The sequence below is a fragment of the Flavobacterium granuli genome (assembly GCF_900129705.1).
Lineage (GTDB): Bacteria > Bacteroidota > Bacteroidia > Flavobacteriales > Flavobacteriaceae > Flavobacterium > Flavobacterium granuli.
The window spans coordinates 1-57,671 of the sequence record NZ_FQWO01000003.1; the positions used below are offsets into that span (position 1 = coordinate 1).

Sequence of the window (57,671 nt, forward strand, 5' to 3'; positions counted from 1 at the left end):
GGGGCTCACCTCTTCCCATCCCGAACAGAGTAGTTAAGCCCGCCTGCGCAGATGGTACTGCAGTTATGTGGGAGAGTATGTCGTCGCCTTTCTTTAAAAACCCTGTTTCTAACGAAACAGGGTTTTTTATTTAAAGCAAATCCTAAATCCTATTCATTTTTATTGTTATCTATTCGCTACAATTTTTCAGTCCGAACACTGTCCTGGAAGGATTTCTACTGCTATCAAGGCTAGTGCAGGAGTGTTTTCAAAAGTATTGTATCTAAAAAATGTATTTTAATCGAACTTATGTGTTCTTCTATGATCAATTAGTTAAATTAAATCCCTATTTTTATATTTTAAGCATATTATTTATTGTTTGGGCCACATTTAGAAGTTTCGTAGAAAGACATTATCTAAGTTTGAAATCGTTCAAAATTAGCTGTCTTTTGCTATAATTTAAAAGAGAATGAAATAGTATTATACCTCGTCGACATTTGAAAATTGCAGGTACTACCTGCTAAGAGAGTTCTGAATCTCACTTGGAGTTATACGATAACTTCGGGTAAATATTAAGATTTGGAAATAGCAATGGTAGAAAGAATCAATAAAGCTGTCCATAAAACTAGTCATATGTTTTGCAAAATAGAAAACGCATTCAAATATTCTTTTTATTTTTTTTTGACAACTTATGATTAGAAAAATTATGTTAAGTCTTTTTTCTTAAAGCAGTAATTTTAGTCATAATAAGAACCTCGGGCGGAAGTTGTTATTTATCAATAAATTCATCTGAAAAAAGGCTATTAATCAATAGATAATATAAAGTTACATTTCGCTTAATTAAACTCAATAAGTAAATTTTAAAATTAAATAAATATGAAAATTAGATTAGTACTTATAACAATTCTTCTTATAAGTTTTCAAAACTTTTTTGCACAGGAAGTGTCATCAACTCAGGTCTTAGATACTGTTAAGGCGAAAATTCTGGATTTGGAAAAACAAAAACGTGAACAAGGGCAGGAGCAACAATTAAAAGCAGACAAACTGGCTTTGAAAGAAAAAGAAAAGGCTGAAAAAGATTTTAAAAAGCAACAAAATAAACTAGAAAAAGACCAAAAAAAGTTAGAGAAAAAAAAGAGGCAATTTGAAAAACAGCAAGAAAAAATAGAAAAAGCAAAAAGTAATGTTGAGAAATATCAAAAAAGACTAGAAAGAGAACAAAAGAATCTTGAGAAACGACAAACTAAATTGGAAAAAAACATAGGCAAAAGAAAACTTTCTCCAGTAGAAATTGAAAGAGAAAATGTCAATATTACTAAACAACAATTAAAAATTAGAGTACTGGAAGAAGACATTGAAAATGCTCAAAAGAAACTTAAAAAATTGAGATAACGTATTTTTTATGTAATAAAATAGAAAGGGGGCTGAAATACTATTTCAGCCCCCTTTCTATTTTTATTCAATTAATAGTTTATACAGTGGTAATTGCTGTAGGTAATGGAAGTTGATTTTTTAATAAATCCTCAAAAGTTTCACGAGCTCTTATTAAATGTCCTTCTCCATTTAGCCACAATACTTCAGCTGGTTTGTAACGAGAATTATAGTTTGAAGCCATAGAGAAGCAATAGGCTCCTGCATTTCTAAAACATAAAATATCTCCTTCTTTTATTTCAGAAATTCTTCTATTGTTAGCAAAAGTATCTGTTTCGCAAATATACCCTACAACGGAATAAAACCGCTCTTTTCCTTTAGGATGAGATATGTTTTCAATATGGTGTTGTGAACCGTAAAACATTGGACGGATCAAGTGATTGAAACCACTGTCAATTCCTGCAAAAACAGTCGATGTAGTTTGTTTTACCACATTTACTTTGGCCAAAAAGAATCCTGCCTCACTTACCAAGAATTTGCCAGGTTCGAAAATTAAAGTCAATTCTTTACCATATTCAGTACAAAAAGCATTGAATCGTTTACTTAGTTTTTTTCCTAATTCTTCGATGTCGGTTTCGATATCATCTTTTTTGTAAGGAACTTTAAATCCACTTCCGAAATCTAAAAATTCTAAGTTTTTGAATTTTTTTGCCACATCAAATAAGATTTCGGCTGCATATAAAAACACTTCGATGTCTAAGATGTCTGATCCGGTGTGCATGTGGATACCTACGATATTCATTTTCGTATTTTCGACAATGCGGAGCAAATGTGGTAATTGGTGAATAGAAATACCAAATTTACTATCAATATGGCCCACTGAAATATTTGTGTTTCCTCCAGCCATAACATGGGGATTGATACGGATACAAACTGGAACGTTTGGGTGTTTAGTCCCAAATTGTTCCAATATAGACAGGTTGTCAATATTAATTTGAACTCCCATGGCGTTTACCTCTTCTATTTCTTCGAGAGAAACTCCGTTTGGGGTATAGAATATTTTTTCAGGCGCATATCCTGCATGGAGACCTAGTTCTACTTCTTGGATTGATACTGTGTCCAGTCCTGCTCCCATTTCTTTTATTAATTGAAGAATGGCAACATTAGATAGGGCTTTCATCGCGTAATTGACACGTAACTTATCTACCTTTGAAAAAGCCTTTGTTAATCTGTTGTATTGAGATTGTATTTTTTCGGCATCATAAACATATAAGGGATTGCCAAATTGTTCTGCTAATTGTAGTAAGTCTTTTGCTTGCATTGTTATTATTTTTTAGCAAATTTATTATTCTTTATTGATACTACAATGGGATTTATGAATTCTAACAAATTATAACAAAGTGTTATAAATTAAACAAATAGTGGTTTTTATACTTTTGTTGTTGTTTTATGCTCCTGCCATAAGCAAGGGTATTTTTTATCTAAAAATAAAAAGAGGCTGCCTAATATCATTTTAGACAGCCTCTTTTTTGATCCTATTTAAGAACTATAAACTGGGTAAGTCACCGTTGCCTTTTGTGGGTAAGTTTGTAGATCCCATTAAAAATAAATCTACTTCTCTTGCTGCCTCACGACCTTCAGAAATTGCCCAAACAATTAATGATTGTCCGCGACGCATATCACCAGCGGTGAAAATATGGGGCACATTAGTTTGATAATTTGTGGCCTTATAGTTGTTTCTCATATCAATCTCAAGGCCTAATTGCTCACTTAGCGTTTTTTCAGGTCCCGTAAATCCAAGAGCCAGTAATGCTAAATCACAAGGCCATATTTTTTCAGAACCTTCTTTTTCTATTAATTCTGGTCGTTGTCCTGGGGTGATTTTCCAAGCTACTTCAACGGTTTTTAATCCTGTTAATTCCCCTTTTTCATTCGAAATAAATTCTTTGGTGTTGATTAACCAATTTCTATCGCAGCCTTCTTCATGTGATGATGAAGTTTTAAGTTGTAAAGGCCAAAATGGCCAAGGAGTTGTTTCACTTCTTCCTACTGGAGGTTTTGGTAAAATCTCAAAGTTGGTCACTGATTTTGCTCCGTGCCTGTTTGAAGTTCCAATACAATCAGAACCTGTATCTCCACCACCAATAACTATTACATCTTTAGCTGTTGCTTTAACTTGATCCGGAATTGATTCTCCGTACAATACTTTAGTTTGTTGGGTCAAAAAGTCCATAGCTTGGACAACTCCTTTACTTTCGATACCTTTAGTGGGTAAACTTCTTCTTTCGGTAGCTCCACCGCACAATACGATAGAATCAAAAGTATTCAATTGTTCAATACTGTAATTTACACCAACATTTACATTGGTTTTAAAAACAATTCCTTCGGCTTCTAAAATTGCTACACGTCTGTCTATGATCCCTTTTTCCAGTTTGAAATTTGGAATTCCATAACGCAGTAAACCGCCAATGGCATTGTCTCTTTCGAAAACAGTTACGGTATGTCCAGCTCTATTTAATTGCTGTGCTGCTGCTAAACCAGCAGGACCAGAACCGATAACTGCTACGGTTTTTCCTGTTCTTTTTACAGGAGGCTGTGGTTTGATCCAACCTTCGGCAAAACCTCTTTCGATGATGTTTTTTTCAATATTTTCAATGGCTACTGGCTCTTTGATGATGCCTAATACACATGATTTCTCACATGGAGCGGGGCATAAGCGTCCTGTAAATTCAGGGAAATTATTTGTTGATTGTAAAATTTTTAATGCACTTTCCCATTCTTCCTGATGTACCATGTCATTGAAATCTGGAATCAAATTTCCTAATGGACATGAACTATGACAGAAAGGAATGCCACAATCCATACATCTTGAACCTTGTTCTTTAATTTTATCTTTGGTTAACGGAATAGTAAACTCATTGTAGTTTGAAACACGTTCTTTTACTGCTATGTTACTTTCGTCAGTTCTATTATACTCTTTAAATCCTCCTATCTTACCCATGACTATGCTATTAGTTCTTCAATTTTCTTTTCTTCTGCGATTCTCTGCAATGCTTTTTTATAATCAGTTGGCATTACTTTGATAAAATACTGTTGCTCGTTTTCCCAATTTGCCAGAATACGTTTAGCTAATGGGCTGCTGGTATATAAGCTATGGTTTTTAATTAAACGTTTCAACTTAGTAAAATCATCCTGTTCCATTGTGTCGAAAGCAACCATTTCCATATTACAGGAATTAGAATCGAATTTTTTATTCTTATCATAAACATAAGCTACACCACCACTCATTCCGGCGGCAAAGTTTCTTCCCGTTTTTCCTAGAATAACAACAGTTCCACCAGTCATGTATTCGCAACCGTGATCTCCAATTCCTTCAACAACTGCTGTTGCTCCAGAATTTCTCACACAGAAACGTTCTCCGGCCATACCATTAATATAGGCTTCACCAGTAATAGCTCCGTAAAGTGCAACGTTACCAATGATAATATTCTCTTCCGGTTTGAAAGTTGCAGTTGGTGGAACTTTTATAATTAGTTTCCCTCCAGAAAGCCCTTTTCCTAAATAATCATTACAGTTTCCGTGAATTTTGAATGATAAACCATTGGTAGCAAAAGCACCAAAGCTTTGTCCGGCCGAACCTTCAAAATCAACTAATATAGTATCTTCAGGCAGCCCTTGTTCTCCATAAATTTTGGAAATTTCGTTACTCAAAATAGCTCCAACGGAACGGTCTGTATTTTTAATTTTAAAAGTAACTCTCGTTTTTTCTTTTCTGTAAATAGAAGGAATTGCTTCTTTGATAATTTCAAAATCCAATACATTTTCTAATGCGTGATCTTGTGTAGTTGTATTGAAATTTGGAACCGTTTTTGCTTTTTCTGGTTTGTATAAAATAGCAGACAGATCTAAACCGTTTGCTTTATAATGTTTAATGGCTTTGTTTACATTCAATTTTTGTGACTGTCCTACCATTTCTTTTAAGGTTCTAAAACCCAATTGAGCCATTATTTCTCTCAATTCTTCAGCGATAAAGTACATGAAGTTGATAATATGCTCAGGAGTTCCTTTGAAATTCTTTCTTAACTCAGGATCTTGTGTTGCGATACCAACTGGACAGGTGTTTAAATGACAAGCCCTCATCATAATGCATCCCGATGCAACTAAAGGTGCTGTGGCAAAACCAAATTCTTCAGCTCCAAGTAAAGCAGCGATAGCTACGTCGCGTCCTGTTTTTAATTGTCCGTCACATTCTAATACCACACGGCTTCTTAAATCATTTAGAATTAAGGTTTGTTGGGCTTCGGCTAATCCAAGTTCCCATGGAATACCAGTATGTTGCAACGAAGTTAAAGGTGCAGCTCCAGTTCCTCCATCATAACCTGAAATCAAAATTACATCGGCTTTTGCTTTGGCAACACCGGCAGCGATGGTTCCAACGCCAACTTCCGAAACTAATTTTACGTTTACACGCGCTTCACGATTGGCATTTTTTAAATCAAATATCAATTGAGATAAATCCTCAATAGAATAAATATCGTGGTGTGGCGGTGGAGAAATTAAGCCAACATAAGGTGTGGAGTTACGAGTTTTGGCAATCCATGGCACTACTTTTTCACCAGGTAATTGACCGCCTTCTCCGGGTTTTGCACCTTGAGCCATTTTGATCTGAATCTCTTTGGCATTGGTCAAATAATTGATAGATACACCAAATCTTCCAGAAGCCACTTGCTTGATAGCGCTATTTCTAGAATCGCCGTTTAGGTCTTTTTGAAAACGCTGCGGATCTTCTCCTCCTTCTCCGGAATTACTTTTTCCGCCAATTCGGTTCATGGCGATGGCTAAGTTTTCGTGAGCTTCCTGACTGATAGATCCATAAGACATGGCTCCGGTTTTGAATTTTTTTACAATTTCAGTCCAAGGTTCCACTTCGTCAATAGAAATTGGATCTAAATTATTGAATTCAAATAAACCTCTGATGGTCATCAGGTTTCTGCTTTGGTCATTTACCATTGTAGAATATTCCTTGTAACTTTCAGGACTGTTTAGTCTTACAGCTTGTTGCAGTTTAGAAATCGTTGTTGGGTTGAACATGTGTTTTTCCCCATTTCTTCTCCATCTGTAAATACCTCCAATTTCTAATGGCAAAAGATTGGCAACTTCTGAATTTGGAAAAGCATTTTGATATCTTTTTTTGACTTCTTTTTCTATTTCCATCAAACCAATCCCTTCAATTCTGGAAGGAGTATAAGGGAAATATTTAGAAGAAAATGTTTTATTTAATCCTAAAATCTCAAAAATCTGTGCGGCTCTGTACGAATGTAAAGTAGAGATACCAATTTTGTTCATGATTTTAAGAATTCCTTTTGCAATGGCTTTATTGTAATTTTTAACAGCATAATCAGCCTTAACACCTGTAATAAAACCTTGGTTTACTTGGTTATGAATGATTTCATTGACCATATAAGGATTGATCGCGCTTGCGCCATAACCAAATAATAGAGCAAAATGGTGTGGTTCTCGCGGTTCAGCTGATTCGATTATAATTCCAAATTTCGAACGAACCTTTAGGATATTCAAAGAATGGTGAATGTAAGAACAAGCCAATAACATTGGTATCGGAGCCATTTTTTCGCTTACGCCTCTGTCTGAAAGAATTACAATATTACATCCTTCAGAAACGGCTTTGAAGGTAGCCTGGACACATCTTTCAAGAGCGCGTTCTAAACCATTTACCCCTTTTTCGATATCATATAAGATCGAAATAGTTACCGATTTGAAATCAGCATGATCGATGTTTCTGATCTTATCTAAATCCTCATTAGAAATTACCGGATTTTGTATTTTTAATTTTTTGCAATGCTTTGGTTCAATATCAAAAATATTGAAATCGCCACCAATAGCCAAACTGATATCAGTGATAATTTCCTCTCGAATCCCATCCAAAGGCGGATTTGTCACCTGGGCAAATAATTGTTTGAAATAGTTGTATAGCAGTTGAGGCTGGTCTGATAAAATAGCCAAAGGAGTATCATTACCCATCGAACTGATTGCCTCGGCTCCTTGAGCTCCCATTGGGTTTATGATTGTTTTCAAATCCTCTATCGTATATCCGAACAAACGTTGTCTGGCTTCGAAATCGATACTTTCGGTAGGAATTGCATTATCTGTGTAAGGGATTTTGGCTAATTGCAATAAATTTTCATCAAGCCATTTTCTGTAAGGACGTTTCGTTACAATTGCGTTTTTAATTTCCTCATCTTCAATGATTCGGCCTTCATTCATGTCTACAAGAAACATTTTTCCAGGCTCTAAACGGCCGTGTTGAACCACATCTTCCGGCTTGATGTCTAGGACTCCAATTTCTGACGACATGATTACAAAACCACTTTTGGTAAGGGTGTAACGAGAAGGACGTAATCCATTTCGGTCTAATAAGGCACCAATAACATTTCCATCGGTAAATGGAATAGAAGCAGGGCCGTCCCAAGGTTCCATAATACAAGAGTTGTATTCGTAGAATGCTTTTTTGTCATCAGACATGGTTTGATGTTTTTCCCAAGCTTCGGGAACCACCATCATCATTGCTTCGGGTAAAGATCTTCCTGTCATTAACAACAGTTCAATGACCATATCCATCGAAGCCGAATCGGATTTTCCTTCTAATATTATAGGGAATAATTTTTTAATATCCTCACCAAAAATATCACTTTGCATCAATTCTTCACGAGCACGCATTCTGCTGATGTTACCACGAAGCGTGTTGATTTCTCCGTTATGACACATATAGCGGAATGGTTGCGCCAGTTCCCAAGAAGGAAAAGTATTGGTAGAGAAACGCTGGTGTACAAGGGCAAGTCTGGTTACCAAGTCATCATCAGATAAATCAGTATAATACCTGCTGATGTCTTCCGGCATCAATAATCCTTTATATATAATGGTTGTAGTTGATAAACTTGAAAAATAAAATCGATGACTTTCTGAAATTTTTGAATTTAGAATGGCATGTTCGGCTATTTTTCGGGCTGCGAATAATTTGGCGTTGAATTGTTGTTCGGTCAGTTCTAATCCGTTTTTACCAATAAACACTTGCTTTACTGTGGGTTCTTTTTCGGCCGCTATTTGTCCTAAATTAGAAACATCAACAGGAACTTCTCTCCATCCTAAAATTTCAAGGTTTTGTTCTTTTATAGCTGTTTCAAAAGTTGTTTGACAAAAGGCAGTTTGATTGTTCTTTTTTGGTAAAAAAACCATTCCTACGGCATATTGTCTGGTTTCCGGAATTTCGAAATCACAGACTTTTTTAAAAAAGGCATGTGGTATGTCAAATAATATTCCCGCTCCATCACCTGTTCTTCCGTCAGAACTGACAGCTCCTCGATGTTCCAGCTTTATTAATATGTCTAGTGCTTTATGAATAATGTCATTAGACTTGATTCCGTTCAAATTACATATAAATCCTGCGCCACAGTTGTCGTGTTCAAATTCCGGCAAATAAAGGCCTTGCTCTTTAATTTTCATGCTTGATGTTTTTTTACAAAAATAAAGATTTTATTGAATATAATTCATTGATTATATCTAATGTGTATGATTTTTAAGGATATTGTAGAAAAATGTTCAATAAAAATCAATGTTGTTTTTTATAAGGACTCAAATTGACAAATTAATAATTGGGTTTGCGCTTTCAGAATCAAAATTGTGAAAATTTATCAAATCGGACCAGTTGGGTTCTAAAATTTCAAACGTTATAGTGTTTTTGATTGTTTTTTTTTAATGAAATCGATCGAAAATCGAGTTCAAGATGAATTCTTTTTAGATAATAAGTTTAAAGCATTTTAAAATAGTAAAAAGATTTCTCTGTTTAGATGAATTTTGTTATTTTTGCGGCACTTATATTCTGAAATAAATTCAGGATCCAGACAAATTCTATATTATGAACATACACGAATATCAAGGAAAAGAGATTTTAGCTAGCTACGGAGTTCGCATTCAACGCGGAATCGTTGCAAACAATGCGGATGAAGCAGTTGTTGCCGCAAAACAATTAACTGCAGAAACCGGTACAGGTTGGTATGTGATCAAAGCACAGATTCATGCAGGTGGACGTGGAAAAGGTGGTGGAGTAAAATTGGCCAAAAACATTCAACAAGTAGAAGAAATTGCAGGACAAATCATTGGGATGCAATTGGTAACACCACAAACTTCTGCCGAAGGTAAAAAAGTACACAAAGTTTTAGTTGCTGAAGATGTTTATTATCCTGGAGAAAGTGAAACTTCTGAGTTTTATGTTTCTGTGTTATTGAATAGAGCGACAGGTCGCAATATGATTATGTATTCTACTGAAGGTGGAATGGATATTGAAGAAGTGGCTGAACATACACCAGAATTAATCTTTACAGAGGAAATTGATCCAGCTGTAGGATTACAAGGTTTTCAAGCAAGAAGAATTGCTTTTAACTTAGGTCTTTCTGGAAATGCTTTCAAAGAAATGGTGAAATTTATCGATTCTTTATACAATGCTTATATTGGATCTGATGCATCAATGTTTGAAATCAATCCGGTTTTGAAAACATCTGATGATAAAATTTTGGCAGTAGATGCTAAAGTAAATATCGATGATAATGCTTTATACAGACAAAAGAAATATGCTGATATGCGCGACATTCGTGAGGAAAACCCAATCGAAGTAGAAGCGAAAGAAGTTGGTTTGAACTATGTAGATCTTGACGGAACTGTAGGATGCATGGTAAACGGAGCTGGATTAGCAATGGCTACTATGGATTTAATTAAGTATGCTGGTTTTGAGCCTGCAAACTTCCTTGACGTAGGAGGAACAGCTGATGCAAAACGTGTTGAAACTGCTTTCCGTATCATCTTAAAAGATCCAAACGTAAAAGCTATTTTGATTAATATTTTTGGTGGTATCGTTCGTTGTGACCGTGTGGCGCAAGGAGTTGTTGATGCTTACAAAAATATGGGTGATGCAATTAAAGTGCCTATCATTGTTCGTTTACAAGGTACCAATGCAGCTATTGCAAAAGAATTAATCGATAATTCAGGAATGCCAATTTTATCTGCTGTTGAGTTTCAAGAAGCGGCTGATCAAGTTCAAGCGGCACTTTCTTAATTATAAAAGTTATATAAAAAAAATCCTGAGTGAAAGCTCAGGATTTTTTGTTTTTAATTTGCTATATTTTCAATCGAATCTGATTCGTAAACAGTAAAACCTTTTATGTTTTTTTGTGCAATTGTTAAAAGTGCTTTGGCTACGGTTTCACTTTCTATGGGTTTGTATTTTTTTAGTTTTCCAAAAAATAAAAACGATACTGTTCTCATAAAAATACCCGCTACTCTTTCGCCTAATCTAAATTCTTGCCTGTTTCCCAAGAGTAAAGAAGGTCTCAATATGGAAACACTTTCAAAACTGGAGTTTTCAAGAAAATCTTCTATTTCTCCTTTTGTTTTGAGGTAGAAATTATTAGAATATTTATCTGCACCAAGGGATGAAATAAGCAGAAATTTCTTGACTTTGTTTTTTGAAGCAAAAGAGGCAAACTGTTGTGGATATTTAAAATCTACCTTTTTAAAGGCTTCTTTAGTTCCCGCTTTTTTGATAGTTGTGCCAATAGTGCAGAAAAAATCATCACCAACAATCAATTCTTGATAGCTTTCGGGCTGGTCAAAATCGATAATGTGTTGGCTTAATTTTGGGTGTTGTTTTCCAGAGTCTCTTTTTACAAACGAAATTACCTTATCGTAGTCTTTACTTTCTAAAAGGAAATTCAATAATTGAGAGCCAATTAAACCTGTACTGCCAATAATTAGAGCCGTTTTCAAAATTTTATGATTTCTTATTCTTACCGAAATTGAATTTCACTTTTTCGACTACTTGAACTTTTGAATTTCCTTTAGGATATTGCTTTTTCGAAGGTTTTTTGGCTGCAGGCTTCGATTTTGAAGGAGCTTCATCACCTCTTGATTTTTCTTCGTCTCTTGGTTTTGCTTTAAACTCTGGCCTTTCTTTAGCGCTTTGTTTTGCCGGAATTTGGGCTTTGTGCTTGGCTAAAACGTCATTCGGATTTTTTGGATTTTCTTTTGTCCCACGCAAATGAATTACTAATCCGTTTAGGAAATTACGCAATACCTGGTCTCCACATTCCATATAGTTTTCGTGTTTTTCATCACGGAAAAAAGCACCTAACTCGGATTTGGTAATTCTAAAGTCTACCAATTCCAGTATTTCAACGATTTGGTCATCACGTAACATTAAAGCTACACGTAATTTTTTGAAGATATCGTTATTTGTCATCATATTCTAATTTTTTACAAATGTACGGTTAAAAAGTAAGTGGTTGTAATTTTAGCTTCAGAATTGGTATTGGTTTAGAATGCTAATTAATTTATTTAAATCTTCTTTCTTGTGATTGGCAGTAAATATAATTCTATTTAAATCCTTATCTCCTGAGGTGTATTTAAAGTTAGTCAAGATTATTTTATTGGAAAGAAGTTTTTCGTTAATTCCGTCTATTTCAGGATAGATTACTGGATAATCAGGATTAAAGGGGAATGATTCATTTTTAGATAATAAAGTGGCAATATAATTCAGGTTGTTTTTTAGTTTATGATGTTGTTTTTTGTAAATTTCTTCGGCTTCGCCCATTGCTTCTACAAGCGCAGGATTCATACAAGCACTTGAAATAAAAGAATCGTTCACCATCATTTGATTAACAAACGAATGATCGGATGCTATGACACCGCCGCTCACGCCCATGGCTTTCCCTAAAGAAGCCACCATGATCTTACGTTTAATGTTTTTATGCTGAATTGTAGAGAATATTCCACATCCATTATTGCCTAGAATCCCTAAAGAATGAGATTCGTCAAGAACCAAAGTAATTTCTTTATTGGACGTTATTAAGTTTATTACTGATAAATCGATCGCTTGGATGTGAAAGCTCGGTACAGCATCAGTCAGCAAGGTGATTCTTTCATAAGTATTGTCTAGCAAGCGAGGATTTATTTCATTTCCAATAAAAACGGGCAGGCTATTAGCAGTTTTTAAGGCTGCGTGGATATTGGGAAAATGAAAGAACACATCAGTTTGTGGAATTAGTTCTTCGATTACTAGCTTTGCGGCGAGCATTCCGGATGAAACTGTAACTGTAGCTTCTGACTGGATGTATTTAGCCAAAAAAGATTCACCTCTTTCATAGGCTGTGAGTTGGATATTGGCGCTTCTAGAGCTGCCATAGGCTGATCCCCAGCGCAAAATGTTTTTGATGACTAGTTGTTGAAATTCAGGATTTGTTGGCATTCCTAAATAGGCCGTTCCTCCAAAATAGAGATATTCTTTGTTGTTTAGTTCAATTAATCTATCGGGGAATTGGTTGACTTTCATCTAAAATTAAATTAAGGTTACACCAGTTCCATTCAAGTCAGAATAGCTTACTTTTCCATTTTCTATTGTCACTCCGGTCGCAATGTCTTCAGCTAGGAGTAGAGCGCCATCCATATCCACATAATCTAATTGTGGCAATAAATGGGCAATTGCCGAAATTCCCACAGTCGATTCGGTCATGCAACCTACCATTGTTTTCATTCCAAGTTTTTTTGATTCTTGGATCATTCTTCTTGCTGGAGTCAATCCGCCACATTTTACTAATTTTATATTTACACCATGAAAATGATTGTGACATTTAGCAACATCTTCTTCAAGAATACAGCTTTCGTCAGCAATAATTGGCAAGACAGAATGCTTGAAAACTTCTTTGTGTGCTTTCCAATCATCGGCTTTTATGGGTTGTTCAAGGAATTCTACTCCTAGTTTTTTCAATTCTACGGCATTATTAATGGTCTCTTCAACTCCCCAACCGCAGTTGGCATCAATTCTAAAAATAGCATCGGTGTGTTTTCTTAATTCTTTTACAATCGCAATGTCTTCGGCTGTTCCTAGTTTTATTTTGTAAATAGGCCAAGGCAATTCTTGCATTTTTGAGAGCATTTTCTCAATCGAGGCAATCCCAATGGTGTAATCGGTCAATACATTTTTTTCAGTGCTGTAGTCCCAAAGTTGGTATAATTTCTTTCCTTTTTTTCGAGCATATAAATCAGTAAAGGCGATGTCAAGGGCGCAAAGAGCAAACATATCGTGCTTTAAATACGAGTAAGCTAATGCCCAGAAATCCTCGGGAGATTCATTATCTGAAGACTCAATCAAAACTCTGATTTTTTCTAAATCCTGTATCATCATCGGGACGGTGATGTTGTAATAGGGGTTTGAGGTTGCTTCTCCATATCCAGAGAAATCCTCACTTTGTAATTCTACAATTAAGGAAGGCTGTGTTTGTATTGATTCTCTCGAAATCGTAAAAGTATGCTTTAGTTTAAGATTGTATTGTCTTAGGATTAGTTTCATAGGTAGATAATGTTTTTTTCATGAGAATGAGTTGTTGTGTTCTTTGATTGTTGTTCGCCATTTTTAATTATGTGGATTTCATAATAAGTTATAGTGAATCAATAAAATTAAGAGCTATAAATGTATCCAATTTAAAAAGAATATAAAATTCCTTTTTTAGATTTTTTAATTCTTGGAACAGCTAATGATTATTTAGGTTGTATTTAGTTAAATAATATAAGAACAGTCGTTTTTTACTAAAAAAAGCCTTCTAGGCTTATAAAACAATGAAAATGGAGCAATATTGTTTAATAATTGCTGGTTTTTGCGTTTTTGATTTTAAAATGATATTTTAGCTAAAACTAATTATTTTATGAACACATTTGAAGAAAAGAAGAATTTGCTATTGGACATGATTGCATTTTCAACAGTAGACGGACAATTGCATAAAAAAGAATATGATTTTTTATTTGTAATAGCTAATGAGTTGAATATTGAAAAAGGAGGTTTTAACGATTTGTTTCATCAAGAATTACCTAAGACTGTTGTGAGGTCTGAATTTCAAAGGATTCAACAATTTTACAGATTTGCACTTTTGATGCATATTGACGGTGTTTTACACAAGAAAGAGGTTCATGAAATACACCAAATAGCCATTAGTATGGGGCTAAATCCAGATGCTGCAAAACGAGTATTGAAGAAAATGAATAAGGCGCCAAACGCTATAATTGATCCAAAAGTTTTATTGGAAATTTTTAAAGAACAGCACAATTAAGTCAATTGTTCCTGTAGTTTTTTGATCTCATCGCGCAATTTTGCAGCCTGCATAAAGTCTAAGTCTTTTGCCGCTTTTTCCATTGATTTGCGTTTTTCCCGAATTCGTTTTTCGATCTCTTCTTTCGATAAATATTCTGTTACCGATTCCGCTGCGCTATCTAAATTGTAGCCCAATTCATAATCTACCAACGGATTTTTGGTGAAAGCGCTTTCTATCTTTTTATTCAGCGCCTGAGGAGTTACGTTGTTTTGCGTATTGTAATTGATTTGTTTGGTTCTGCGATAGTTGGTTTCATCAATTGTTTTTTGCATGCTGGCTGTAATTTTATCAGCATACATTATGGCTTTTCCGTTTAGGTTTCTAGCGGCTCTACCTATGGTTTGTGTAAGCGAGCGATGGCTGCGTAGGAAACCTTCTTTATCAGCATCTAAAATGGCTACCAGAGATACTTCTGGTAAGTCGAGACCTTCACGAAGCAAGTTGACTCCAATCAGAACATCAAACAATCCTTTTCTAAGATCTTGCATGATTTCGATACGTTCCAAGGTATCCACATCCGAATGGATATAGCGACAACGGATACTAACTTTTGTTAGGTATTTGGCTAATTCCTCTGCCATTCTTTTGGTCAAGGTTGTAATTAGGACGCGTTCATCCAATTCGCATCGTTGTTGGATTTCTTCAATTAAATCGTCTATTTGATTTAAGCTGGGGCGTATTTCAATTATAGGATCTAATAATCCTGTAGGACGAATCACTTGTTCTACAACAACGCCATCCGTTTTTTGTAATTCATAATCAGCAGGAGTTGCGGATACATAAATCACCTGATTTTGCATCGCTTCAAATTCTTCAAATTTTAAAGGACGGTTGTCCATGGCCGCAGGAAGTCGGAAACCATATTCTACCAGATTTTCTTTCCTGCTTCGGTCACCGCCATACATGGCATGAACTTGAGAAAGAGTTACGTGGCTTTCGTCGACTACCATTAGAAAATCTTTTGGAAAATAATCTAATAAGCAAAAAGGTCTTGTGCCTGCTTGTCTGCCATCAAGATAGCGGGAATAATTCTCTATTCCGGAACAATAGCCTAATTCTCGGATCATTTCTAAATCGAAATTAGTTCTTTCTTCTAGACGTTTTGCCTCGAGATGCTTGCCAATTTCTTTGAAATAATCAACTTGCTTAACTAAATCCTGTTGAATTTCCCAAATGGCGCCTTGCAGCACATCCGGAGAAGTCACGAACATATTGGCAGGATAAATCGTCAGTTTTTCGAATTTTTCGATGACTTGGGAGTTTTTTACATCGAAAGATTCAATTTCTTCGATTTCATCACCAAAGAAGTGAATTCGAAAAGCATCATCGGCATAGCTTGGATAAACTTCGACCGTATCTCCTTTTATTCTAAAGTTTCCAGGTGTAAAATCAGCTTCCGTTCTGGAATATAAGCTCTGTACTAATTGATGTAATAATTTGGTACGAGAAATAACTTGATCTCGCTCAATTTCAATCACGTTTTTCTGAAATTCTACAGGGTTTCCAATACCGTACAAGCAAGAAACAGAGGCGACTACCAGAATATCTCTTCGTCCCGAAAGTAGGGAAGAAGTAGTACTCAAACGCATTTTTTCTAATTCTTCATTTATAGATAAATCTTTCTCAATAAAAACCCCTGTAACTGGCATAAAAGCTTCGGGCTGGTAATAGTCGTAGTAGGAAACGAAATATTCTACTGCATTATTCGGAAAAAATTGCTTGAATTCTGAATATAGCTGAGCAGCCAAAGTCTTGTTGTGCGCCAAAACTAATGTAGGTCTCTGTACTTCCTGGATTACATTGGCCACTGTAAATGTTTTACCAGAACCGGTAACTCCCAATAAAGTTTGGAATTTTTCGCCGTCAATGATACCTTGAGCTAGTTTTTCAATGGCTTGTGGCTGGTCGCCTTTCGGCTGGTAATCGGATACTACTTGGAAATTCATTTGTGTTAAGGAGCAATGTTTTAGAATTGCAAAGTTACAAAGGAAATAAAGATAAAGTGCAATCTAATCAAACTTCCATTTTTGATGTTGTTCTTTACTCATAAATGTCCAAGCGACAATGCGGCTGTTTTTTCGGCCTTGAGCCATGTCAATGGTTTTTACTTCAACAATATTGACTTTATTCAAGGTTTTATAGATGCTAGAAAGATGCGATTGTTTCGATACTAAAGTGGTAAACCATAAACATTGCATCGGGTATTTGGCGCTTTCATAAATCATTTGGGTAATAAAACCTAGTTCACCGCCTTCGCACCATAATTCGGCATCGTGTCCTCCAAAATTGAGTACCGGTATTGTAGATTTTTTGTTTTCTAAATTATTGACTTTTCGCAAAGATCCTTTGGTAGCTTCTTCCAGTGACTTGTGGAAAGGGGGATTACAAATAGTGAAAGCAAATTTATCTTCGGGAGTAATAATATTTTTAAAAATAAAACGAGATTCGGTTTGCTGTTGCAAGCTAATATTTTCGATCAATTTTGGATTTGCTTTTAGAATCGCACTGCAATTTTCAATTGCTTTTTCATCAATATCCGTTCCTACGAAACTCCAGCCATAAGCAGCATTTCCTATTATTGGATAAATTCCGTTTGCTCCAATACCAATGTCCAAACCTTGAACAGTGTGACCTTCTGGTATGATTCCATTGTTGCTCAAAGCAAGTAAATCAGCAATATAATGGATATAATCGGCTCTTCCGGGAATGGGAGGGCAAAGGTAATTTTTAGGGATATCCCAATTTTGAATGTTGTAATGCGAACGTAATAATGCCTTGTTCAAAGACTTTACAGCTTCAGGATTACTGAAATCAATGGTTTGCTTCGCCTGTTCGCTATCGCTCGAGTCAATGTGGTGTTTGTTGAATGAAACAAAAGCCTCTAATTCTGGAGAATCTTCGATTAATTGTTTAAAATCATACCCAAATCGATCAAGATTTCTAGGGTGTAAATTCGTCTTTTCGGTAATGGTTTTTGTTTTCATTTTTTGAATTTCGATGCAAAGATAGTTAATCTCTTGCTGTGAACACTCAAAATTAGCTGTTAAGGTATAAATTACGTAGGTTTATCTTACATATTTAATCCATGCACTCCATCATTAGCAAATCTCCTTGGTCGTGCTCAATCGTTGTGATTCCGTCTTTGACAACATAGTTGCTGCTTCCAGTTCGATAACCAATCGTGAGACTGTCGTCTTTTAAGGGATAAAATAAATTTTCGGAATGTATTCCGGTCACATGTCCGATTGGAATTAAAGAAATGGGTGTTCCTGCAGTATACCATTTTTCGAATTTTTTTGGTAATAAAAAAACTTTGGAATGGTCGTCCAATATCACGATTTTTAATTTCTCTCTGTAGCGTACAATATTGGTAAGATTTGTAATCGTGTGATCTGCTCTTCTGCCGGTTGCCCAAACGACATTGACGGCCGGGATTTTTCGTTCTATTAAATAATCGAAAGCTTTTTCTAAATCCGTTTTATTCTGATCCGGAGTATGAACAATTTCTAAGGGATATTGAGAAGTCTGATATATTTCCGGATTGAAACCTCGGTCAAAATCACCCAAAAGAACATCAATTTTTATGTCTAAGTGCATCACTCTTTCGATGGCGGAATCCAGTACAATAACTAAAGGAGACCACTCTAGTAGTTGTCCTAATAATTCAGGATGACAGGAGGCACCGTTTGCAATAATTAAGGCCGGTTCCTGGTCGTCGCGAACGATATGATGTGATGACATTGTGATTTTAGATTGCAGATTGGATTGCAAAGGTAGAAAAAAAGGACTCAGTATTTATGGGTTATCTAGAACGAAGTTATTCGATGATATATTTTTTACTGTCTACTTCACTCAGCGCAAAATAACCTAAAGGATAATTAGAAAAATCAGTAGTGTTGATGATATTTCCTCTAACGGTTGCCGGAGGAGATTGAAAAGGACCGCCACCACCATTTCCGGCAATACTGACTAATACGCTCAAGTAATTGTAATATGTTTTTGAAATTCCAAAATGGGTTATTTCTACTTGGTCACCACTTTTTAACTCATCATTTTGCGAAAGACTAAAGAATTCGTTTCCCTGAAAAAAGGTGTCCACATCAGTATAATAATTTGATTTTAACTGGTTAGAATAAGCGTATTTGTAAAAGTAATAATTAGATTCTTCGGCGGGATCGTTGAAATAGGTTTTGATTTCGATGTCTTTTCCTGTAAAACCACCAGTATTATTTTGTATGATTTTTGTAATTGGAGCAACTGATTTTAGTGTTTCGGTGGCCTTGTAGGTATTGTTATTGTGAATTACGGTTAATGTATAGGTTTCGTTTAGTGCCGGAGAAAAATCAGAACAGAGATATTCACCTGTTTTTGGAGTCTCAATAAAATTAAAAATTCTATCTGAGCTATTTTTGATAAAAACTGTTGCTCCGGAAACTTTAGGAATAACAGGATTATAGAAATCAGTAGTAGTGGTTAGCTTTATTTTTTGAATATTTCCATTTGTCCCTTTTTGCCAGTTGATAGAGGCTTCTATCACTAGTTTTGGTGGAGCAGTATTCAAGTCTACTTGAACTACTTCTTCGCAGCCGTTAATGAAAAAGGTGATTAGTATAAGGAAAGAAAAAGTTATTTTTTTCATGACAATTAAAATTTAAAATTATAACTAACGGCAGGGACAATTCCGAAAATGGACGTTTTTATGGCTTCATTGTTTCCTGTTTCTGAATTTTGTTTGAAATTAATCGAAGCGGCATTTTTTCGGTTATACAAATTGTAAATGCTAAAAACCCATTCACTTTTCCAGCTTCGATCTTTATTAGAACGAGGGCTTAAAGTTGCCGAAATATCCAGATGATGATATGCTGGAAGGCGGTTTTGATTTCTCAAGCCGTAACTCGGGATAGTCACACCAAGATATTCGTATTGGCCAACGGGATAGCTTACCGGTTGTCCGCTTTGTAAAGCAAAATTACCTCCAAAGGACCATTTGTCATTTAAATAATAAGAACCAGTTACAGCAATGTTGTGCAATTTGTCATATACTGACTTATACCATTGTCCATTGTTGATTCCGGTTTCTGCGGCTGTTCTTCCGGGTGTTTGTTGTTCTGATTTAGACAAAGTATATGAAATCCAACCATTAAGCGGACCTTCATTTTTCTTGAACATTATTTCCAGACCATAAGATCGCATACGGCCATTTAAGATTACTTGTTCGATGGCTTTGTTAGCAATCAAATCGGCACCATCAATATAATCCAATCGATTTTGAATTTTCTTATAATAGGTTTCCACTTCCAGGGAATAAGCTCCCTCGTTGAAGTTTTTAAAATAACCTAGAGCTAGCTGATCGGCAATTTGAGGTTTTATATAATTGTCGCTAGGTGTCCAAACATCGAGCGGAGTAGGGGATGAAGTATTAGAAATCAATTGTAAATACTGAACCATTCGGTTGTAGCTGGCTTTTACAGATTGATTTTCGTTGAGTTGGTAAGCAATTGAAAATCGAGGTTCCCAATTGTTAAAGCTTTCAATGACCTTGTTTTTGGAATAAAATTGGGTTCCTATAGGAGTGGCTTTTTCATAAATCTGCATATCCGTATTGAATAATACGGGATTGTTGTTTTCATAAATATTGACCGTGGATGTTCCTAAGCGGTAAAACAAACTGTAACGAAGCCCGTAGGATAGGGATATTCTATTGGATAATTCCTGCTCGGCATTGATGTAAACGGCAGGTTCTAAAGCTGTTTTTTTGTCCAATTGATCTGCATTGATTCCTGATTCAGGGTTGGAGGGTTTTATACTACCGGGATTAAAGTCGTAATAAATGGCATTTGTCCCGTAATTCAATTTGAACTTATCTGAAATATAATTTTTAAAGTCGTATTTGATATTGTAATTTTTAATGCCAGAATCCCATTTGAAACCGACGAAATCCAAATTGAGACCATAATAATAGTCACTGTAAATAAGCGATAAATTAGAAAAAAGCTTGTCTGAAAACAGATGATTCCAGCGTAAATTCAGGGTAGAGTTTCCGTAGATATTGGTAAAACTTTTGTTTAAACTGAATACATCGCGTCCAAAATAACCGGATAAATACAAGCTGTTATTAGGATTGAGTTTGTAGCTTAGTTTGGTGTTTAGGTCATAAAAATAGGCTGCATTGTTTTTTTGTTCCTCGGATAGCTTTAGGAATAAATGCGCATAAGAACTCCTCCCTCCAATCAGGAACGAGCCTTTGTCTTTTACTAATGGGCCTTCGGCTAAAATCCTGCTGGAAATTAAACCAATTCCTCCATTGATATGAAAACTTTTACTATTTCCGTCTTTTTGATAAATGTCTAAAACAGAAGAAGCTCTTCCTCCAAAACGGGCAGGAATTCCTCCTTTGTATAATTTTAAATCTTTGATAGCATCAGGATTGAAAACAGAGAAAAAACCAAATACATGTGAGGAATTAAAAATAGTAGCCTCGTCTAATAAGATCAAATTTTGGTCAGCTCCGCCGCCGCGAACGTTAAATCCTGAAGCACCTTCTCCTGCATTAGTAACTCCGGGTAACAATAAAATAGATTTCAGGATATCGACTTCTCCCAAAACAACGGGCATTTTTTTTATGTTAGAAACAGAAAGTTTGTTGACGCTCATTTCCGGAGCGCTAATGTCTAATGTGTTTTTAGTATTATTTATTACAACTTCTTTTAAAGCGGTTTCATTTCCTGAAAGTGCAAAGTTGTATTTTGTGTTTTGATTGAGATCAATTGTTTTTTCAATGGTCGCATATCCTAAATATTGTATATTAATTTTGTAATTCCCTTTAGGTAGCGTGATGGAATAAAATCCGTACTCGTTAGTTGTTACTCCTGTTTTTAATTCGGGGACAGTCACATTTACTCCAATTAAGGTTTCGTTACTGCTTGTATCTGTGATGGTACCACTTAGAGTAAACTTTTGCTTTGCCAGTTCGCTTTCGCTTGGATTCTGGGAAAAAGTATTCAAACCGGATAATAATAGGGTAAATAGGAGGACGATTTTATAGTTAATCATTGTTAGGATTTAAATTACAAATTTGACCAAAATAGAACTAAGTCGCTATAAAACAAGTGTTAAAGTAACGTTAATGTAAAAAGGCTGCCTTTTTAGAGACAGCCTTTTTGATGCTTATTGAAATTGTATTATACTATTTTAGCCAAAATAGTATTGAATGTTTCGCTAGGACGCATTGCTTTATTGGTTAACTCAGGATTAGGTTGGTAATAACCTCCTATTTCCTGTGCTTTGCCTTGGGCACCTATTAATTCGGCATTAATTTTTGTTTCATTTGCTTCAAATTCTTTTGCAATAGAACTGAATTTAGCTTGTAATTCAGCATCATTGGTTTGTGCTGCAAGTGCTTCAGCCCAGTACATTGCTAAATAGAAATGAGATCCTCGGATGTCAATCTGGCCAATTTTACGAGCAGGCGACTTGTCATTTTTTAAGAATTTATCATTTGCCTGATCCAAAGTTTCAGATAAAACAATCGCTTTTGAATTGTTTAAGGATTGTCCTAAATGTTCTAAAGAAGCGCCTAATGCTAAGAACTCACCTAGAGAATCCCAACGCAAGTAGCCTTCTTTGGTAAATTGTTCAACGTGCTTTGGAGCAGATCCTCCGGCACCGGTTTCAAACAAGCCACCACCATTCATTAATGGAACAATAGAAAGCATTTTAGCTGAGGTTCCTAGTTCAAGAATAGGGAATAAGTCAGTTAAATAATCACGTAGTACGTTTCCTGTCACAGAGATCGTATCTAATCCAGCTTTGGTTCTTTCCAAAGTAAAGTTAGTCGCTTCAATAGGATTCAAAATACGGATGTCTAATCCTGTTGTATCGTAGTATTTTAAGTATTTTGTTACTTTTTCGATAAGTTGTCTGTCGTGCGCTCTGTTTTCGTCTAACCAGAAAACAGCTGGAGTATTTGATAAACGTGCTCTATTTACGGCAAGTTTTACCCAATCCTGAATTGGAGCATCTTTGGCCTGACACATTCTAAAAATATCTTTTGCTTCTACGTTTTGTTCCATTAAAATGTTTCCATTGGTGTCAACCACGCGAACAACACCGTCAGCGGTCATTTGGAATGTTTTGTCATGAGAACCGTATTCTTCTGCTTTTTGTGCCATCAAACCTACGTTTGGAACACTTCCCATAGTTGTTGGGTCAAAAGCACCGTTCTTTTTACAGAAATCTATTGTTGCAGTGTAAATACCAGCATAGCAACGATCCGGAATAATAGCAATTGTATCTTGTAAGTTTCCGTCTTTGTTCCACATTTTTCCAGAAGTACGAATCATAGCAGGCATAGAGGCATCTACGATCACATCTGAAGGAACATTAAGGTTTGTGATTCCTTTTTCAGAGTTTACCATTGCCAAAGCCGGGCCATTTTCAATTGCCTGATTGATGGCGGCTTCTATTTCAGCTTGTTGTGGATGTCCTGCAATTTTTGCGTAAACATCACCTAAACCATTTCGGGTGTCAATGTTTAATTCGCTAAATAAAGTGGCATATTTTTCGAAAACATCTTTGAAATATACTTCTACAATAGCCCCAAAAATGATTGGGTCAGAGACTTTCATCATGGTGGCTTTCAGGTGAACTGAAAGTAATACATTGTTCTTTTTAGCTTCTTCGATAGTTTTGGCTACAAAACTTTTCAAAGCATTCAAGTGCATTACTGAACTGTCAATGATTTCACCTGCTTTTAATGGTGTGCTTGCTTTTAATACAGTAGTTGAACCGTCTTTGGCAACGAATTCAATTTTAACATCTGTTGCTTCTGCAATTGTCAATGATTGTTCACTTCCGTAAAAATCACCGTTTTCCATCGAGGCAACTTGTGTTTTTGAATCTGATGACCAAGCACCCATGGAATGAGGATTGACTTTTGCGTAGTTTTTTACCGCTCTAGGAGCTCTACGGTCTGAGTTTCCTTCGCGTAAAACTGGGTTTACGGCAGAGCCTAATATTTTGGAATATTTTAATTTAATTTCCTTTTCAGCATCGTTTTTAGGCTCTTCCGGGAAATCAGGTATTTTGTAACCATGAGATTGTAATTCTGCGATTGCTTCTTTTAATTGAGGGACAGAGGCAGAGATGTTTGGTAATTTGATGATGTTTGCTTCAGGTGAAGTGGCTAGTTTTCCAAGTTCAGCTAAGGCATCGTTCACTTTTTGGTCTTCGGTCAGGAATTCCGGGAAAGTAGCTAGAATTCTGGCGGCAAGTGAAATGTCGGCAGTTTCTATTTCAATTCCTGCAGTTGCGGTAAATGCTTGTACAATTGGTAAAAAAGAATAAGTCGCTAACAAAGGCGCCTCATCAGTCAAGGTGTAAACAATCTTTGATTTTTGTGTCATTTTTTTTATTTTATAATCGTATCCTGATTAAATTAGGATGTAAAGGTGTATTTTGCTTAAAATTAAGCAAGGCAAATATATGAAAATCAGACTGAAATCAGAGGACGTTTTGAATAGAAATAATGGAATAATTGGTTAACTAACGAGTTGGCTTTAAATTGTTAGATTTATAAGGGCTTTGTGTGGGGTTTTAAACAAAAAAATCCCGACAATGTCGGGATTTTATGATAAAGAGATCGTTGACTATCTTCTTTTGTCTTTAATTTTTGCTTTTTTACCAGTAAGTTCTCTGAAGTAGAAAATTCTAGCTCTACGAACTGCACCTTTTTTGTTGATTTCAACTTTTTGTAAAGCTGGTAAGTTTACAGGGAAGATACGCTCAACACCTACTGCACCTGACATTTTACGAATAGTAAAAGTTTCAGTACTTCCAGTACCTCTTCTTTGGATAACTACTCCTTTGAAAAACTGTGTTCTAGTTTTTTCACCCTCTTTAATTTCGTAGTAAACTGTGATGGTATCACCAGCTCCGAATTCAGGGAAATCTTTTCTTGTAACAAATTCGCTATTAACGAAATCTACTAAATTTGCCATTTTAATTGCTAATTATGGTTTTAAATCTAATCAACATTCACGGGTATCGCCAGAGGTTAATCAAATATGGGTGCAAAAGTAAATAATTATTTTGAATTATAAATTATAAATTATGAATTATTTGATTGCTTATAATGAGTCATTTAAAATTCAACATTTATAATAATTTTATTCTTCCAGTAAATCCGGTCTTCTGTTTTTGGTGTGTTCATAAGCCATGTCTTCTCGCCATTTATCTATTTTTGCAAAATTCCCGCTGGTCAACACCTCCGGAACTTTCCATCCTTTATAGTCGGCAGGTCTGGTATATATAGGTGGTGATAATAAATTATCCTGAAAACTGTCTGTTAATGCGGAAGTTTCATCACTTAAAACACCCGGAATCAATCGAATCAAAGCATCCGATAAAACTAAGGCGCCTAATTCTCCGCCACTTAAGACATAATCACCAATAGAAATTTCTTTGGTAATAAAATGGTCACGAGCGCGCTGATCTACTCCTTTATAATGTCCACAAAGAATAATGATATTCTCATACATGGACATCGTGTTGGCCATTTTTTGGTTTAAGGTTTCTCCGTCAGGAGACATATAGATGATTTCGTCGTAGTTTCTTTGACTTTTCAAATGTGTAATGCAAGCATCGATAGGTTGTACAGTCATGACCATACCTGCGCCACCACCATAAGGGTAATCGTCTACACTTTTTTGTCTGTTAGTGGTGTAATCCCTTAAATTGTGAAAATGAACTTCTACTAATCCTTTGTCTATAGCGCGTTTCATAATTGAAGCCTCAAACGGGCTTCTTAATAATTCAGGCAAAACGGTAACAATATCAATGCGCATAATTTTATTTCTAAGTTTTGAAAGCGCAAAGGTACAAAGATTTTTTTCAGAACTGAATCTTGTATTTTGCTTCTGTTTTTGCCGAGTTTTCGTAAATAGCAAGTCCTGCAAGGTTTTTTGCCAGGCAGGACTGTTTTTCCGGTTTAAGGAATTTGGTTGAGATCTTTATTTTTAAAGGCGATTTAGAATCTACATCAATTTGCCGAAGAAAATTGCATCCCAAAGTAATTTTTCTGTCCCCAGCCAGAATGCTCTGAAATTAGTATTGTCTGTAAAGATTATGATTTTTCCATCTTCTCTTTTTATCGATTGAAAAGGAACTGATTCTTTTAGTAGTTCTAAATTTTGTTTTGAGACGTATCCAATGTTTTTGTAATTTCTACAGTTCTGGTTTAGCCCTGATGGAAGTGAAAATCCTTTTTCTTTTATTAAAAGGAAAAGATTGAAACGGACAGCAGGAGGGATAGTTTTTATGGAATTCGAAACGGAGTGCTCCTAAAAAACAGTCTCAAATTTATTATTTATTTCGTAAATTTGCACCACAATTTAAATATATCAAAATGGAAAACGGAATATATGCTAAATTCAACACCTCAAAAGGGTCGATTTTAGTGAAATTAGAGCACGAATTAACGCCAGGAACTGTTGGTAATTTCATAGGATTAGCAGAAGGTAATTTAGAAAATAAAGTAAAACCACAGGGGAATAAATATTATGACGGATTGAAATTCCATAGAGTAATTCCTGATTTTATGATTCAAGGTGGTTGTCCACAAGGAACCGGAACGGGAGATCCAGGCTATAAATTTGATGATGAGTTTCACCCAAGTTTAAAACATGATAAGCCGGGAGTTTTAGCTATGGCTAACGCAGGACCTGGAACTAACGGTTCTCAGTTTTATATTACACACGTTCCTACTTCTTGGTTAGATGGGAAACACACTGTTTTTGGACATGTTGTAGAAGGGCAAGATGTAGTTGATGCTGTGGCTCAAGGAGATGTTTTAGAGACTTTGGAAATCCTAAGAGTAGGTGAAGAAGCTGAGAAGTGGAATGCTATTGAAGCTTTTATCAATTTTAAGGGAGCGCGTAACAAGCGTGATATTGCTTTGAAAGCAGAAGCAGAAGCGGCAATGGAAAAATTGGCTGCTGGTTTTGAAAAAACGGAAAGCGGTTTGCGTTACCAATTCATCCAAAGAGGTGAAGGGAAAAAAGCAGAAAACGGTAAAACAGTTTCAGTTCACTATACGGGACAACTTCCTGACGGAAAAGTTTTTGATAGCTCTTATCCAAGAAAGAAACCAATTGAATTCCCATTAGGAGAAGGAAATGTAATTGAAGGTTGGGACGAAGGTATTGCTTTATTGCACGTGGGTGATAAAGCACGTTTTGTGATTCCAGCTCATTTAGGGTATGGATCTCGTGGCGCTGGAGGAGTAATTCCACCAAATGCTACTTTGATTTTTGACGTAGAATTGATGGATGTTAAATAGTAATTAGGGGTCAGTGTTATGACTGCTTAATGATATATAAAAAAATCCCAAAACGAGAGTTTTGGGATTTTTTTATGTAAACTTCTCACTTCTCACTTCTCACTTCTCACTTCTCACTTCTCACTTCTCACTTCTCACTTCTCACTTCTCCATTTGATATTACAACCTAAACTCGGTTTTTGATCAGGGTTAATGATTCTATTATAGATTAGCCCATCAATTGCGCCACGCAAATCACTGCCGCTTAATGGGATTCCATTTCCCGGACGGCTGTCGTCTAATTGTCCGCGATAAACTAATTTGTCTTGATTGTCAAATAAGAAAAAATCTGGTGTACAGGCTGCATCATAGGCTTTCGCAATTTGCTGTGTTTCGTCATAGAGATAAGGAAATTCAAAATTATTTTCGAAAGCAAACTCGGTCATCAATTCAGGGGAATCCTGTGGGTAGTTAGCTACATCATTACTGGAAATAGTGATAATACCAAGACCTTGTATGCGATAATCATTGGCTATCATTACAAGCTCGTCAATGACATGATGTACAAATGGGCAATGATTACAAATAAACACTACCAGAGTTCCTTTTTCGCCTTTTAAATCAGCAAAAGAAAACCATTCTGAGGAATTGGTGTCTTTCAAATAAAATTCGGGAGCAGTTGTTCCCAGCGGTACCATTTTTGAAGCAGTTTTTGACATTGAGGTTTTTTCTTATTTAAAGATTTAGGTTTAAAGTTAAGAAAAAAGGATTGGTTTTTAGGTTTTAGCCGCTAATTTGTAAGTAAAACTTCTGTTTTTATATGCGCTGACATTAGCCAAAATATAAAAGAGGGAGGTGGTTTTTAAAAAGCAGATAATCTTTTTTAGCAATTGTATTTTGCTGAAAAAGGACAAAAAAAAACACCTTCATAAGAATGAGGTGTTTAAAAAAAAGAGGTTTATGAGTTGCTGGAAGGATTTGTAACAGCAATTATTTTTAAAGTTTTAATTCCAGAAGGCAATTGCCATTCTACTTCATCATTTTCTTTAAAACCTATGATGGCTACGCACAATGGAGCCAAAATAGATACTTTCCCTTCTTTAAGATTAGATTGTGACGGCATCACAATTTGAACTTTCATTTGTTGTTTGCTGTTTACGTCCTCTATTGTTACTTGCGAATTCATTCGGACGATACTTTCATCAACGACGCCTTCTTTGTTTATGATTGCGCGATCTAGCTCTTGTGTAAGTAGTGCAATTTCTCTAATATTTGTGCTGTCTTTGGCGTTTTTTGTCAATTCCCGAAGGATATTATAATCTGTAATTGTTAAAACAGGTGTTGGTTTCATGTTGATTTAGTTTAAGTTTATTTTTTCAGTTTTAGCAATATTTTCTGAATCGTTAAAGAATAATGAAGCAAAACTTTCATTGGTTTTATGGTCAATCCTTCTGTAGAATACATTTGGCGTAATCGCTTTTGGACTATCAAAACCGCAAGCTCCTATGAATTCGGCAAAAGCTTTTAGTGTATTGTTATGGAAATGGGCAACGCGCACACTTTTGTCAGTGATGTCTAATCCTTTGTATAAGGTCTTGTCTTGAGTAGCGATACCTACGGGACATTTGCCGCTATCACATTGTAATGCTTGGATACAACCTAGGGCAAACATCATTCCTCTTGCGCTATAACAAGCATCGGCACCAAGAGAAATTGCTTTGGCAATATCAAAACCGGTGATGATTTTTCCAGAAGCCATAATTTTAATTTGGTCTCTTAGGCCAAACTCTTTTATTACTTTACTGGCAAATATTAAAGCGTCAGAAAGTGACATTCCCATGTAATCTATGAATTCTAAAGGTGCTGCTCCAGTTCCTCCTTCTGCTCCGTCTATAGTAATGAAGTCAGGAACAATTCCTGTTTCTTTCATCGCTTGGATAATTGCGATAAATTCATCCTGACGGCCAATACAAATTTTAAATCCAACCGGTTTTCCGTTAGACAGTTTTCTTAATTTGTTTAAGAATTGTAGCAGCTCAACACTGTTTGAAAAAGCAGTGTGTCCAGCTGGGGAATGCACGGCAATATGAGGCTTGATGTTTCTTATTTTTGCAATTTCAGGTGTGTTTTTTTCTCCGGGTAACAATCCTCCGTGACCTGGTTTAGCTCCTTGAGAGAGTTTTAATTCGATCATTTTTACTTGTGGGAAGTTTGATTTTTCAGAAAATAATTCATCTGAAAAAGAACCGTCATCATTGCGACATCCAAAATAACCTGTCCCGATTTGCCAAATTAAATCACCGCCTTCTAAATGAAAATCACTAATTCCTCCTTCGCCTGTATTATGTGCAAAACCTCCTTTTTGTGCTCCCTTATTCAAAGAAGAAATAGCCGTTTTACTCAATGCACCATAACTCATCGCACTAATATTATAAATACTGGCGCTGTAGGGTTGTAGACAGGCACTGTTTCCAATTGTAGTTCTGAAAAATTGTTTGTCGGCCCTTTTTGGGTATATAGAGTGAGCTGCCCACTCATAACCAATGCGGTTAGGGTCGTCTTGCATTCCAAATGAAATGGTTTGTTTTACATTTTTGGCTCTTTGGTACACGATGGAACGTTGTCTGCGATTAAAAGGTTTTCCGTCTAATTCGCCTTCAAAAAAATATTGACGCATTTCCGGACGGAAAGATTCTAGGAAATACCTGAATCGACCCACAATTGGGTAGTTTCTTTTAACGGTATGTCTGGATTGAAAAGTATCCAGAATCAACAGATAAAACAAAGAAAATGGAATAATCAAAAAGAAGTAATTGAGATAGTCAAAGTAAGTCAACGCACAGCTGATTACTAGAAACAAAATTGTGGCGACCCAAATAATTTGTTGTACAGATAATTTTTTTAAAAACATGTTCTTAAATTTGATTGGATTTTAAAAAGAAAGCTTTTTAAAATCTCAGGTTAAATAAATAATGATGTAAAGAAAGAACCTTCGTCTCGAAGTAGTTTGTTTTTAGTTAGACGAAGGTCTAATCAACAAAGGCTTTTGAATGCGAAAATTTAGCACCAAACGCAAATTCCTCTTTGGAAAAAGAGGTAAATATTGGAGTTCTAGTTGAAAAGGTTTTCATAAAAGTTAAATTTCACAGTACAAAAATACACTCATTTTTTTATTTTAATATCTTTTTTCATCATTTATGTTAGATTTATCATCATTTGCAGTAAAATCTTACTTTTTATAAGAGGTAATGTTTTAGAAAATTTAGTTTTTTGTTTTATAAAATGTAATTTTAGGTTTCGAAATAAAATTAAAATGGAATTGACTTGGCAAGATTTTGAAAAAGTGGCAATGCATGTAGGAACCATAATACAGGTAAATGATTTTCCGGAAGCCAGAAAACCAGCCTATCAGCTCACGATCGATTTTGGTGAAATTATTGGAATCAGAAAAACCTCTGCGCAAATAACCAAGCGCTATAGTAAAGAGGATTTGCTCAACAGACAAATTGTTGCAGTAGTCAATTTTCCAAAAAAACAAATCGGAAAATTCATGAGCGAATGTTTAGTTTTAGGCGCCGTAGGAGAGGAAGGAGATGTGATTCTTTTGGCTCCCGATTTTAAAATTGAAAACGGATTAAGGATTGGTTAATTGCAAGAATAAAAAATATTTGTTTTTAACGGTTTTTAATTGTCTTTTATATTAAACTGTCAATATTTTCGCCAGTTAAATTTTGTATGTTTTGGGTTATTTTTTCAATTTATCTGGAATTTTCATTTCTGTGATGAATGGGTTTTTTATTCGAAAATAAATGTTTTATTCCAATTAGATAGCCATTTGTGCGAGATATTCGTTAAGAATCTAATAAGCGGCGATGGTAATTTATTTGTCCCAGATGGTATGCCAAATGAGTTGTCAAATGAACCAAAAAAAATGCCGTTGAATTTCTGCTTTCAAAAACAACAATGGGATAATCCTGATTTAATTGTTCTTCGGTCAATTTGTCAAGAATAGATTCTATCATGATCATAGTCTCTTGAATTTTTTGGATTAATTCATTTCTAGAAATATCTTTTAAGGAAAATTCCAGTTCGCGATTTCTGATGTAGTTTGTTTTCCCAAGTTTGGTTCCAATGTAAGTATTTAGGTTTCCAATTAAATGCAAACAAAGATTGCCCGCGGAGTTACTGATGCCTGCATCTATCTTCCAAATTGTTTTTTCGTTTTGATAGGATTCAATTTCTTGTTTTAATTTATTAAGATCTCTATTAAAAATCGTTTTCAATGTTTCTGTTAGCATATTTTTTTTATTTCTCTATTGGTAAATTTTCATCTTGACCCCATTCGGTCCAAGAACCATCATAGACAGCTTTAGGTTTGTCTGAAATCAGTTCGTAGGCAATCAAATCAATACAAGCCGTTATACCGGATCCGCAGCTGAAGATCAGGTTTTTGTCTTGTTGCGGTAATATTTTCTTTAATTCCTCTTTGGGTAAAAATTTACCGTTTCTTAGAACTTGGGTGTAAGGAATGTTTATTGATCCGGGAATGTGACCGCTTCTTAAACCCACTCTTGGTTCTTCGGTTTCACCGTAAAAACGGTCTGTTGAACGCGCATCTACGACTAAGCTTTTTTTGAATTGTATGTTTTCTAAAAGTTGCTCTTTGGATTTTACCAATTGCGGTTGGAATTTTGACTCAAAATTCCCTCTGGGATAGGATGGTTCTTGCCTGTTTTCGGTAGGATAATTTTCGTTTAGCCAAGCAGCTAATCCACCATCGAGAATCGATACATTTTGATGTCCCATAATTTTAAACAACCACCATGCCCTTGGACTGGAATAAATTCCTTTGGTATCATAAACCACAATTTTACTGTTGTTGTTAATGCCTGTTTTTTGACAGGCGATGGCAAAAGCCTCCGGACTCGGGAGCGTATTGGGTAAAAGATTGCTTGTGTCGCTGAATTTATTTTTGATATCAAAAAGTCGAGCTCCTTTGATTTGAATATCTTGGTGAGGAGTTTCTAAAATGGCTTCGAGTATGATCAATTCAGGGTCTTCAAGATGCTCATGAAGCCAGGCTACGGATACGATTGGGCTTTTCATAATTTTTTATTTTGCTAAAGTTTTATTTTGGCGCTTGTTCCATTTCCAAATTTCAATCCAAAAGACTGAAACTGCACTCACTGCCATGCAAATGCCAATTTGGTTGAGGTCTAACGGAAGAACTGCAAAAAAATGTGCAATAGGATTGATATATAATATTAGCGTTAAGAAAATTAATGTTAATGAATTAGCGTAGACCATCATGTTGTTTTTATTTTTTAACGAAGAAAAAACCGAATAATAAAAGGAACGGTTTACCAGTGAAAGAATAACATTAGAAAAAACCAAAGTGGTGAAAACCATGGTTCGGGTTAGTTGTTCACTGCCGCTGTTTTGCACGGTCCATTGGTAAACAAACAAAACGCCAATCGTTATTGCAATTCCTTGTAGGATACTGATTCCCATTTCTTTTAAGGATAAAAAAGTGCTGCTTAGCGGTCGGGGAGGTTGTTTCATGCTGTTTTTCTCCGCAGGTTCATTTTCATAAACAATCGAGCACATGGGACCCATTATTAATTCTAAGAAAATGACGTGAACCGGAGTGAAAATGTCGGGATAAATCCAGCCTAAAAATAAGGGAAGTGAAACTGTCAGGATGATAGGGATGTGGATGGAAGCGATGTATTGTACCGCTTTCTTTAGGTTAGCATAAATGCGTCTTCCGGCAGCCACAGCCACTATCATTTTGGATAAATCATCGTCAATCAGAATCAGATCGGCGGCAGTTTTAGCGATTTCGGTTCCTTTTTTCCCCATGGCAACACCTATGTTGGATGCTTTTAATGCCGGACCGTCATTTACGCCATCGCCAACCATGGCTACTACTTGATGGTCTTTGATAAGGGCATTGACTACCTTAAGTTTGGCTTCGGGGAACATGCGGGTCAAAAGAGTGGTGTCATGTATGGCTTTTAGCATTTCGAATTCATTCAGTTTCATGATTTCGGCGCCTTCTATTATGGAATCCACGTTTTTGATTCCTGCTTTTTCGGCAATGGCTTTAGTGGTAAGTGTGTTGTCTCCTGTTACTACTTTTACCTGGATTCCGGCTTCATAAAATTGTTGAATTACATCTTTGATATTTGGTTTTGGAGGATCGTAAAATACGACCAATCCCATAAAATGAAAAAGAATTTCTTGTTGGGATTTTGGAAAATCAGTGCCTTCAAAATCAGAATAACAAACTCCGAGTATTCGATAACCTTGAGAAGATAAGGCGGCAATCGTTTTATAGATTTTATTTTCTTCTTCTGGAGTGAGTTTGGAGACTTTTATTATGGTTTCAGGACCTCCTTTGGCGGCAATAATTCGTTTGCCATCCTGATTTTGAAAAACGTGTGTCATCATGGGCGGTTTTCCGTCCAACGGATATTCATGAACCATAGAAAATTCTCTTCTTGAATCTTTGTCGGTTGTTTTTTGGTATTCCTGATGCAGATTTTTTTCCATCGGGTCAAAAGGAACAGGCTCGCTTGCCCACATGGCGGTTTCAATTACTTTTTTGGCTTCGGGATTATTCCAATTTTCTTTTTCATACAATTGGTCGGTGCTGAAAGCATAAACTGATTGCAGACTCATTTTATTTTCGGTGATTGTTCCGGTTTTGTCGGTACAAATTATAGTAGCTCCTCCTAAAGTTTCTACCGTCCTGATTTTTTTAACAATGACGCCTTCTTTCATCAAGCGCCAAGAACCCAAGGCCATAAAAGTGGTGAGTGCTACTGGAATTTCTTCGGGAAGAATGGACATAGCAAGTGTTAATCCTTTCAATAAGCTATGAAGAATGTCTTGTGTTTTCCAAAAATAAGCGCCCCAAACCAACAAGAAAATCGCAATCCCTACAATCGCCATTCCTTTTACGAATTTTTGAATTTGTAATTGTAAAGGAGTTGGCGTCTCTTGAATGTCTAATAAGCTGCTTCCTAATTTTCCAATTGCTGTATTAGAACCAATTTGGTTGACCCTATAAATGGCTAGACCAGAAGCGACCAGTGTGCCGCTATAGACTGATTTATTAGCTGTTTTTTCCGATTTAAAAACGGCGTAGGCTTCCCCTGTAAGAGTAGATTCGTTTACAGAGAAATCGTTGCTGTGAACAATTTCTCCATCAGCATTGATGGTATTGCCTTCTTCAGCGATGACAAGGTCTTGTATTACAATATCTTTGGTAGGGATGCTTTTTGCTAATCCATTTCGCAACACTGTGCTCAGTGGTTCGTTTAGCTTCTCTAAAGCTTCGAGAGCAATTCGACTGCGATTGTCTTGGTAAAATGAAATTCCGGAAACGGCAACTAAAGCGACCAGCATAAAATAGGCTTCATCATTTTGACCCATGATAAAATAAAGAATGGCTACTGCAATCAATAGTAACAGCATTGGGTCTTTGAATAGTTCAAAAATAGCCAGCCACCATTTGTGTTTTTGTTTTTGTATTTGCTCGTTAGTGCCAAATTTGCTCCTAGAATTTAGGACTTCGGTGTCATTTAGACCGACTATATTTTCAGGAATGTTTATTCTTTTGGACATTTTAAAGAGATTGAAGGATACTACTCAAATATATTATTTTAGATTCATTAATCTGAAGTTATTTACTTTGTAAAAGTTGATTTACTTCTTTTCTTGGGTCATAAAAACAAAATAGAACAAAATTAAAATACTCGCAAAACCAGTTAGCAAGAAAGTGACATTGGCTCCAAATTGATACCAGATCAAGCCTGCTATTGAGCTGGCTAGCATAGTACAAATACTTTGAAAAGCGGAATAGGTTCCTATAGCAGTAGCAATATCCTTCTTGTCAGAAATATTGCTGATCCAGGCTTTTGAGATTCCTTCAGTTGCCGCTGCATAAATCCCATACAGTGTAAATAATCCAATAAAAACAACAAGGTTTTGATTGAATCCCATCCCGAAATACACAAGAGAAAAAATCCCAACTCCTATGACGAACATTTTTTTTAGACCAATTTTATCTGCGAATATTCCCAATGGATAGGCAAACAAAGCATAAACGAGATTGTAGAAAATATAAATGCCTATAACCACAGTGTCACTTAATCCGGACTCTTTTGTTTTAAGTAACAGAAAAACATCGGAACTGTTAAAGAGTGTAAATGCCAAAAGTCCAATAACCACTTTGCGATACATTACGGGACTTGTTTTCCAATAGTGTAAGAAGGAAAAGAAAGAGTTTGCTTTTTTTTCTATTGCAATCGTTTCTTTTTTTTCTTTTAGAAAAAAGGAAGCAGCTATGGCTAAAAGCCCTGGAAGGAAAGCAATAAAGAATAAAGTTTTGTAATGATGTGGATAGAAGTGAAGGTAAGCTAATGCTAAAGACGGGCCTAATACGGCTCCTATGGTATCCATCGAACGGTGGAAACCGAATATTTTTCCTTTAGTTTGAGGTGTCGCTTCTTCAGAAAGTAAGGCGTCTCTTGCTCCGGTTCGGATTCCTTTTCCCATGCGGTCAATTGTTCGAGCAAAGAAAATCCAAAGTGGATACACAAAAAGAGCCATCATGGGCTTAGAAATGGCACTCAATGTATAGCCAATTTGTATAAAAGGAAGTCTTTTTCCAGTTAAATCAGAACGTTTGCCAAAATAGCCTTTACTTAGTCCTGCCGTAGCTTCGGCAACGCCTTCCAAAATACCGATGAGTACAATAGAAAAACCAATAGATTTCAAGTAGATGGGCATTATAGGGTATAGCATTTCGCTTGCCGTATCTGTAAACAAGCTGATCAATGATAAAATCCAGACGGTACGGCTTATGTTTTTCAAAATAAAGGATATTGAAAGTTAGGCCTTATAAATGTAAATAAAAAGTCTGAAAACCGAATGATTTTCAGACTTATATATAGTGTTGCCATTGGTTAAGAGTAGAATTTTAGGGCAACTGCTGTTTTAGGATCTCAATAAATGACTTCTTGTATTTTACAGTTATAAAAAAAGTCCAAAAATCAGAAGGTTTTTGGACTTTTGTTGAAATAAGTAAGATGTTTAACTTAGATTTAAAAATTAAATGTCGTCAAAATCAATGTCAGTAAAACTTGATGTTTGAGGGAGTATTTCGTCTGCCATTATTTTTTCAGTGGCATATTCTTTTTTGAAATCTTTTTGGTGTCTTTCTGAAATCACTTCTTCTCCTTTATGGTTTAAAACATAAGAAGTCATATCGTTAAGAATTTCTGCGAAAGCGGCAAAATCTTCTTTGTATAAATAAATTTTGTGTTTTTTGAAGTGAAAAGATCCGTCTTCTTCAGTGAATTTTTTACTTTCAGTAATCGTAATATAATAATCATCTGCTTTTGTCGATCTTACATCAAAAAAATAAGTTCTTCTTCCAGCACGCAAAACTTTAGAAAAAATTTCTTCTTTTTCTAACATGTCATTTTCTCTCATAATCCGTTCTCTCAATTAATGGTTGTTAAGTAGTAACCAAAAATCTTAAAAATATATGTATTACGCAACAATTATAGCATTTCTTTTTCTGAAAGTTGTTTCAAATAGAGGGACGAATAATAGCCTTCTTGATTTATTAACTGATTATGAGAACCTTGTTGTATTATTTTTCCGTCGTCTAAGATGATTATTTTATCTGCATTTTTTGCCGAAGAGACTCTGTGACTCACAATAATTGTGGTTTTGTCTTTGCAAATTACGTTGAGGTTGTTTAGAATTGCTTCTTCGGTTTCTGTATCAACAGCAGATAGGCAGTCGTCAAAAAGTAAGATAGGCGGATTCTTAATAATAGCTCTGGCAATAGAAACTCTTTGTTTTTGTCCTCCGGATAATGTAATTCCTCTTTCGCCTAGGACAGTGTCATATTGTTTATTGAAACCCATGATGTTGTCGTGAATAACTGCGCTTTTGGATGCTGATTTTACTTGCTCATCTGTCGCATCTTCTTTGCCAAACTTGATGTTGTTTTTGATTGAGTCTGAGAATAAAAAGGCATCCTGGGGAACGATTCCGATACTGTTTCTTAAATCATAAAGATTTAAAGTACTGATTTCATTTTTGTCAATTGTTATTTTTCCTTCGGTGACATCATAAAGTCTGGAAATTAACGATAAAACCGTTGATTTTCCTGAGCCTGTTTTCCCAAGAATAGCGAGTGTTTCTCCTTTTTTTACCGTGAAAGAAATGTCTTGAATTGCTTTGATATTGGTGTCTTCGTAAGTGTAACTCACGTTTTCGAATACAATTGAGCCTTCAATGATGGATTGATTTGTGTTTTTGTTTTTTATTTCCGGATCTATTTTAAGGAATTCATTTAGTCTTTTTTGAGAAGCTTCTGCTTCTTGTACCATCGAAGAGACCCAGCCTAAGGAAGCAACAGGCCAGGTTAGCATGTTAACATACAAAATGAACTCGGCTATTGTCCCAATGCTTTTGATGGTTCCGTCTATATATAATAAGCCGCCAAAATAGATAACCACTAAATTGCTTATTCCGATAAGAGCCAGCATCAATGGGCCGAAGAGAGATTGTACTTTTGCCAGTTCCAAACTTTTGCTTTTGCTTTCGTTGGCAAGATTTACCATGTTTTTTTGGTGTTGCTCTTCTAGCGAATACGCTTTTATGACACGAATTCCAGAGAATATTTCCTGTGAAAAACTGGACACTTTGGATAAATATTGTTGAAAAACGGTACTCTTTTTATTGATTTCGGTGCTCAATTTGAAGATGGCATAGGATAGTAGCGGTAAAGGTAGAATAGTATATAAGGTTAGTCGCGGGGAAACATTATACATATATACTATTACAATTACAAATCGAATGATGGTATTTATGGAGTACATCACGGCGGGACCTACATACATTCTCACTTTTGATACATCTTCACTGATGCGATTCATCAAATCACCGGTGCGGTTTTTTTTATAGAAATTTTGTGATAAATTTTCATATTGTTTAAAAACTTCATTCTTTAAATCGAATTCAATGTGACGAGACATCACAATCAGGGTTTGTCTCATCAAAAAGGTCAAAAATCCTGCGATGATAGTGGTGGCAATAATTAGCAAGATGTTCGAAATCAGTTCTTCCTGGATTACAGCTATCGAGATACTTTTGTCTTTTGAAAAGGTTTCAATTGCCTTAAAGGATTGACTAATTAATTTAGGAGTGAACAAGGAAAAAATTTGTGCGATTATAGTGAATAAAATACCTAATAGGAAACGGTATTTGTATTTGACAAAGTATTTGTTTAGATATAGTAATTCTTTCATATTTTTAATATATTCTGTATTGAAATAACATCATTTAAGAGATATAGTTGTTGTTTGTGTTGTTTTTGAAAACAATTTTTAGTATATAAATTTATTGAATAAGTATTTTTTTTAATCAAAAATAAAATATATGTTTTTTTTGATTAAATTTGATTTGTCTTTTTGACAAATTCATAAAAAATACTATTTAAAAAAATAACACTATGGATGCAACTTTTACAACAGGAAAGGAACTTCAAAAAATGGATCCCGTTTTTGGACAATTATCATTTGACGATCATGAGCAAGTTGTATTTTGCAACGACAAAGATACAGGTTTAAAAGCAATTATTGGTATTCATAATTCAGTAATGGGACCTGCTTTAGGAGGAACTCGTATGTTTAATTATGCGACTGAATGGGATGCATTAAATGATGTTTTGCGTCTTTCTCGTGGAATGACTTATAAAGCAGCCATTACAGGATTAGATATTGGTGGAGGAAAAGCCGTGATTTTAGGAGATGCCAAAACGCAAAAAACGCCTGAATTGATGCGCAAATTTGGTGAATTTGTACATTCTTTGAGCGGAAGATATATTACAGCTGAAGATGTAGGGATGGAAACCAGCGATATGGATACCGTGAGAGATGTGACACCTTATGTAACAGGAATTTCAGAATCAAGAGGCGGATCAGGAAATCCATCTCCTGTAACTGCTTTTGGGGTTTACATGGGGATGAAAGCTGCGGCCAAGCAACAGTTTGGTTCAGATGTTCTAGCAGGAAAAAAAGTTTTGGTGCAAGGAATTGGACACGTAGGAGAAAACTTAGTTGATTATTTGACAAAAGAAGGAGCTGTTGTCACTATTGCTGATATAAACCAAGAAAAACTATACGAAGTAAGTTCTAAGTACAATGCTAAAATATTTACCGGCGCTGATTTGTATACTGCTGATGTTGATATTTATGCCCCATGTGCTATGGGTGCAACAATAAATGATGATACCGTTTACAAAATAAATGCAAAAGTGATTGCTGGTGCGGCCAATAACCAATTAGCAAATGAGAATGTTCACGGTGCAATTTTGCAAGAACGCGGGATTTTATATGCCCCGGATTTCTTAATTAATGCTGGTGGGATTATCAATGTTTATGCAGAAATTGCCCATTATGACAAGGCCGAAATTATGCGTAGAACAGAAAATATCTACAATACAACTTTGGAGATTTTTGATTATGCTATAAAAAATGGAATGACCACCTATAAGGCGGCACTGACCATAGCTCAGAATCGTATCAATCAGAGAAAAATAGAGAATAGTAAAAAATAGTTGATTTTTTTAATTCACACTCAAAGTCACAGTTTTCATGTACAATTGAAAGCTGTGACTTTTTTAGTATAAAACAAAGTAAATTTGCCGGAAAGCCTTTATTTGAGATTTTAATTTTATTTTAAAAAAGGAAATGCTTATTTTTGCGGACTAATTTTATAAAAGTTCTTACAAGGTGGTAAATAGAAGACACATACGCGTTAAAGTTATGCAATCCATTTATGCGATGCATCAAAACGGTTCTGATAATCTGGAAAAAGAAGAGAAATTCCTTTTTTATAGTATCGACAACATTCAAGATTTATACCTTACAATGATCTCTTCGCTGATGGAAATTTGTAAAAAAGAAACTATCTTTTTACATAAATCAAGTCTAAAGCATCTTGCAACTCCTGAGGAACGCAAACCCAACGAAAAATTTATAAAAAACAGCATTTTTGAAATTCTTGCTGAAAATAATTCTCTGAGCATCGCCTTAGAGACCCGTAAAATAAATACTTGGACTTTAAATGATGATTATATTATACTGTTGCTTAACGCAGTTAAGGAAAGTAAAATATATAAGGATTACATGAGTAATCCCACGCAATCTTTTGAAGAAGACAGACAGCTTATTGTGGATTTATTCACCGAAGTGATTGTGCCAAATGAGAAATTGTATGAATACCTGGAAGATGATAAATTAACTTGGATTGATGATATTCCACTGGTTAATACTCATATTATTAAACAATTGAAAGCCATGAAGCCTATCATGGACGACAACTTCAGAGTTCCGAAAATTTACAAGGATACTGAGGATAAGGAATTCGTTAAGAATTTGTTTAGAAAAACAGTTTTGAACGAAGCCGAATTAGCAAAAGAATTTGTAGACAAAACACCAAATTGGGATAGTGAAAGAATTGCCGAAGTGGATACGATCATTCTTAAAATGGCAATTTGCGAATTTTTGAAATTCCCTTCGATTCCTGTAAAAGTGACTTTAAATGAATATTTAGAGCTTGCCAAAGAGTATTCTACGCCAAAAAGTAGTATTTTTATCAACGGAATTTTAGATAATTTGGTTAAAGAGCTGGAAGCCAGTAATAAATTAAATAAAACCGGTCGCGGTTTAATGTAGTAGTAATAAATAAAAAAAGATTTTAAAATTATGGAACAATTAACTCAGTTTGCCCCTTTTTTATTAATGTTTGTAGTAATCTATTTCTTTATGATTAGACCACAACAAAAAAGAGCTAAAAACGAAAAAGAATTTGAAAGCAGCTTAAAAGTAGGCGATAAAATCGTTACTAAAAGCGGACTTCATGGTAAAGTTGCTGAGCTTGCAGATACTACTGTTGTGATAGAAACAATGGCAGGAAAATTAAAAATGGAGCGTTCTGCAATTTCTATGGAAATGAGTGCTGCAGTTGCAAAAAAATAATCCTGAAAGGATCAAGATATAAGCTTAAGCTTAAAAAAGCCCTGATTTTTCAGGGCTTTTTTTTTATTTGTATTTGTCATTCAAGCCGATATTTTTTAAAATCATCGGCTTTATTTTTTCTATTCTGGATCGTTTGGTTTCTTCTCTTTTTGCGGTTTCAATGTATTCGAGAAATTCGTGTTGCTTATACGGAGAGAATTTTTGAAAAGCTTCCGCCAAAGCAATATCTTGTTTCAATTCTTTATTAAAAAAATCAGAAACAATCTTTTCTTTTTTTTCAGGTTTGGATCTTTTTCCTTGCTTTTCATTTTCAATTGCCTCGAAAATATAATTCAAAACCTCTTTTTCATTGACTTCTTCCTTAGATGAAAAACGCCATTGTCTTAAAGATTTAGTGATTCCTTCTTGTGCATTGACTAATACTTTTCTTTTGTCTTTGAGAAAAACACCGTTAAAAAACCAAATCGTAAAATAATTTTTAAATCCTCCTATTCCCACTACATTTTTTCCGTTGAGCACATAAACGGTTCCGCCCCATTTTGTAGTTTCAACAAGTTCTGTTTTATCAAGAATTGATTTCAAAAGAATTAATTCTTCTGACCATTGATTGATCTTGTTCCAGGAAGATGTGTTGGCTTTTGGAGTATCCAATTATTTTTTCTTTTTGGATTTTGAGACTTCTAGTCCAAAGTTGGGCATTGTCGTTAATTCAGCGATTTTCATAATTACGTTTACCGCTTTTTGCATGCTTTCTACAGGAATATATTCGTATTTTCCGTGGAAATTGTGCCCACCAGCAAAAATATTAGGACAAGGCAATCCCATGTAGGACAATTGAGAGCCATCAGTTCCACCACGAATTGGTTTTATTAATGGTTTGATATCAAGTTCTTTCATGGCTTTTTCAGCAATGTCTACAATATGTTTTACAGGAGTTACCTTTTCTTTCATATTGTAATATTGATCTTTGATTTCGGCTGTAACGATATCTTCACCAAATTGTTTTGCAAATTTCTTGTTGATTTTTCGGGTGATTTTTTCGATCAATTCTTTGCGTTTTTCGAACTTTTTCTTGCTGTGGTCTCTAATGATTAATTCCAAAACGGTTTCTTCGATGCTTCCCGTTAGGTGGTGAACATGGAAAAAACCTTCATAACCTTTGGTTTCTTGTGGGGTTTCTCCTTGAGGTAAAGCATTGATAAAATCATTGGCAATCAACATAGAGTTGATCATTTTTCCTTTGGCATAACCGGGATGAACACTTTTTCCTTTGAAGGTGATTTTGGCTCCAGCCGCATTAAAGTTTTCATATTCTAATTCGCCTACTTGGCTTCCGTCCATGGTATATGCCCAGTCCGCGCCAAATTTTTCTACATCAAAATGATGCGCTCCGCGACCAATTTCTTCATCTGGCGTGAAACCAACTCTAATTTTTCCGTGTTTGATTTCTGGATTTTGGATTAGGAATTCCATTGCGGTTACAATTTCGGTAATTCCAGCTTTGTCATCTGCTCCCAGTAAGGTAGTTCCGTCAGTAGTAATCAAAGTTTGTCCTTTGTAAAGCAATAAATCTTTGAAATAACTCGGCGATAAAATGATGTTTTGTTCAGCGTTTAATACGATGTCTTTTCCATCATAATTCGGGATAATTTGTGGTTTTACATTAGCACCGGTAAAATCTGGAGTAGTATCAAAGTGAGAAATAAAACCAATAGTAGGTACCTCATGGTCTACATTGCTTGGCAATGTGGCCATAATGTATGCTTTGTTGTCTATGGTAACGTCTTGCATACCAATAGCTTTTAGTTCTTCTACTAATTTATTGGCTAGATCCCATTGTTTTGCTGTGCTTGGTGTTGTATTTGAATTTGGATCTGATTCCGTGTCAATGGTTACATAACTGATGAAACGGTCTGTAATATGTTGCATAAATTGTTTTTTTTAATGAAGTACAAATATAAGGTTTATTTGTAAAATGAGCTTTTTGAAGGGAATTGTTGTTTTTTATGATGACATTCTTTTTTTTGGAGTTGAAAAGCTTAGATAATTGTCAAAAGAATAAATTAGTTTCTAAATATTTAATTATCGACTAGATAGTTTTACTTTTGCAGCACCAACACAATAAACATGTATAAATTAATAATTCGCCCGATACTTTTTTGTTTTGATCCAGAAAAAGTACATTATTTTACTTTCTCATTAATTCGATTTACGTCTAAAATCCCTGGATTTACGTCTATTTTTAAATCCCTTTATTTGGTAGAGGACAAACGATTGGAAACCGAAGTCTTTGGATTAAAATTTAAAAATCCTGTGGGCTTAGCTGCCGGTTTTGACAAAGATGCCAAGTTGTATAAGGAGTTGTCTAATTTTGGTTTTGGATTTATCGAAATAGGAACCTTAACACCAAAAGGTCAGGAGGGAAATCCAAAGAAACGTTTGTTCCGTCTCAAAGAAGATTCGGCCATCATCAATAGAATGGGATTTAATAACGGTGGAGTTCTTGAAGCGGTAGAGCGATTAAAAACAAACAATGGTGTTTTGATAGGTGGAAATATTGGAAAAAATAAATTGACTCCAAACGAAGAGGCAACATCGGATTATGAAATCTGTTTTGACGCTTTGTACGATTATGTTGATTATTTTGTGGTGAATGTAAGCTCACCTAATACGCCAAATCTTCGCGCTTTGCAGGATAAAGAACCTTTGACCCAATTATTACAAACACTTCAAAATAAGAATTTGGCCAAGCCAAAGCAAAAACCAATTCTGTTGAAAATTGCTCCGGATTTGACTGATGAACAATTATTGGATATTATCGATATTGTAAAAGAAACTCAGATTTCGGGAGTGATTGCGACTAATACAACTATTTCAAGAGAAGGTTTGCAGTCTGAAAATAAGACTGAAGCAGGAGGTTTGTCTGGAAAACCTTTGACAAAAAGATCCACGGAAGTTATTCGTTTTTTATCACAAAAAAGCAATAAAGCTTTTCCTATCATTGGTGTGGGGGGAATCCATTCTGCCGATGATGCAATCGAAAAACTGGAGGCTGGCGCTAGTTTAGTGCAATTGTATACTGGTTTTATTTATGAAGGACCTGCTTTGGTAAAAGCAATTAATAAAAAGATTTTAGAAAGATTGAGGTAATTCTTCCTTTCTGGTACCATAAAATAGTTCAAAAAGGGACGATGGAAATGAATTTTCATCGTCCCTTTTTTGTTTAGGATCGTATTGAAGATTTATTCTAAAGTGAGATTTATCAAATTTTGAGTCAATTTGCTGAAATTTAAAATGGATAATTTAGAATTGATAATTGTTTTGCTATCTTTGAAAACCTATGGAACCAATAAAAATTATAGAATGTCCGCGTGATGCCATGCAAGGTATTAAGCCTTTTATTCCTACAGAAAGAAAGGTCGCTTACATACAATCTTTACTGCGTGTGGGCTTTGATTCTATTGATTTTGGGAGTTTTGTTTCGCCAAAAGCAATTCCGCAAATGCAGGATACAGCCGAAGTTTTGGCACAACTGGATTTGTCTCAAACCACAAGTAAATTGCTGGCGATAATTGCCAATACTAAAGGAGCCGAAATTGCTTCTGCGCATGCAGAGATCCAGTATTTAGGTTTTCCATTTTCTATTTCTGAGAATTTTCAAATGCGAAATACGCATAAAACAATAGCCGAATCTTTAATCAGCCTGCAAGAAATTCTGGAAATTGCTACTAAAAGCAATAAGGAAGTGGTTGCTTATTTGTCTATGGGTTTTGGTAATCCGTATGGTGATCCTTGGAATGTGGAGATTGTGGGGGATTGGACTGAGAAATTATCTAATATGGGAGTGAAGATTCTATCGCTTTCAGATACTGTGGGAAGTTCGACTCCAGATGTGATCCAGTATTTGTTTTCGAATTTAATTCCAAAATATCCTCAAATTGAATTTGGTGCCCATTTGCATAGCACAGCTGATAAATGGTTTGAAAAAATCGATGCTGCCTATAAAGCGGGTTGTCGCCGTTACGATGGTGCGATTCAGGGATTTGGCGGTTGTCCCATGGCTAAGGACGATTTGACAGGAAATATGCCTACGGAAAAATTATTGTCTTATTTTACGGCAAATAAAGAAAATACTAAACTGAATCCTTTGAGTTTTGAAAGTGCTTATAATGAAGCTTCTAAATTATTTGGAGAGTTTCATTAGGGACAATTTTTTACAATTATAAATAGAAAATGAAATTATACCGCTTACATAAAATTTTACTGACGCTGTTGCTGGCCATCTTTTTTTCTTCTTGTAGCAGTGATTTAGATTTTAATCAAGTCAATAACTTGAAAATAGAACCTGTTGTTGTGGCTAATCTAAGCTATTTTGATCTTCCTGCCAATGCTTTTGTCGAGAATGGAATAGAATCTGATGTGGCTTTCCAAGCACTGGATTTTGATCTTTTTCGAGATAAATATTTTAGAAGTTATTTGCAAAGAGCCGATTTTTCCTTTGAAATGACTAATACTATAAATAGGGCTTTTCGACTTAATATTATTTTATTTAATCAAAATGATCAGCCTCTTTATACTATTCCTTTTAGTGTTCCTGCTTATGCGGGAAATGCTGTTGTTGTAAGTAAAACGGATATTTTTGAAGGTGTTAAATTAGATTTATTGAAAAGTTCCAAAAAAATGGGTTTTCTAATTGTAATGGCTTCAGGGCCTGTTTTGAATGAGAATAGTGTGGGAAGTTTAAAAATGCGTTCTAGCGCAACCGTTTATTTGACAATAGAATGAGAAAAACCTATTTATTTTTGCTTCTATTGGTATCGATTAGTTGCTTAGCCCAAAACAAACAAGTTTTGTATAATTTCACCTCGGTTCCTCAGTCCTTATTGGTTAATCCGGGAGCTGATTTTAAGTATCAATATTATTTTGGAGTTCCAATGCTCTCCGGGGTTTCTGCCAATATGGGATCTACCGGATTTTCAGCTTATGATTTATTCGCTAATAACGGAGTCGATTTCAATACTAAATTGCGGGATGTTGTTTTTTCGACCACAAGAAAAGATCATTTGGCATTAAATGAGCAACTCGAAATTTTTAATGGTGGTTTTAAACTAGGGGATTGGTTCGAAAACAAAGGTTATATCTCGTTTGGAATGTATCAGGAATTTGATTTTTGGAGCTATATGCCTAAGGACTTAGCTATTCTTGCTTTGGATGGAAACAAAGATTATATAGGAAAGGTATTCAATTTAGGGGATTTAAGTGTAAAATCAGAGGTGGTTTCAGTTTTGCACGTGGGTTACCATAAAAATGTTTCTGAAAAATTGATCCTTGGAGCGAGAGCAAAAATTTATTCCAGCGCTTTTAATGCCACTTCCACTAAGAACTCAGGATATATTTATACGATTCCCGGTACGACAACGGCTTATGAGCAACTTATTTATTCGCGTTTGAGACTCAATACCTCTGGAATCGCTCAATTTACTGCTGAAGATTATGACGGAGATATAGCTCGTGATATTAGGAAAAAAGCACTTTTTGGTGGAGACTTGGGACTTGGTTTCGATGTAGGATTTACGTATTACCCGCAAAAAAACATGCAGTTGACAGCCAGTATAATTGATGTAGGTTTTATAAAACACAGTAAGAATGTTGAGAATTATACTTATGAAGGGTTTTATAAATATGAGGGAATGAACCCTAATTTTAGTACGGGAGGTTCAGTAGAGAATGTCTATGACGAGTTCAAGAATGCCATTCCTTTGGATACATTATATACCAAATATACGACTTGGAGACCTACAAAGTTGAACGCTTCTTATCAATATTCTTTTGGAACTAGAAGAGACGAAGACTGTGTGTGTACCGGTCAGGATAAAGAGTATAAAAATGCAGTGGGCGCTCAGTTGTTTATGATGAGTACGCCAAGAACTCCAATAACAGCTTTAACGGCCTATTATAGAAGAAGTGTTTTTAATAAGATGCAAATGAAAGCGACTTATACCTTAGATTCGTATTCCTCCAAAAATATAGGTTTAGGATTATCGGCTGATTTAGGGAAATTTAATATGTATTTCATGGCAGATAATCTTTTGGAATACAAAGATCTTTCGAAAGCCAATAGTCTGTCCTTTCAATTTGGATTTAATTTTATTTTTAAAGACAGCAATGAACCGTATTAATTAGTTTGTTTTTCGGAATTGATGTTTGCTTTATTTTGTTATGAAGTGTTCGTGAGAAATGGTTTTCAAAAATGATAAAAGACTGTTTTCAAATGCTTAATTTCAAAGGATTGTTTTTCTTCTCTTTTTTAAATTAAAATAATTTGCTATATTTGCACGCAATTCAACTAGAAATTGCAACATGATAGCACACAGCTCAAAGATTATCGGTGAAGGTTTAACTTACGATGATGTATTATTAGTTCCTAACTACTCCAATGTGCTTCCTCGCGAAGTGAGCATTCAATCCAAATTTTCAAAAAACATATCGCTTAACGTTCCTATCGTATCCGCAGCTATGGATACTGTTACCGAAAGTGCTATGGCAATTGCTATGGCTCAAGAAGGTGGAATAGGTGTTTTACATAAAAACATGACTATCGAGCAACAAGCTGCCAAAGTACGTAAAGTAAAACGTGCCGAATCAGGGATGATCATCGATCCGGTTACTTTACCACTTACTTCTACTGTAGCTGATGCAAAAAATGCGATGAAAGAATTTGGAATTGGTGGAATTCCTATCGTGGATGAAAACAAAATTCTAAGAGGGATTGTTACCAATCGTGATTTGCGTTTTGAAAAAAACAGTTCCAGACCTATTGTTGAGGTAATGACCAAAGAAAATTTGGTTACCGTTGCCGAAGGTACTTCTTTAGAGCAAGCCGAAGTGGTTTTGCAAGGACACAAAATTGAAAAACTACCTGTGATTAATGCAGCTAATGAATTAGTAGGATTAATCACTTTTAGAGATATTACTAAATTAACTCAAAAACCAATTGCCAACAAAGACGTTTACGGACGTTTGCGTGTTGCGGCAGCCATTGGTGTTACTGGTGATGCAGTAGATAGAGCAGAAGCTTTGGTAAACGCCGGAGTAGATGCTATTATTATTGATACCGCTCACGGACATACGCAAGGTGTGGTAAATGTATTGAAAGAAGTAAAAGCCAAGTTTCCTCAAATAGATGTTATTGTAGGTAATATTGCTACTCCAGAAGCCGCTAGATTCTTAGTGGAAAATGGTGCCGATGGGGTAAAAGTAGGAATTGGACCAGGTTCTATTTGTACTACTCGTATCGTTGCAGGTGTTGGTTTTCCTCAGTTTTCAGCTGTTTTAGAAGTGGCAGCAGCCTTAAAAGGTACAGGGATTCCTGTAATTGCTGATGGTGGAATTCGTTACACAGGAGATATCCCGAAAGCAATAGCCGCAGGAGCTGATTGTGTGATGCTAGGATCTCTTCTTGCAGGAACTAAAGAATCTCCGGGAGAAACTATTATTTTCGAAGGAAGAAAATTCAAATCATATAGAGGAATGGGTTCTGTTGAAGCCATGCAAGGTGGGTCAAAAGACCGTTATTTCCAGGATGTTGAAGATGATGTAAAAAAACTGGTTCCGGAAGGAATTGTGGGACGTGTTCCTTACAAAGGAGAATTGAACGAAAGTATGTTGCAGTTCATTGGAGGACTTCGCGCCGGAATGGGATACTGTGGTGCTAAAGATATTCCTACATTACAGGAAACCGGACGTTTTGTTCGTATTACCGCAAGTGGGATTAATGAGAGTCATCCGCACAATGTTACCATTACAAAAGAAGCGCCTAATTATTCCAGATAATTTTTTAGCTTATAAAATATAAATAAGGCTGTCTAAAAGTATTGAAAACTTTAAGACAGCCTTATTTTTTGAGCTTTTATAGGATTTATTCTTTGAACAAAGCTGACATTAATTTCTTGTCACCTACCACCCAAAGGATATCATTTTTTTCCAAAACTAAATTCGATTCGGGATTTAATAAACGTTTTCCATTGCGTTCAATACCCACGACCATTCCATTAGTTTTTTCTCTTAGTTGGGATTGACCAATACTTTTACCAATAAACTCATTTTCTTTTTTTAGTTCCAGTTGTTGGAGACTGATTTGATCTTCTTTTACGGCATCCGGAACTTCAATTTCGTTCTGGTGCAGATATTTTTTAAAATCTTCCACCTGAGCATCGGTACCGATGATGCAAATTTCATCACCGGGAAACAAACGCTCCTTTCTATTCGGAATTTTTACCATAATTTCCCCCCTTTTGATGAAAGCAACATTGATTCCCATTTGTTCCCGAATACGCAATTCCTCTAAGGTTTTACCGGCAATATTTGATTCTTTGGCAATTTCAAAAGTAGTCATGTGACCATCCCAAGGAGTTAAATTAGCATAACGACGGTCCACTTTGGCAACTTCTCTATCGTTCAGATTTTTTAGAAAATGATTTTCTATTTTTAGGTATTGCTCATGAAGTTTTTTTGGAAAAAAGTAATAAATGGCAATGGCACAAATCAGGGCTATAAAGGCGATTCCCGGAGAGAAAAAGATATTTAATAAGAATCCGATGTAGAAAATGGCCAATCCAATTCTAAATAAAATCATCATAATGATGGGAGCTCTGTATTTTCGGTCATCCAATAAAGACTGTACTTCTTTGACAGCAACACGTCTTAAAGACAGTGCCCATAAAAAAGGGGAAATAGCAATGATTGTAATCAAGGCGGCAATAGCATTACCGAATTTAGAGTGTTCTACCAGAGGCAAAATCATTTTGGAAGATAGCAAAATGATGGCTGTGATAATAATGGTGTGGAGTACAATTTGAACCATATAAGCTCTGATGACTACCTGCCAAGTAGTGACTAATTTTATGGATTGAGCATTGGCGCTGTAACGTGCAATTCTTTTTATCCATCTTCGAGGTAGTTTCCTTTCGAGAAATTCCGAAAAAGGCGTGGCAAATTTCACCATGAAAGGCGTGGTAAAAGTTGTTACCGCCGAAACAGCAACAACGATAGGGTATAGAAAATCACTGGTAACATTAAGTGTCATTCCTAATGTTGCGATAATAAAGGAGAATTCTCCTATTTGAGATAAACTCATTCCCGTTTGAACAGATTGTTTTAGTGGTTGTCCGGAAATCAAAGCACCTATTGTAGAACTTATTGATTGTCCCAAAATAACGACAAAAGTCAAAATTGCAACGGGTAAAGCATATTCATAAAGTGTTTCCGGATTGATTAGCATACCAACCGATACGAAGAACACCGCTCCAAATAAGTCTTTGACAGGTTTTACTAAATGTTCGATGTGTTCCGCTTGGGTAGTTTCGGCAATGATCGAACCCATAATAAAAGCGCCCAGTGCGGGAGAAAAACCAACATTATCAGCCAGAATTACCATCATCAAGCATAAGGCTAGTGAGATGATTAACAGCATTTCATCTGTCAATATATTTTTTGCTTTCTTAAGTAAAGTGGGGATAAAAAATATTCCGGCAACAAACCAAATGGTAAGGAAAAAAACTAGTTTTAAAACAGATTGCAGCAATTCTCCACCCGAAAATTGTTGGCTTACCGCAATAGTAGAAAGCAATACCATCATTAAAATGGCAACGATGTCTTGGACAATTAGGGAGCCAACAACTATTCCCGCAAATTTTTGTGCTTTTACGCCCAGCTCATCAAATGTTTTTAGAATAATTGTTGTGGATGAAATAGAGAGGATTACGCCCAGAAAAATACTATCCATCTGTTTCCAGCCTATCCATTGCCCTACCAGATAACCTATGGCGATCATGGTGACTATTTGAGTGACAGCGGTGATGGAGGCAGTTCCGCCTACTTTCATCAACTTTTTAAAGCTAAATTCGAGTCCTAAGCTGAATAATAGAAAAATCACTCCAATTTCGGCCCAAACTTCAACGCTGCTAACTTCTTTTACTGTAGGGAAAAATAGAAAATGTGGTCCTGCTAAAAAACCGGCTACTAAATAACCTAAAACCAAAGGTTGTTTTATTTTTTTAAAAAGTAATAAAGCCAATGCTGCAGTTATCAAAATCAATCCAAAGTCGCTAATTAAAGGCTGTAAATTATGCGTTGCACTCGCTACTGTTTCTACTGTATTCATAGGTGTTTGCCTTTGTTTAATGTTTTTTTGTGTAATTGGTAAGGTATAAAATTAAACTTTATTTTTGAGATTTAATTTTAGTTAAAAGGTCTTTTTTGAAATTAAAATTCCCGTTGAAAAGAGTTTTTCTGTTCTTCTTCAACGGGAATTTATGAGATTTTAATTTTTTATGAACTTAGATTCCCAAGAAATTGCTAGGTGTAATTTGCATTAATTCGGCTTTAATTTCTTCTGACACATCCAGTGTAGCAATAAAGTTATGGATGGCATTTTTGTCAATTGCTTCATTAGTTCTGGTCAATCCCTTCAATGCTTCGTAAGGATTTGGGTAAGCTTCACGACGCAAAATCGTTTGAATGGCTTCGGCAACAACTGCCCAGTTTTTCTCTAGATCTTCGTGGAATTTCGATTCGTTCAATAACAATTTGTTCAATCCTTTCAAAGTAGCTTCAAAAGCAATGATGGTATGTCCCATTGGAACACCAATGTTTCTCAAAACGGTGCTGTCAGTCAAATCGCGTTGTAATCTTGAAATAGGTAATTTAGCTGATAAATGTTCAAAAATTGCATTCGCTATTCCTAAATTTCCTTCAGAGTTTTCAAAATCAATCGGGTTCACTTTATGTGGCATCGCCGAAGATCCAATTTCTCCTGCTTTGATTTTTTGTTTGAAATATTCCATCGAAACATACGTCCAGATGTCTCGGTCTAAATCTATGATGATCGTGTTAATTCTTTTTAATGCATCAAAAAAAGCTGCAAAATGATCGTAATGCTCAATTTGAGTTGTTGGGAAAGAGTGGTGTAAGCCAAGGTTTTCTTCGACAAATTTACCTCCAAATTTTCTCCAGTCAATTTGTGGATAGGCCACATGATGTGCATTGTAATTTCCGGTAGCTCCGCCAAATTTAGCGGCAAAAGGAACATTAAATAACAAACGCATTTGCTCTTCCAGACGCTCTACAAAAACCGCAATTTCTTTCCCTAAACGAGTAGGAGAAGCCGGTTGTCCGTGCGTGCGTGCCAGCATTGGAATGTCCTTCCATTCAGTGCTTAACTCTTTCAGTTTTGAGGTCAAAGTAATCAAAGAAGGCATGTACACTTTCTCGAAAGCTTCTTTGGTAGAAAGTGGAATAGCGGTATTATTGATGTCCTGAGAAGTCAATCCAAAATGGATGAATTCTTTGTATTGGGATAAACCTAATTTTTCAAAAGCATCTTTGATGAAGTATTCTACCGCTTTTACATCGTGGTTCGTCACTTTTTCTGTTTTTTTGATCCAAAGAGCATCTTCGGTAGAGAAGTTTTTATAAATATCACGTAAACTGTCAAATAGATTTGGGTTTACTTCTTTTAATTGTGGCAAAGGAACTTCGCACAAAGCAATGAAATATTCAATTTCAACTAATACGCGGTATTTTATTAAGGCTTCTTCAGAGAAAAAAGGAGCCAGTGAAATAGTCTTGTTTCTATATCTTCCGTCAATTGGCGATATAGCGTTCAATTCGTTTAAAGTAGTCATTGTTTTGTTGTTTGTTCGAAAAGCACAAATATAAACCTTTAGAAACAAATTTGAAAAGGAATGGTTTTTAAATAAACGCGATTAGCTTCTTTTTTAATGTTTCCATTCCTTGGGAAGCCACTTCTGGAATAATATCCAATGGATTTCTAATAGTAGGAATTTTATTTGGTTTGGGGTCAATGTAGAAAACCGGAACATCAGCAGCGGTAAAATCGATCAATCCGGCAGCCGGATACACCTGTAATGAAGTGCCGATAACGGCAAAATAATCGGCGGTTTTGGTTATGGCAATCGCTTCGTCCAGAGCGGGAACTTCTTCGCCAAACCAAACAATATGCGGTCTTAATTGGTTTTGATTGCTGTCGAAATCACCAAAATTTAAATCTTCAGTCCAATCGAGAATGTAATTTGGGTTTGCTGTACTTCGCACTTTTAATAATTCGCCATGCAAATGCAGTACTTCTTTGCTGCCGGCTCGTTCGTGTAAATCATCTACATTTTGGGTAATGATATGCACCTCAAAATGATTTTCTAATTCGGCTAGAATTTGATGACCTAAATTGGGTTGTACTTCCTTGAGCTGCTGCCTTCTTTTGTTGTAAAAATCCAAAACTAAGGCAGGATTTCTATTCCAGCCTTCGGGTGTGGCCACATCCATGACATCATGGCCTTCCCAGAGTCCATCGCTGTCGCGAAAGGTTTTGATGCCACTTTCGGCACTGATTCCGGCTCCGGTCAAGACTACTAATTTCTTTTTCATGATTTTTTATTATTATCTGTTCATTCCCACAAAGGAGGAATTTTCTAATTTGCTGTCAAAATGTGATTTCCCGTTTGTCGACAGGACAAAATTACTATATTTATTTAAAAGTCTTTTTTAGTATTTTTGCCAACAAAACAATATAAAATGGTCGATATCGCTTACCTTGATTTCCTTGAAAATATACTGACAGATAATCGTAAAGAACGCTTTTTGAATGTTTTGGGAAACAGAACCAATCATTTTACGGTTGTTGTAGAAGACATTTTTCAAATGCACAATACCAGTGCGGTAATGCGCAGTTGTGAAGTTTTTGGCATCCAAGAACTGAATGTGATCGAACAGCGTTATGGTAAAAGGATTGATAAAGAAATCGCTATGGGAGCTCAAAAATGGGTCGATATCAATAAATTTGACAACGTAAGTAATTGTGTAGATACGTTGAAAAATAAAGGATACCAAATCATTGCTACAACACCACATGAAAATGATTGCTTGTTAGAAGATTTTGATATTTCAAAACCCAGTGCTTTGTTTTTTGGCACCGAAAGAGACGGTTTGTCTGACGAAATATTAGAGCGGGCAGATGGTTTCCTGAAAATACCGATGGTGGGTTTTACCGAGAGTTTGAATATCTCCGTTTCGGCGGCGATTATCATTCAAAATCTAACCAATCGTTTGCGAAACTCCAATATCGATTGGCATTTATCCGAAGAGGAAATTTTGGTAAAACGCCTGGCTTGGGCCAAAAATTCCATAAAAGACATCAAAAGAATAGAAGCGCGTTATTACGAAGAGAATCCAAAATAATTTGTTTTTAGCGGTATAATAAATGATCCGCTTCGCAAAGTCAGGGAATTTTGACAGCAGCTACACTTTGCGGGGCTGAGCCGTCTACTCGATTAGGCGATGTATCAATTATTGATAATGTTTTTTCGTTTTGTTAGTTTCTTTTTAAGTTTAATCAACTGTTCCACACTTAAAGGTATCCCTTTCGATATTTAACATCTTAAACATCATTAAAAAGTCATCTTTTTTAGTATTATAATCTGTTTTTCCGTAGCTAAGATAAATGGTTGTTTTTAAGTCACTTTTAATTATAAACTTCTTTTTAAATGGTTTACATTTTCGGGCATAAAATTTCATATAGATAGTATTATCAACAATGTCTTTAGGATTCAAATAAAAAATGTCAATTCCATTAAAATCAGAACAACATTTCGCTTGAATTCTTTTATTGCCAGAGTATACTTCAGTAAATGTTCCGATTAAAGTGTCTTTAGTGTTTTTTTCGATAGTTAATAAGTCTATTCTAAAGTCTTTTTTAAACTTTTCTGTTTGCCCAAATATTGATAAACTAAAAAGTACAAATAATGTGTAAATAGTATTTTTCATTTTAAGTATTTTTCAATATTTATTATTTTATCTTATTGAACAGTAAGTAACATCATTTCTTTACAATTCTCTCAATTTTTGGAATTATATCGCCTAACACCCCGCTGCTAGCCGTCTCTGGCGGGCAAAGCGAGAGCTGTTATTTTCTTACTAAGATAAATGTTTTTTGTGAATTTATATTTCCCTTTAAAATAATCCAGTTTCGTTTGCAATAAAATTTAAAATTGTGCAAAGTCAGAGACGTTTGCGCAGCAGCTACACTTTGCGGATCGGGTTGTTAATTTTACCTTAGCTCCTTTTCTAATTGGTCTGGATTTTGTCTTGAGTCAAAAATGCTGATGATTTCAATTTCTTTTTTGTCAACATTAACTCTGTAGTATAAAATAGTTTGTTTTGTTACTACACATTTAAAAAGACCTTTAAATTTGTTTGATTGTGGGCAACTTTCAGGTTGATTTGAAATTTGTTGAATTTTAGAAGATAGCTTTTTAATAAAATCATTTCGAACTTTTAAGCTCCAATTTTCTAAAAGAAAATCATTTAATTTTAAAAGTTTGTTTTGAGCTATTTCTGATAAAAAGACTTTCACTAAGAAATTTTTTTCAAGAAGTCGTTGAACTCAATTCTTTTTCCTTTATTTAATTCTTTTATTCCTTTTTCAATTTCTTCTTGCTCAGAAACACTCAATTCATCCCAAAAATCTACTTTTTCATTTTGAATGAATTCTGTGATTTTTTCAATGAATTTATCATTCTCAATGTTGAGAATTATTTTTACCAATTCTATTTTAGAAGATTGAATGTCCATTTGATTTATTTCTAAGAATCAAAGTTACGAAAAAAATCAACATGACAGTTTTCATTATCTTGGCTTTCTGACAAAGATATGCAGCAGCTATACTTTGAAGTGTGTTGCTTTTAATAAAACGTTTTTTGAAAAAGTCAGGAGACTTTTAGGATGATTTCGCTTGTAATAAAATAGTAAAATTGCGCAAAGTCAGAGACGTTTGCGCAGCAGCTACGCTTTGCGGAGCCTTTATTTATTTAATGCAAATTTGTCTTTTCCGCGTAATATTATTTCTTTTGACTTTTTGATGTTTTCTGTTGTTTTTGTTGTCAAGTTGATAATATTTACATTCAGTTTTTCGTTCTCGTTTTCAAACTTCTCAACAATGATTCTTAATATATAATTTTCATCAACTAAATAGTTTTTATAATTAGCGTTTATTATTTCATTGTCGATTTTGAAAATTGTTGAATTGTCTTTTATATTTGTGTATTTCAATTTCAGATTGTTCAAAGAAATGAATTTAGGCTTATATGTTGATTTAGTTATAATATAAAGTTTTCCGTAATATTTTACATTTTCGACTTCAATATTTTCTTTTTTAATATTTACTGTTTCAATTTCATTAGGATTTATAGTTTTTAAGACGCTTTCGTTTGTAAGCTTTCCATTTATGAAATATGCAGGTTTTTTTTTATTTATAATTTCATTTTCATAGATGACTTTAATAATCGTATCGTTTTCAGATACAATTTCGTGATTTGTTATTGTTAAACCAGTAATTAATTCTTTCTGCTTTTGTCCGAAAGAATTAATTGTTAAAAGTAATATTGTAATAAAAAGTAACTTTTTCATAATTTTCCTTTTTACGTTTCTTTGGTTTTGACTAGACGCTACTTTATGGCGAGTATACATCCACGCCCGGGTAGATTATCGCAATTGATTAGTATCTGTCTCACAAATATATAACTTAATCTCCGAAAATACTTATAAGATTTGATTGTCTATGGCGTAAAGATGGACTTTTTTGGTGTTGTTTCGTTACGGGAAACCACAATTAGGTTCTTAAAAAAGCAAAGTGCCTAGCCCCGATAGTAGTGGAAATCCTTGTGGGGCTTTGGTTTTGCCCCACAAGATTGCAACGATAGCGGGAGTAGCTCCTAAAAAAAAATCCCCAACTACTTTCGTAATTGAGGATTTATTATTTAAAGAGTTGTGATTTTTATTCGTTCACAATAACCCATTCGCCAGTTGTCAAAAGACTTTCGGCTTTTTTATATTTCATCGTTTCCGTTTTTCCTGTAGCCACTTGTTTGATGGTTACATTGTCATTACGGTTGATTTTTGGCATGTCTCTCACGATTGTTTCCGTTACTTGACGTTGCTGTGTTTCACCCGCTTCACGATTAGCCGCTTCGCTATTTGGAATTTCATCTTTGCTTAATTTGAAATCTTCCTTTTGACGCACTTCTCTGGCTTCTTCGATAGCAGGAGCGCTTTGTTGCGGTAAATCTCCTTTGAATAAGAATGAAATCACTTCTTTGTTCACGCCGTTCAACATCGCGTTGAATAAGTTGAATGCTTCAAATTTATAGATAAGCAATGGATCTTTTTGTTCGTGAACAGCTAGTTGAACCGATTGTTTCAACTCATCCATTTTGCGCAAGTGTTTTTTCCAAGCTTCGTCAACAATGGCCAAAGTGATGTTTTTCTCGAAATCAGCGACTAATTGTTTTCCTTCGGACTCATAGGCTTTTTTCAAATCAGTTACCACGTTCAATGATTTCACTCCATCAGTAAATGGAACTACAATGCGTTCGAACTGGTTGTTTTTGTCTTCATAAACATTCTTGATAATTGGGAATGCTTCTCTGGCACTACGTTCGGTTTTTTCGTTGTAGTATTTTAAAGCTTCTTTGTATACTTTTCCAGTTAATTCAATTTCAGTCAATCTGTTGAAATCACTTTCGGTAACCGGAGAAGTGATAGAGAAATAACGGATTAAATCAAATTCGAAGTTTTTAAAATCATTTGTTCTTTTGGTGTCTTGAACGATCAGTTCGCAAGTGTCATACAACATGTTTGCAATATCCAGTTTTAGAC

Annotated in this window: 48 protein-coding genes and 1 rRNA gene (1 of these 49 running past the window's edge); 15 read left to right on the forward strand and 34 right to left on the reverse strand. The window is 35.3% G+C overall.

Going from position 1 to position 57,671, the window contains the following annotated elements; genetic code table 11:
• Positions 1-92 (forward strand): 5S ribosomal RNA (gene rrf / locus BUB25_RS05035); the annotation flags it as partial.
• 763 nt (positions 93-855) lie between these two features.
• A complete protein-coding gene (locus BUB25_RS05040; protein WP_072941082.1) occupies positions 856-1,371 on the forward strand; it encodes a hypothetical protein in 516 nt (171 codons plus the stop codon).
• Positions 1,372-1,450: 79 nt separating this feature from the next.
• Here BUB25_RS05040 and lysA read toward each other — a convergent pair whose 3' ends face one another.
• From lysA to gltB, 3 genes are all read right to left on the reverse strand, one after another.
• A complete protein-coding gene (gene lysA, locus BUB25_RS05045; RefSeq protein WP_072941085.1) occupies positions 1,451-2,671 on the reverse strand; it encodes a diaminopimelate decarboxylase in 1,221 nt (406 codons plus the stop codon).
• A 225-nt stretch (positions 2,672-2,896) separates the two neighbouring features.
• Complete coding sequence (locus BUB25_RS05050) at positions 2,897-4,351, reverse strand: glutamate synthase subunit beta (RefSeq protein WP_072941088.1); 1,455 nt, start codon at positions 4,349-4,351, stop codon at positions 2,897-2,899.
• Between the two features lie 2 nt (positions 4,352-4,353).
• Positions 4,354-8,868, reverse strand: a complete 4,515-nt coding sequence (gene gltB / locus BUB25_RS05055; protein ID WP_072941106.1) for a glutamate synthase large subunit — start codon at positions 8,866-8,868, stop codon at positions 4,354-4,356.
• A 412-nt stretch (positions 8,869-9,280) separates the two neighbouring features.
• On the opposite strand from gltB, the gene sucC reads away from it, so the two are divergent.
• Complete coding sequence (sucC, locus tag BUB25_RS05060) at positions 9,281-10,474, forward strand: ADP-forming succinate--CoA ligase subunit beta (protein WP_072941108.1); 1,194 nt, start codon at positions 9,281-9,283, stop codon at positions 10,472-10,474.
• 53 nt (positions 10,475-10,527) lie between these two features.
• Here sucC and BUB25_RS05065 read toward each other — a convergent pair whose 3' ends face one another.
• From BUB25_RS05065 to BUB25_RS05080, 4 genes are read right to left on the reverse strand one after another with little or no spacing between them, the layout of a single operon-like run.
• Positions 10,528-11,184 (reverse strand): NAD(P)H-binding protein, encoded by a 657-nt coding sequence (locus tag BUB25_RS05065; protein WP_170860230.1) that lies wholly within the window; start codon positions 11,182-11,184, stop codon positions 10,528-10,530.
• A gap of 4 nt (positions 11,185-11,188) precedes the next feature.
• Positions 11,189-11,656 carry a DUF1456 family protein gene (locus BUB25_RS05070; protein WP_072941114.1) on the reverse strand — a complete coding sequence of 156 codons (468 nt, stop codon included), beginning with the start codon at positions 11,654-11,656 and terminating at the stop codon, positions 11,189-11,191.
• 57 nt (positions 11,657-11,713) lie between these two features.
• Complete coding sequence (locus tag BUB25_RS05075; RefSeq protein ID WP_072941116.1) at positions 11,714-12,745, reverse strand: aminotransferase class I/II-fold pyridoxal phosphate-dependent enzyme; 1,032 nt, start codon at positions 12,743-12,745, stop codon at positions 11,714-11,716.
• Positions 12,746-12,751: 6 nt separating this feature from the next.
• On the reverse strand, positions 12,752-13,762 hold the full coding sequence (locus BUB25_RS05080) for a dipeptide epimerase (RefSeq protein ID WP_072941119.1): 1,011 nt from the start codon (positions 13,760-13,762) through the stop codon (positions 12,752-12,754).
• 352 nt (positions 13,763-14,114) lie between these two features.
• Here BUB25_RS05080 and BUB25_RS05085 point away from each other — a divergent pair, with 352 nt between their 5' ends.
• Complete coding sequence (locus tag BUB25_RS05085; protein WP_072941122.1) at positions 14,115-14,516, forward strand: excinuclease ABC subunit B; 402 nt, start codon at positions 14,115-14,117, stop codon at positions 14,514-14,516.
• Here the strand turns inward: BUB25_RS05085 and uvrB are convergent.
• The 8 genes from uvrB to trmD all read right to left on the reverse strand — a co-directional run bounded on the left by uvrB (position 14,513) and on the right by trmD (position 25,402).
• Complete coding sequence (gene uvrB / locus BUB25_RS05090; RefSeq protein ID WP_072941125.1) at positions 14,513-16,504, reverse strand: excinuclease ABC subunit UvrB; 1,992 nt, start codon at positions 16,502-16,504, stop codon at positions 14,513-14,515. The two genes, BUB25_RS05085 and uvrB, sit on opposite strands and share 4 nt — an antisense overlap.
• A 63-nt stretch (positions 16,505-16,567) precedes the next feature.
• Positions 16,568-17,542 carry a 23S rRNA (adenine(1618)-N(6))-methyltransferase RlmF gene (gene rlmF / locus BUB25_RS05095; RefSeq protein ID WP_072941127.1) on the reverse strand — a complete coding sequence of 325 codons (975 nt, stop codon included), beginning with the start codon at positions 17,540-17,542 and terminating at the stop codon, positions 16,568-16,570.
• A 94-nt stretch (positions 17,543-17,636) separates the two neighbouring features.
• Positions 17,637-18,299, reverse strand: a complete 663-nt coding sequence (locus BUB25_RS05100; protein WP_072941129.1) for a thiamine diphosphokinase — start codon at positions 18,297-18,299, stop codon at positions 17,637-17,639.
• A gap of 76 nt (positions 18,300-18,375) precedes the next feature.
• Positions 18,376-19,197, reverse strand: coding sequence for a DUF4249 domain-containing protein (locus BUB25_RS05105; RefSeq protein ID WP_072941132.1), 822 nt, complete (start codon positions 19,195-19,197; stop codon positions 18,376-18,378).
• Between the two features lie 5 nt (positions 19,198-19,202).
• Positions 19,203-21,611: a TonB-dependent receptor gene (locus tag BUB25_RS05110; protein WP_072941136.1), complete on the reverse strand. Its 2,409-nt coding sequence runs from the start codon at positions 21,609-21,611 to the stop codon at positions 19,203-19,205.
• A 128-nt stretch (positions 21,612-21,739) separates the two neighbouring features.
• Positions 21,740-23,962 carry an NADP-dependent isocitrate dehydrogenase gene (locus BUB25_RS05115; protein ID WP_072941139.1) on the reverse strand — a complete coding sequence of 741 codons (2,223 nt, stop codon included), beginning with the start codon at positions 23,960-23,962 and terminating at the stop codon, positions 21,740-21,742.
• Between the two features lie 243 nt (positions 23,963-24,205).
• Entirely contained in the window at positions 24,206-24,556 is a 351-nt protein-coding gene (rplS, locus tag BUB25_RS05120) for a 50S ribosomal protein L19 (RefSeq protein WP_072941142.1), read from the reverse strand.
• A 168-nt stretch (positions 24,557-24,724) separates the two neighbouring features.
• The gene (gene trmD / locus BUB25_RS05125; RefSeq protein ID WP_072941145.1) at positions 24,725-25,402 is read right to left on the reverse strand and encodes a tRNA (guanosine(37)-N1)-methyltransferase TrmD; all 678 of its coding nucleotides are present in this window, start codon (positions 25,400-25,402) and stop codon (positions 24,725-24,727) included.
• Positions 25,403-25,962: 560 nt separating this feature from the next.
• On the opposite strand from trmD, the gene BUB25_RS05130 reads away from it, so the two are divergent.
• Positions 25,963-26,895 carry a peptidylprolyl isomerase gene (locus tag BUB25_RS05130; protein WP_072941149.1) on the forward strand — a complete coding sequence of 311 codons (933 nt, stop codon included), beginning with the start codon at positions 25,963-25,965 and terminating at the stop codon, positions 26,893-26,895.
• A 134-nt stretch (positions 26,896-27,029) separates the two neighbouring features.
• On the opposite strand, the gene BUB25_RS05135 is transcribed toward BUB25_RS05130, so the two are convergent.
• From BUB25_RS05135 to BUB25_RS05145, 3 genes are all read right to left on the reverse strand, one after another.
• Complete coding sequence (locus BUB25_RS05135; RefSeq protein ID WP_072941152.1) at positions 27,030-27,593, reverse strand: thioredoxin family protein; 564 nt, start codon at positions 27,591-27,593, stop codon at positions 27,030-27,032.
• Between the two features lie 239 nt (positions 27,594-27,832).
• Positions 27,833-28,225 (reverse strand): GreA/GreB family elongation factor, encoded by a 393-nt coding sequence (locus tag BUB25_RS05140; protein ID WP_072941155.1) that lies wholly within the window; start codon positions 28,223-28,225, stop codon positions 27,833-27,835.
• 6 nt (positions 28,226-28,231) lie between these two features.
• Positions 28,232-29,785, reverse strand: a complete 1,554-nt coding sequence (locus BUB25_RS05145) for an FMN-binding glutamate synthase family protein (RefSeq protein ID WP_072941157.1) — start codon at positions 29,783-29,785, stop codon at positions 28,232-28,234.
• Between the two features lie 402 nt (positions 29,786-30,187).
• Here BUB25_RS05145 and BUB25_RS05150 point away from each other — a divergent pair, with 402 nt between their 5' ends.
• Positions 30,188-30,523, forward strand: a complete 336-nt coding sequence (locus tag BUB25_RS05150; RefSeq protein ID WP_072941160.1) for a tRNA-binding protein — start codon at positions 30,188-30,190, stop codon at positions 30,521-30,523.
• A gap of 202 nt (positions 30,524-30,725) precedes the next feature.
• Here the strand turns inward: BUB25_RS05150 and BUB25_RS05155 are convergent, their stop codons facing one another.
• The 6 genes from BUB25_RS05155 to BUB25_RS05180 form a co-directional block, all read right to left on the reverse strand.
• Positions 30,726-31,172 carry a DinB family protein gene (locus BUB25_RS05155; RefSeq protein ID WP_072941163.1) on the reverse strand — a complete coding sequence of 149 codons (447 nt, stop codon included), beginning with the start codon at positions 31,170-31,172 and terminating at the stop codon, positions 30,726-30,728.
• Between the two features lie 7 nt (positions 31,173-31,179).
• Positions 31,180-31,980, reverse strand: a complete 801-nt coding sequence (locus BUB25_RS05160) for a sulfurtransferase (RefSeq protein WP_072941167.1) — start codon at positions 31,978-31,980, stop codon at positions 31,180-31,182.
• A 6-nt stretch (positions 31,981-31,986) separates the two neighbouring features.
• Entirely contained in the window at positions 31,987-34,506 is a 2,520-nt protein-coding gene (locus tag BUB25_RS05165) for a cation-translocating P-type ATPase (protein ID WP_072941170.1), read from the reverse strand.
• Between the two features lie 81 nt (positions 34,507-34,587).
• Positions 34,588-35,757: an MFS transporter gene (locus BUB25_RS05170; protein ID WP_072941173.1), complete on the reverse strand. Its 1,170-nt coding sequence runs from the start codon at positions 35,755-35,757 to the stop codon at positions 34,588-34,590.
• Between the two features lie 237 nt (positions 35,758-35,994).
• Positions 35,995-36,378 (reverse strand): PUR family DNA/RNA-binding protein, encoded by a 384-nt coding sequence (locus BUB25_RS05175; protein WP_072941176.1) that lies wholly within the window; start codon positions 36,376-36,378, stop codon positions 35,995-35,997.
• Positions 36,379-36,449: 71 nt separating this feature from the next.
• Positions 36,450-38,210, reverse strand: a complete 1,761-nt coding sequence (locus tag BUB25_RS05180) for an ABC transporter ATP-binding protein (RefSeq protein ID WP_072941179.1) — start codon at positions 38,208-38,210, stop codon at positions 36,450-36,452.
• A 203-nt stretch (positions 38,211-38,413) separates the two neighbouring features.
• Here BUB25_RS05180 and BUB25_RS05185 point away from each other — a divergent pair, with 203 nt between their 5' ends.
• The 3 genes from BUB25_RS05185 to yajC all read left to right on the forward strand — a co-directional run bounded on the left by BUB25_RS05185 (position 38,414) and on the right by yajC (position 40,943).
• Positions 38,414-39,520 (forward strand): Glu/Leu/Phe/Val family dehydrogenase, encoded by a 1,107-nt coding sequence (locus BUB25_RS05185; protein ID WP_072941182.1) that lies wholly within the window; start codon positions 38,414-38,416, stop codon positions 39,518-39,520.
• Positions 39,521-39,728: 208 nt separating this feature from the next.
• Positions 39,729-40,640: a transcription antitermination factor NusB gene (nusB, locus tag BUB25_RS05190; protein WP_072941185.1), complete on the forward strand. Its 912-nt coding sequence runs from the start codon at positions 39,729-39,731 to the stop codon at positions 40,638-40,640.
• Positions 40,641-40,670: 30 nt separating this feature from the next.
• A complete protein-coding gene (gene yajC, locus BUB25_RS05195) occupies positions 40,671-40,943 on the forward strand; it encodes a preprotein translocase subunit YajC (RefSeq protein WP_072941187.1) in 273 nt (90 codons plus the stop codon).
• A 63-nt stretch (positions 40,944-41,006) separates the two neighbouring features.
• Here yajC and BUB25_RS05200 read toward each other — a convergent pair whose 3' ends face one another.
• Positions 41,007-41,594, reverse strand: a complete 588-nt coding sequence (locus tag BUB25_RS05200) for a YdeI/OmpD-associated family protein (RefSeq protein ID WP_072941190.1) — start codon at positions 41,592-41,594, stop codon at positions 41,007-41,009.
• On the reverse strand, positions 41,595-42,872 hold the full coding sequence (gene pepT / locus BUB25_RS05205; protein ID WP_072941193.1) for a peptidase T: 1,278 nt from the start codon (positions 42,870-42,872) through the stop codon (positions 41,595-41,597).
• 198 nt (positions 42,873-43,070) lie between these two features.
• Here pepT and BUB25_RS05210 point away from each other — a divergent pair, with 198 nt between their 5' ends.
• From BUB25_RS05210 to guaB, 5 genes are all read left to right on the forward strand, one after another.
• Positions 43,071-44,093 carry a quinone-dependent dihydroorotate dehydrogenase gene (locus BUB25_RS05210; protein ID WP_072941196.1) on the forward strand — a complete coding sequence of 341 codons (1,023 nt, stop codon included), beginning with the start codon at positions 43,071-43,073 and terminating at the stop codon, positions 44,091-44,093.
• 190 nt (positions 44,094-44,283) lie between these two features.
• Positions 44,284-45,147 (forward strand): hydroxymethylglutaryl-CoA lyase, encoded by an 864-nt coding sequence (locus BUB25_RS05215; RefSeq protein ID WP_072941199.1) that lies wholly within the window; start codon positions 44,284-44,286, stop codon positions 45,145-45,147.
• Between the two features lie 29 nt (positions 45,148-45,176).
• A complete protein-coding gene (locus BUB25_RS05220; RefSeq protein WP_072941201.1) occupies positions 45,177-45,728 on the forward strand; it encodes a hypothetical protein in 552 nt (183 codons plus the stop codon).
• Positions 45,725-47,122 (forward strand): DUF5723 family protein, encoded by a 1,398-nt coding sequence (locus BUB25_RS05225; protein WP_072941204.1) that lies wholly within the window; start codon positions 45,725-45,727, stop codon positions 47,120-47,122. The genes BUB25_RS05220 and BUB25_RS05225 overlap by 4 nt, the downstream gene beginning before the upstream one ends.
• A 181-nt stretch (positions 47,123-47,303) precedes the next feature.
• Positions 47,304-48,776: an IMP dehydrogenase gene (gene guaB / locus BUB25_RS05230; protein WP_072941207.1), complete on the forward strand. Its 1,473-nt coding sequence runs from the start codon at positions 47,304-47,306 to the stop codon at positions 48,774-48,776.
• Between the two features lie 85 nt (positions 48,777-48,861).
• Here guaB and BUB25_RS05235 read toward each other — a convergent pair whose 3' ends face one another.
• From BUB25_RS05235 to BUB25_RS05245, 3 genes are all read right to left on the reverse strand, one after another.
• Complete coding sequence (locus BUB25_RS05235; RefSeq protein WP_072941210.1) at positions 48,862-51,105, reverse strand: cation:proton antiporter domain-containing protein; 2,244 nt, start codon at positions 51,103-51,105, stop codon at positions 48,862-48,864.
• Positions 51,106-51,280: 175 nt separating this feature from the next.
• Positions 51,281-52,627 (reverse strand): adenylosuccinate lyase, encoded by a 1,347-nt coding sequence (gene purB / locus BUB25_RS05240; protein WP_072941212.1) that lies wholly within the window; start codon positions 52,625-52,627, stop codon positions 51,281-51,283.
• Positions 52,628-52,694: 67 nt separating this feature from the next.
• Complete coding sequence (locus BUB25_RS05245; protein ID WP_072941215.1) at positions 52,695-53,387, reverse strand: SIR2 family NAD-dependent protein deacylase; 693 nt, start codon at positions 53,385-53,387, stop codon at positions 52,695-52,697.
• A 147-nt stretch (positions 53,388-53,534) separates the two neighbouring features.
• Here BUB25_RS05245 and BUB25_RS05250 point away from each other — a divergent pair, with 147 nt between their 5' ends.
• Positions 53,535-54,197 carry a TrmH family RNA methyltransferase gene (locus BUB25_RS05250; protein WP_072941219.1) on the forward strand — a complete coding sequence of 221 codons (663 nt, stop codon included), beginning with the start codon at positions 53,535-53,537 and terminating at the stop codon, positions 54,195-54,197.
• A 150-nt stretch (positions 54,198-54,347) separates the two neighbouring features.
• On the opposite strand, the gene BUB25_RS05255 is transcribed toward BUB25_RS05250, so the two are convergent.
• From BUB25_RS05255 to secA, 5 genes are all read right to left on the reverse strand, one after another.
• Positions 54,348-54,782, reverse strand: a complete 435-nt coding sequence (locus BUB25_RS05255; protein WP_072941222.1) for a hypothetical protein — start codon at positions 54,780-54,782, stop codon at positions 54,348-54,350.
• Positions 54,783-55,065: 283 nt separating this feature from the next.
• Positions 55,066-55,371, reverse strand: a complete 306-nt coding sequence (locus BUB25_RS05260; RefSeq protein ID WP_072941224.1) for a type II toxin-antitoxin system RelE/ParE family toxin — start codon at positions 55,369-55,371, stop codon at positions 55,066-55,068.
• Positions 55,371-55,589 carry a hypothetical protein gene (locus BUB25_RS05265; RefSeq protein WP_072941227.1) on the reverse strand — a complete coding sequence of 73 codons (219 nt, stop codon included), beginning with the start codon at positions 55,587-55,589 and terminating at the stop codon, positions 55,371-55,373. The genes BUB25_RS05260 and BUB25_RS05265 overlap by 1 nt, the downstream gene beginning before the upstream one ends.
• A 228-nt stretch (positions 55,590-55,817) precedes the next feature.
• Positions 55,818-56,423 (reverse strand): hypothetical protein, encoded by a 606-nt coding sequence (locus BUB25_RS05270; protein WP_139256888.1) that lies wholly within the window; start codon positions 56,421-56,423, stop codon positions 55,818-55,820.
• A gap of 367 nt (positions 56,424-56,790) precedes the next feature.
• Positions 56,791-57,671 carry the 3' end of a preprotein translocase subunit SecA gene (secA, locus tag BUB25_RS05275; protein ID WP_072941232.1) on the reverse strand. Its footprint extends 2,464 nt past the window's final position, so only the last 881 of its 3,345 coding nucleotides appear in the window; its start codon lies beyond the right edge, outside the window — the gene reads right to left on this strand; it ends in the stop codon at positions 56,791-56,793.

Excerpts from the sequence above, each read along its gene's own strand:
- BUB25_RS05040 (WP_072941082.1), top strand. The coding sequence starts at position 856 with ATGAAAATTAGATTAGTACTTATAACAATTCTTCTTATAAGTTTTCAA.
- lysA (WP_072941085.1), bottom strand. The coding sequence starts at position 2,671 with ATGCAAGCAAAAGACTTACTACAATTAGCAGAACAATTTGGCAATCCC.
- BUB25_RS05050 (WP_072941088.1), bottom strand. The coding sequence starts at position 4,351 with ATGGGTAAGATAGGAGGATTTAAAGAGTATAATAGAACTGACGAAAGT.
- gltB (WP_072941106.1), bottom strand. The coding sequence starts at position 8,868 with ATGAAAATTAAAGAGCAAGGCCTTTATTTGCCGGAATTTGAACACGAC.
- sucC (WP_072941108.1), top strand. The coding sequence starts at position 9,281 with ATGAACATACACGAATATCAAGGAAAAGAGATTTTAGCTAGCTACGGA.
- BUB25_RS05070 (WP_072941114.1), bottom strand. The coding sequence starts at position 11,656 with ATGACAAATAACGATATCTTCAAAAAATTACGTGTAGCTTTAATGTTA.
- BUB25_RS05075 (WP_072941116.1), bottom strand. The coding sequence starts at position 12,745 with ATGAAAGTCAACCAATTCCCCGATAGATTAATTGAACTAAACAACAAA.
- BUB25_RS05080 (WP_072941119.1), bottom strand. The coding sequence starts at position 13,762 with ATGAAACTAATCCTAAGACAATACAATCTTAAACTAAAGCATACTTTT.
- BUB25_RS05085 (WP_072941122.1), top strand. The coding sequence starts at position 14,115 with ATGAACACATTTGAAGAAAAGAAGAATTTGCTATTGGACATGATTGCA.
- uvrB (WP_072941125.1), bottom strand. The coding sequence starts at position 16,504 with ATGAATTTCCAAGTAGTATCCGATTACCAGCCGAAAGGCGACCAGCCA.
- rlmF (WP_072941127.1), bottom strand. The coding sequence starts at position 17,542 with ATGAAAACAAAAACCATTACCGAAAAGACGAATTTACACCCTAGAAAT.
- BUB25_RS05100 (WP_072941129.1), bottom strand. The coding sequence starts at position 18,299 with ATGTCATCACATCATATCGTTCGCGACGACCAGGAACCGGCCTTAATT.
- BUB25_RS05105 (WP_072941132.1), bottom strand. The coding sequence starts at position 19,197 with ATGAAAAAAATAACTTTTTCTTTCCTTATACTAATCACCTTTTTCATT.
- BUB25_RS05110 (WP_072941136.1), bottom strand. The coding sequence starts at position 21,611 with ATGATTAACTATAAAATCGTCCTCCTATTTACCCTATTATTATCCGGT.
- BUB25_RS05115 (WP_072941139.1), bottom strand. The coding sequence starts at position 23,962 with ATGACACAAAAATCAAAGATTGTTTACACCTTGACTGATGAGGCGCCT.
- rplS (WP_072941142.1), bottom strand. The coding sequence starts at position 24,556 with ATGGCAAATTTAGTAGATTTCGTTAATAGCGAATTTGTTACAAGAAAA.
- trmD (WP_072941145.1), bottom strand. The coding sequence starts at position 25,402 with ATGCGCATTGATATTGTTACCGTTTTGCCTGAATTATTAAGAAGCCCG.
- BUB25_RS05130 (WP_072941149.1), top strand. The coding sequence starts at position 25,963 with ATGGAAAACGGAATATATGCTAAATTCAACACCTCAAAAGGGTCGATT.
- BUB25_RS05135 (WP_072941152.1), bottom strand. The coding sequence starts at position 27,593 with ATGTCAAAAACTGCTTCAAAAATGGTACCGCTGGGAACAACTGCTCCC.
- BUB25_RS05140 (WP_072941155.1), bottom strand. The coding sequence starts at position 28,225 with ATGAAACCAACACCTGTTTTAACAATTACAGATTATAATATCCTTCGG.
- BUB25_RS05145 (WP_072941157.1), bottom strand. The coding sequence starts at position 29,785 with ATGTTTTTAAAAAAATTATCTGTACAACAAATTATTTGGGTCGCCACA.
- BUB25_RS05150 (WP_072941160.1), top strand. The coding sequence starts at position 30,188 with ATGGAATTGACTTGGCAAGATTTTGAAAAAGTGGCAATGCATGTAGGA.
- BUB25_RS05155 (WP_072941163.1), bottom strand. The coding sequence starts at position 31,172 with ATGCTAACAGAAACATTGAAAACGATTTTTAATAGAGATCTTAATAAA.
- BUB25_RS05160 (WP_072941167.1), bottom strand. The coding sequence starts at position 31,980 with ATGAAAAGCCCAATCGTATCCGTAGCCTGGCTTCATGAGCATCTTGAA.
- BUB25_RS05165 (WP_072941170.1), bottom strand. The coding sequence starts at position 34,506 with ATGTCCAAAAGAATAAACATTCCTGAAAATATAGTCGGTCTAAATGAC.
- BUB25_RS05175 (WP_072941176.1), bottom strand. The coding sequence starts at position 36,378 with ATGAGAGAAAATGACATGTTAGAAAAAGAAGAAATTTTTTCTAAAGTT.
- BUB25_RS05180 (WP_072941179.1), bottom strand. The coding sequence starts at position 38,210 with ATGAAAGAATTACTATATCTAAACAAATACTTTGTCAAATACAAATAC.
- BUB25_RS05185 (WP_072941182.1), top strand. The coding sequence starts at position 38,414 with ATGGATGCAACTTTTACAACAGGAAAGGAACTTCAAAAAATGGATCCC.
- nusB (WP_072941185.1), top strand. The coding sequence starts at position 39,729 with ATGCAATCCATTTATGCGATGCATCAAAACGGTTCTGATAATCTGGAA.
- yajC (WP_072941187.1), top strand. The coding sequence starts at position 40,671 with ATGGAACAATTAACTCAGTTTGCCCCTTTTTTATTAATGTTTGTAGTA.
- pepT (WP_072941193.1), bottom strand. The coding sequence starts at position 42,872 with ATGCAACATATTACAGACCGTTTCATCAGTTATGTAACCATTGACACG.
- BUB25_RS05210 (WP_072941196.1), top strand. The coding sequence starts at position 43,071 with ATGTATAAATTAATAATTCGCCCGATACTTTTTTGTTTTGATCCAGAA.
- BUB25_RS05215 (WP_072941199.1), top strand. The coding sequence starts at position 44,284 with ATGGAACCAATAAAAATTATAGAATGTCCGCGTGATGCCATGCAAGGT.
- BUB25_RS05220 (WP_072941201.1), top strand. The coding sequence starts at position 45,177 with ATGAAATTATACCGCTTACATAAAATTTTACTGACGCTGTTGCTGGCC.
- BUB25_RS05225 (WP_072941204.1), top strand. The coding sequence starts at position 45,725 with ATGAGAAAAACCTATTTATTTTTGCTTCTATTGGTATCGATTAGTTGC.
- guaB (WP_072941207.1), top strand. The coding sequence starts at position 47,304 with ATGATAGCACACAGCTCAAAGATTATCGGTGAAGGTTTAACTTACGAT.
- BUB25_RS05235 (WP_072941210.1), bottom strand. The coding sequence starts at position 51,105 with ATGAATACAGTAGAAACAGTAGCGAGTGCAACGCATAATTTACAGCCT.
- purB (WP_072941212.1), bottom strand. The coding sequence starts at position 52,627 with ATGACTACTTTAAACGAATTGAACGCTATATCGCCAATTGACGGAAGA.
- BUB25_RS05245 (WP_072941215.1), bottom strand. The coding sequence starts at position 53,387 with ATGAAAAAGAAATTAGTAGTCTTGACCGGAGCCGGAATCAGTGCCGAA.
- BUB25_RS05250 (WP_072941219.1), top strand. The coding sequence starts at position 53,535 with ATGGTCGATATCGCTTACCTTGATTTCCTTGAAAATATACTGACAGAT.
- BUB25_RS05255 (WP_072941222.1), bottom strand. The coding sequence starts at position 54,782 with ATGAAAAATACTATTTACACATTATTTGTACTTTTTAGTTTATCAATA.
- BUB25_RS05265 (WP_072941227.1), bottom strand. The coding sequence starts at position 55,589 with ATGGACATTCAATCTTCTAAAATAGAATTGGTAAAAATAATTCTCAAC.
- BUB25_RS05270 (WP_139256888.1), bottom strand. The coding sequence starts at position 56,423 with ATGAAAAAGTTACTTTTTATTACAATATTACTTTTAACAATTAATTCT.